Source organism: Vibrio sp. Vb1755, from assembly GCF_033338635.1.
Taxonomy (GTDB): Bacteria; Pseudomonadota; Gammaproteobacteria; order Enterobacterales; family Vibrionaceae; genus Vibrio; species Vibrio alginolyticus.
Genome location: NZ_JAWOTA010000021.1, coordinates 37005 through 80103 on the forward strand (window position 1 = coordinate 37005; position 43099 = coordinate 80103).

The 43099-nt window shown below is 44.9% G+C and carries 36 protein-coding genes and 1 pseudogene; 23 read left to right on the top strand and 14 right to left on the bottom strand.

The features are described 5' to 3' along the window. The 5 genes from R7E00_RS16920 to R7E00_RS16940 all read right to left on the bottom strand — a co-directional run. A partial coding sequence (locus tag R7E00_RS16920; protein ID WP_318124451.1) for a vWA domain-containing protein occupies positions 1-1416 on the bottom strand: 1416 nt, incomplete at its 3' end. After that, entirely contained in the window at positions 1409-2413 is a 1005-nt protein-coding gene (locus tag R7E00_RS16925) for a vWA domain-containing protein (protein WP_025768550.1), read from the bottom strand. The genes R7E00_RS16920 and R7E00_RS16925, both read right to left, overlap by 8 nt. Continuing rightward, entirely contained in the window at positions 2406-2882 is a 477-nt protein-coding gene (locus tag R7E00_RS16930) for a DUF4381 domain-containing protein (RefSeq protein ID WP_085569364.1), read from the bottom strand. The genes R7E00_RS16925 and R7E00_RS16930 overlap by 8 nt, the downstream gene beginning before the upstream one ends. A 37-nt stretch (positions 2883-2919) precedes the next feature. Beyond that, positions 2920-3846 carry a DUF58 domain-containing protein gene (locus R7E00_RS16935; protein ID WP_017821861.1) on the bottom strand — a complete coding sequence of 309 codons (927 nt, stop codon included), beginning with the start codon at positions 3844-3846 and terminating at the stop codon, positions 2920-2922. 13 nt (positions 3847-3859) lie between these two features. Beyond that, complete coding sequence (locus R7E00_RS16940) at positions 3860-4816, bottom strand: AAA family ATPase (RefSeq protein WP_017635415.1); 957 nt, start codon at positions 4814-4816, stop codon at positions 3860-3862. Between the two features lie 310 nt (positions 4817-5126). On the opposite strand from R7E00_RS16940, the gene R7E00_RS16945 reads away from it, so the two are divergent. From R7E00_RS16945 to R7E00_RS16980, 8 genes are all read left to right on the top strand, one after another. Next, on the top strand, positions 5127-7043 hold the full coding sequence (locus R7E00_RS16945; protein ID WP_213907570.1) for a methyl-accepting chemotaxis protein: 1917 nt from the start codon (positions 5127-5129) through the stop codon (positions 7041-7043). A gap of 56 nt (positions 7044-7099) precedes the next feature. Beyond that, the gene (locus tag R7E00_RS16950; RefSeq protein ID WP_005375165.1) at positions 7100-7300 is read left to right on the top strand and encodes a restriction endonuclease subunit S; all 201 of its coding nucleotides are present in this window, start codon (positions 7100-7102) and stop codon (positions 7298-7300) included. Between the two features lie 246 nt (positions 7301-7546). Then, complete coding sequence (locus R7E00_RS16955) at positions 7547-8215, top strand: LuxR C-terminal-related transcriptional regulator (protein ID WP_021707603.1); 669 nt, start codon at positions 7547-7549, stop codon at positions 8213-8215. Between the two features lie 228 nt (positions 8216-8443). Then, complete coding sequence (locus R7E00_RS16960; RefSeq protein ID WP_031777174.1) at positions 8444-9100, top strand: LuxR C-terminal-related transcriptional regulator; 657 nt, start codon at positions 8444-8446, stop codon at positions 9098-9100. Positions 9101-9306: 206 nt separating this feature from the next. Further along, positions 9307-9897: a calcium-binding protein gene (locus R7E00_RS16965; RefSeq protein WP_005375168.1), complete on the top strand. Its 591-nt coding sequence runs from the start codon at positions 9307-9309 to the stop codon at positions 9895-9897. A 152-nt stretch (positions 9898-10049) separates the two neighbouring features. Continuing rightward, positions 10050-11768, top strand: a complete 1719-nt coding sequence (locus R7E00_RS16970; RefSeq protein ID WP_042521608.1) for a type I secretion system permease/ATPase — start codon at positions 10050-10052, stop codon at positions 11766-11768. Continuing rightward, positions 11743-13083 (top strand): HlyD family type I secretion periplasmic adaptor subunit, encoded by a 1341-nt coding sequence (locus tag R7E00_RS16975; protein ID WP_005375170.1) that lies wholly within the window; start codon positions 11743-11745, stop codon positions 13081-13083. Before R7E00_RS16970 ends, R7E00_RS16975 begins: the two co-directional genes overlap by 26 nt. A gap of 95 nt (positions 13084-13178) precedes the next feature. Continuing rightward, positions 13179-14027: a mechanosensitive ion channel family protein gene (locus tag R7E00_RS16980; RefSeq protein WP_005375171.1), complete on the top strand. Its 849-nt coding sequence runs from the start codon at positions 13179-13181 to the stop codon at positions 14025-14027. Between the two features lie 95 nt (positions 14028-14122). On the opposite strand, the gene fhuB is transcribed toward R7E00_RS16980, so the two are convergent. From fhuB to R7E00_RS17000, 4 genes are read right to left on the bottom strand one after another with little or no spacing between them, the layout of a single operon-like run. After that, the gene (gene fhuB / locus R7E00_RS16985) at positions 14123-16090 is read right to left on the bottom strand and encodes a Fe(3+)-hydroxamate ABC transporter permease FhuB (protein WP_318124452.1); all 1968 of its coding nucleotides are present in this window, start codon (positions 16088-16090) and stop codon (positions 14123-14125) included. Continuing rightward, positions 16087-17016, bottom strand: coding sequence for an iron-siderophore ABC transporter substrate-binding protein (locus R7E00_RS16990; protein WP_065275453.1), 930 nt, complete (start codon positions 17014-17016; stop codon positions 16087-16089). The genes fhuB and R7E00_RS16990 overlap by 4 nt, the downstream gene beginning before the upstream one ends. Further along, a complete protein-coding gene (locus R7E00_RS16995) occupies positions 17007-17792 on the bottom strand; it encodes an ABC transporter ATP-binding protein (RefSeq protein ID WP_042521606.1) in 786 nt (261 codons plus the stop codon). The genes R7E00_RS16990 and R7E00_RS16995 overlap by 10 nt, the downstream gene beginning before the upstream one ends. Before the next feature lie 51 nt (positions 17793-17843). Beyond that, on the bottom strand, positions 17844-19946 hold the full coding sequence (locus R7E00_RS17000) for a TonB-dependent siderophore receptor (protein ID WP_025768541.1): 2103 nt from the start codon (positions 19944-19946) through the stop codon (positions 17844-17846). Positions 19947-20091: 145 nt separating this feature from the next. Here R7E00_RS17000 and R7E00_RS17005 point away from each other — a divergent pair, with 145 nt between their 5' ends. From R7E00_RS17005 to gcvA, 6 genes are all read left to right on the top strand, one after another. Further along, entirely contained in the window at positions 20092-21945 is a 1854-nt protein-coding gene (locus R7E00_RS17005; RefSeq protein ID WP_042521744.1) for an ABC transporter ATP-binding protein, read from the top strand. Positions 21946-22182: 237 nt separating this feature from the next. Further along, on the top strand, positions 22183-23217 hold the full coding sequence (locus tag R7E00_RS17010) for a DUF4118 domain-containing protein (protein ID WP_042521742.1): 1035 nt from the start codon (positions 22183-22185) through the stop codon (positions 23215-23217). Then, positions 23214-23912, top strand: a complete 699-nt coding sequence (locus R7E00_RS17015; RefSeq protein ID WP_017635309.1) for a response regulator transcription factor — start codon at positions 23214-23216, stop codon at positions 23910-23912. Before R7E00_RS17010 ends, R7E00_RS17015 begins: the two co-directional genes overlap by 4 nt. Positions 23913-24063: 151 nt before the next feature. Beyond that, positions 24064-24717 carry a potassium channel family protein gene (locus R7E00_RS17020; protein ID WP_005375180.1) on the top strand — a complete coding sequence of 218 codons (654 nt, stop codon included), beginning with the start codon at positions 24064-24066 and terminating at the stop codon, positions 24715-24717. A gap of 1 nt (position 24718) precedes the next feature. Beyond that, entirely contained in the window at positions 24719-26083 is a 1365-nt protein-coding gene (locus R7E00_RS17025) for a TrkH family potassium uptake protein (RefSeq protein WP_262605979.1), read from the top strand. A gap of 247 nt (positions 26084-26330) precedes the next feature. Then, positions 26331-27257 (top strand): transcriptional regulator GcvA, encoded by a 927-nt coding sequence (gene gcvA / locus R7E00_RS17030; RefSeq protein ID WP_047103923.1) that lies wholly within the window; start codon positions 26331-26333, stop codon positions 27255-27257. A 94-nt stretch (positions 27258-27351) separates the two neighbouring features. On the opposite strand, the gene R7E00_RS17035 is transcribed toward gcvA, so the two are convergent. After that, positions 27352-29088 (bottom strand): BCCT family transporter, encoded by a 1737-nt coding sequence (locus R7E00_RS17035; protein ID WP_258481735.1) that lies wholly within the window; start codon positions 29086-29088, stop codon positions 27352-27354. A 319-nt stretch (positions 29089-29407) separates the two neighbouring features. Between R7E00_RS17035 and R7E00_RS17040 the strand changes: the two genes are divergently transcribed. From R7E00_RS17040 to R7E00_RS17065, 6 genes and pseudogenes are all read left to right on the top strand, one after another. Then, a complete protein-coding gene (locus R7E00_RS17040; protein ID WP_213907574.1) occupies positions 29408-30595 on the top strand; it encodes an aromatic ring-hydroxylating oxygenase subunit alpha in 1188 nt (395 codons plus the stop codon). Position 30596: 1 nt separating this feature from the next. Beyond that, entirely contained in the window at positions 30597-32033 is a 1437-nt protein-coding gene (locus tag R7E00_RS17045; RefSeq protein ID WP_053303840.1) for an aldehyde dehydrogenase family protein, read from the top strand. A 142-nt stretch (positions 32034-32175) separates the two neighbouring features. Then, positions 32176-32337 (top strand): annotated as a pseudogene (locus R7E00_RS17050) (rubredoxin); the annotation flags it as partial. Beyond that, entirely contained in the window at positions 32326-33609 is a 1284-nt protein-coding gene (locus tag R7E00_RS17055) for an NAD(P)/FAD-dependent oxidoreductase (RefSeq protein ID WP_258481747.1), read from the top strand. The pseudogene R7E00_RS17050 and the gene R7E00_RS17055, both read left to right, overlap by 12 nt. A gap of 12 nt (positions 33610-33621) precedes the next feature. Next, entirely contained in the window at positions 33622-34938 is a 1317-nt protein-coding gene (locus tag R7E00_RS17060) for an NAD(P)/FAD-dependent oxidoreductase (RefSeq protein ID WP_258481734.1), read from the top strand. After that, the gene (locus tag R7E00_RS17065; protein ID WP_005375208.1) at positions 34935-35285 is read left to right on the top strand and encodes an ethanolamine utilization protein EutQ; all 351 of its coding nucleotides are present in this window, start codon (positions 34935-34937) and stop codon (positions 35283-35285) included. Before R7E00_RS17060 ends, R7E00_RS17065 begins: the two co-directional genes overlap by 4 nt. A gap of 226 nt (positions 35286-35511) precedes the next feature. Here R7E00_RS17065 and azu read toward each other — a convergent pair whose 3' ends face one another. The 4 genes from azu to norR form a co-directional block, all read right to left on the bottom strand. Next, on the bottom strand, positions 35512-35964 hold the full coding sequence (gene azu, locus R7E00_RS17070; RefSeq protein WP_005375211.1) for an azurin: 453 nt from the start codon (positions 35962-35964) through the stop codon (positions 35512-35514). 335 nt (positions 35965-36299) lie between these two features. Next, positions 36300-36950, bottom strand: coding sequence for an HAD family hydrolase (locus R7E00_RS17075; RefSeq protein WP_213873844.1), 651 nt, complete (start codon positions 36948-36950; stop codon positions 36300-36302). 269 nt (positions 36951-37219) lie between these two features. After that, positions 37220-37738, bottom strand: a complete 519-nt coding sequence (locus tag R7E00_RS17080) for a hypothetical protein (protein ID WP_005375218.1) — start codon at positions 37736-37738, stop codon at positions 37220-37222. A 398-nt stretch (positions 37739-38136) separates the two neighbouring features. Then, the gene (gene norR / locus R7E00_RS17085; protein ID WP_262605980.1) at positions 38137-39669 is read right to left on the bottom strand and encodes a nitric oxide reductase transcriptional regulator NorR; all 1533 of its coding nucleotides are present in this window, start codon (positions 39667-39669) and stop codon (positions 38137-38139) included. A gap of 190 nt (positions 39670-39859) precedes the next feature. Here norR and norV point away from each other — a divergent pair, with 190 nt between their 5' ends. Genes norV through R7E00_RS17100 form a run of 3 tightly spaced genes read left to right on the top strand, consistent with a single transcriptional unit; the run spans position 39860 to position 42900 of the window. Then, a complete protein-coding gene (gene norV, locus R7E00_RS17090) occupies positions 39860-41362 on the top strand; it encodes an anaerobic nitric oxide reductase flavorubredoxin (RefSeq protein WP_374041476.1) in 1503 nt (500 codons plus the stop codon). An 8-nt stretch (positions 41363-41370) separates the two neighbouring features. Continuing rightward, complete coding sequence (norW, locus tag R7E00_RS17095; protein WP_213895933.1) at positions 41371-42519, top strand: NADH:flavorubredoxin reductase NorW; 1149 nt, start codon at positions 41371-41373, stop codon at positions 42517-42519. A 42-nt stretch (positions 42520-42561) separates the two neighbouring features. After that, complete coding sequence (locus tag R7E00_RS17100; RefSeq protein WP_005375231.1) at positions 42562-42900, top strand: DUF1971 domain-containing protein; 339 nt, start codon at positions 42562-42564, stop codon at positions 42898-42900. The last annotated feature ends 199 nt before the right edge of the window (positions 42901-43099 follow it).

Genomic DNA, 43099 nt, shown 5'->3' on the forward strand with positions numbered 1-43099 from the left:
CTGTTGCTGTTGCTGTTGCTGTTGCTGTTGCTGTTGCTGTTGCTGTTGCTGTTGCTGTTGCTGTTGCTGTTGCTGTTGCTGTTTTAGCTTTTCTTCTACAACCGATAGGTTTTTCTTCGCGGCTTCAAAGTTAGGCTTTTCCTCTAGCAGCTTTTTATACAAATCAGCCGCATCTTCTAATTGACCATTTTGAGCGAGCGAGTTGGCGAGGTTATAGCGGCCGTTAAGGGAGGCATCATGAGAAAATGCTTCGATAGCGGCTTCGTAGTCACCTTTTTGATAACTGGCGGCTCCTTTCCAGCTTGGGTTTGTAAATAGGTTTTGCGCCTGTTCATACTCACCTTGCTTGTAGAGTTCCGCTCCTTGTTGGTCGGCATTTAAGAACGGATTAGCTTCTGCATGCGGTGTCCACGTTACTGGGACTACAGTCGCAACTACCATCCAAATCAGGCCGCGTCGAAACAGTAAAGCCGCAGGAAGAAGTAACAACGGCAGTAACCAAAAGCCACTGTTGAGACGAGAATCAGTTTTAACTTCTTCGCTTTGGGTCGCAGAAAGCTGGCTACCAATGTTATTGGTAAAGGCCGCGATGTTTTCAACATCACGGTTGGTGTGCTGAATAGGAACAAATAGACCGCCAGTTTTATTCGCTAGCGTCTGTAGGTTTTTCAGGTTTGTTTTCGCTACGACGGTTGTGTCTTGTGCCGTTTTTAGCAGAGAGCCATCGGGCAGCGCGATAGGCGCACCGTTAGGAGTCCCGACGGCAAGAACAGAAATGCGAAACTTTGTACCTTGGACTAAATCTAACGCGCGAGACAGCTCTGACGTATCAAGATCATCCGCTAACACGATGATATCGCCTTGTTGCGTGCCGACTTGAGAAAACTGGTTGATCGCAAGTTCAATCGCGGCAGGCAGGTTTGCCCCTTGAAAAGGCATCAGCTCTGGCGACAAATTTTCGATAATGCCCGCAAGCGTACTGGAATCAGTTGTCAGTGGACTTAAGTTATAGGCATCGCCAGCGTAAGCAATAAGTCCAGTGGCTCCCTCTTTCCATTTTGGCAGCAAATCGAGCGCCTTATAACGTGTTTGTGCTAGCCGATTGGGTTTGATGTCTGTAGCAAACATAGAGCGAGACATATCAAGTACCAAGATACGGTTTTGGTTTAACTCAAAGCTTGGTCGAGCATTGGACTGCCAGCTTGGCCCCGCTAATGAAATGCAAGTTATTGCCCAAGCTAAACCCCATAGAGTGAAGTAATGCTTAGACTGCGTGTTTTGTCCGAGCATCCGCGATAGGTGAGGGGCAATCAGTGTGGACTTTTGGGCTCTAAATTTGTGATTAAGCAAGAGTGCTATAGGGATCACGATGAGCCCTAAAAGCCAATAAGGATTGAGGAAAATAAACTCAGCCATGTTTTCTCCTTAATAGGAATAACAATACCGATAATACAAATGCAGCGCTTAATGGATATGGAAACCATTCAGACTGTGGGCGCCAAGTTTGTGTGTCGCTAGATACGGGTTCTAGCTGGTTGATTGTGTCATAAATCTTTTCGAGCTCTTCCGTATCTCGCGCTCGAAAATATTGTCCACCTGTCACCTCTGCCACTTTAGTCAGTGTTTGTTCATCTAAGTCGGCTGCGGTGTTGACTTTGCGAGTCATGAAAAACTCTTTCACCATCATTTCACCAGCGCCCACGCCTACGGTGTAAATAGTGGCGTTGTATTTTTTCGCAATTTCCGCTGCTTCTAGCGGCTCGAGCACCCCTGCAGTATTGCTGCCGTCACTGAGCAAAATCATGACTCGTTGGGGAGCATCACTGTCTACAAAGGTTTTTGTGCCTAAACCAATACCATCACCAATGGCGGTTCGTTGACCAACCAAACCGATGACGGTTTGATTAATCTGTTGCATGACGCTTTTTCGGTCTGCAGTGAGTGGTGTTTGCAAATAAGCATGGTCGCCAAACAAAACAACTCCGAGACGGTCACCTTTTCTCTTTGCTACGAAATCAGACAGAACTTTTTTGACTGCTGTGAGGCGATCGATATATTCGCCGTTGAGTTCCATGTCTTCCTGCTGCATCGAACCGGACAGATCGACGACTAACATCAAGTCCCGATATTTGGGTTGGAATTCAACGGGATCGCCAAACCAAACTGGACGCGCACAAGCGACGACAAGAAGGCCCCAGATCGCGATTGAAAGCGCTTTTTGCAGGGCTTGCTTAGGTTTGCTGCTATTCTCATTAGTTGGTAAGTACGCCAATTTGATCTCGGCTTGTTGAGATTCTTGTGGCAGGAACTTGTATACCAACCAGGGGATGGGCAACAAAAACAGTGCCCACCACCAGACAAATTCAATGTTTAGCCATTGGGCAAGGTCGGTTATGAGTGTTTGCTCAGTCACGGTTATTTGCCTTTTTCTTTGGTGGCAAAGCGTAGGTTATCCAAAAGACACAATCGTCTACCAAGCTTTGATGCTGCCCTTGGGAAGAATTCTGATACAACGCTTCTTGCCACTGATGTTGTTTGTCTACGAATCGAGTCTCTTTGGTATGGCTATCGAGAAATTCATACCAAGCGATTCCGGTTAATGGTGCGATCTCTTCACGCGGAAAGTAACTCAATGCTGCCTGGCGCAATATTTCCAGAGCAGAAGAGGGGGTATGAGGCGCGGTAGGTTGAGTTAAAAGTGTTAATGCTGTCTTTTTTGCGCGTAAGTGTTTTTTACGCCATCTCACATAAAGACAAATGCCGAAAACGAAGAGCAAGGTGGCTGCAAGCACCACCCACCATCCCCAAGCGAGCGGAAACCAATCCGGTGCGTTTGGCAAAATCAAAGGTTCAAGGTCTAGGCTTTGGTTGTTTGTTGTCATTATTATTACTGCTTAATAAATACTGCTTGTCAGTTTGTTAGCTTAATTGTGAAATTAAGGGCCAGCCACTTGATAGCGTGTTAAATGGAATTGCTATTGAATGGCATTGCTGCTTAATGGTTTCTTGATGTTGGGTAAAATGGCTTTCGAGTTCTCTTCGTTGTCCTTTAGAGCCAAAGTTAAACCATTGACTATGCAGCCCATCCGAAGCTTTCACTTGACCTCTAAAGTCTGTTTCGCCTCTTTCTAATGGATCATAAAACTGAACAGCCCTTACGCTATTGTGTTGTTTGAGTCGACGTAGTTGTGCCAGTTCCGTTGGTATTACGTGGGCAAAATCACTGAGCATAATCAATTCGCTGCCTTTTGGGGTGAGCGTATGAAGTGTCTCCAATACTTGTGCATACGGCAGTGTACGAGTGTCGTTGCTTGCAGTACGAGTTACTTGCGCATTATGTATGTCGACTATGGCGTTAAGAATCCGCAGCCCTTGTCTTTGTAAAGAAGAGGGGCGAAATTCAAGACATTGATGTCCGTCATCAATCACTGCGCCGATGCGATCTTTTTTAGCTAGAGTTAGCCAAATTAGAACACTGGCAAAGTGGGCCAATTGAACGGATTTGAGTACATACTTAGATCCAAAATGTAGACTAGAACTTAGATCAAGATAAAGAATGACCGCTTGCTCTTTATCTTCTGCAAACAACTTCGTATGTGCTTTACCGGTCCTAGCGGTGACTCGCCAATCAATGCTGCGAATATCGTCGCCAGGTTGATATTGGCGCACCTCCATAAAATCCATACCTCGCCCTTTTTGGCGACTGGTATGGTTACCACTCATCTGCGACCAGAGACTCTGTGCTGGTGGTAACCAACGTACAGATTGAGTGCGATATTGGAGCAGCTCTTCAAGGGTTAATGTCACCCCATTCGCATGAGGTGGTAATGAATGTGTAGCGGACATATCACTCACTCGTTTATGCACTGCCAACAAGGTTTAGCAGTTTATCGATGACCTGGTTTGCCGTAATGCCTTCAGCTTGAGCGTGGTAACTCAATAATAAACGGTGGCGCAGTACCGGATAAGCCATGGTTTGAACATCTTCCGGAGAGACAAAATCACGACCAGCAAGCCAAGCGTGCGCACGTGCACAGCGATCAAGAGCGATGGTAGCACGCGGACTCACACCCATTGACAACCATTTGTCCAACTCAGTGTCATATTTGTTGGCTTGACGTGTCGCCATAACTAAACGGACGATGTACTGCTCTATCGTTTCTGCCATATGAATATCCAACACTTCTTTACGTGCGGTGAATATATCTTGTTGGCTTAACATTGGGCGTTCAACCTTTGCTTCGCCTTTTGCTTCTCCGCGGTTAATACGCAAGATAGATAGCTCATGCTCCGCATCTGGGTATTCCACTTCTAAATGCAATAAAAAGCGGTCTAGCTGCGCTTCAGGAAGGGGGTAGGTCCCTTCTTGCTCTATCGGGTTTTGAGTTGCCATAACCAAAAACAACTCTGGCAGCGGGTAGGTATGACGACCTGCTGTGACTTGTTTCTCTGCCATTGCTTCAAGCATTGCCGCTTGTACTTTGGCTGGTGCACGGTTTATCTCATCCGCAAGAATAAGCGAGTTGAAGATAGGACCTGATTGGAAAGTGAATTCTCCGGTTTCGGGACGGAAGATATCGGTGCCGGTTAAATCGGCTGGCAGCAAATCAGGGGTGAACTGAATGCGGTGGAAGTCGCCTTCAACACAGTCTGAGAGTGATTTTACTGCACGGGTTTTTGCTAACCCAGGAGGGCCTTCAACTAAAATATGCCCATCCGCAAGAAGCGCAACAAGCAGTTGCTTTACCAGATCTTGCTGTCCGATGATCTGCGACTCTAAGTATTGCTGAAGAGTTTCGAAGTTAGATTTATGCATGCTTTGGACTCTCGGTATCCATATGATTTTCGTGTTGAGTATTGGTCATTTTCCATGTGAAAAAAGTTCCAACGCTCTATTGCAATTTATCTTTTCAATATTGGGACGCTACAGAGAATTGCAAGTACGTGCTATCTCTGAAAGTGCTTATTTGACAGTGTGTTACATTTATTTTTCATAATATAATGAGAAATGCCTCTAGTTTTGTACATATGAGCCGATAAAGATTCCGTGGTGTGCGTGTCATGAGATATGCACCTGATTCCCCTTGTGGGGCCAATAACAAGTGATTCTTTTAAAAGGTCCGAATATGTTGAAACTTCATTCCTTGAGCATCAAACAGAAGGTTGTACTTGGCATTACGTTTGCTGTTCTAGCATCAACAATCATTGTTGGTGTTATGGCTCAGCGTCATGCGAGAGATGTATTGAGCCATCGTCTTATTGACATCGAGCTACCTGCGATGTTGCAGCAAATCAATACCGAAATTGACCGCGAAGTTGTCGAAATGCAACAAGCGGCAAAACAGCTGGCTACAAACGAATTTATTGTTGAAGCCCTATCTAATACAGACCGTGATCCGTCAGTAGAAGTTCAGTTGGTTCAGCAGCTCAATAACGTTAAATCACAGTATGGTCTTAATGATGCGTCGGTAGCGAATCGTCAAACGGCATATTACTGGAATCAAAACGGATTCTTACGTCAACTTAACCGAACGCAAGATGCTTGGTTCTTTGGATTTACGTCGTCTGGTCAAGAAACGTCCGTGAGTGTGTTCCAAGAGGCAAATGGCGAAGTGAAAATGTTTGCCAATTTCCAAGATCTTAATGGTACATCAATGTCAGGTCTCTCTAAATCTATGGGAGACATGGTTACTTTGCTCAATGGGTTTAAAATTGAAGATACGGGTTACGTGTTCCTCACTAATGAACAAGGCCAGATTCAAATACACCGCCAACAAGGTAAGAACCAAACTTCTATCACTAAACTATTTGGTAGTGACGCAAGTGCGCTGTTGAACAAAAATAGCTTCAACCTAATTAATGTGGAGTTTGAAGGGCAGGATACTTTTGTTTCTAGTTTGTATGTTCCTTCAATGAACTGGTTTGTTATTGGCGTGGTTCCCGTTGATGAAGTATTCGCAGACCTGAATGCGACAGCTAAAAAAATGCTGTTTACGACCATCATTGTTGCCGTTGTATTCATCCTCATGGGCGTATGGTTAGCAAACAGCATTACGAAACCAATCCGACTGATTGCCGATCGTTTTACCGACCTTGGGCAAGGTGAAGGCGATTTGGCGCAGCGTATTGAAATTAAGGGTAATGATGAAATTGCTCAGCTTTCAAAAGGCTTTAATGGATTTATTGAGAAGATTCATGCCACGATTAAAGAGGTTGCTTTAACCAGTGGCTCATTAAGTCAAGCGGCAGAAAGTGTGTCAACGAAAGCAACATCCACACACGACAACAGCCAAGAGCAGCGTGATCAAACCATTCAAGTAGTTGCAGCTATCAACCAAATGGGTGCGACCATCAGTGAAATTGCATCGAACGCTGCTACCGCTGCTGATACGGCAAATCAGGCTTCAGATAACACTCAAACTGGTCGAGAAGTTGTGATGAAAGCAAAAGAGGTGATCAGCCGCCTAGCCGATGATGTTGAAACAACCAATATTGTTGTTACGCAGTTGGCATCGACAACCAAAGATATTGGCTCGATTCTGGGTGTAATTCGTGACATCTCTGAGCAAACGAATTTACTTGCGCTAAACGCTGCAATTGAAGCTGCTCGTGCTGGTGAGCAGGGACGTGGTTTTGCGGTTGTTGCTGATGAGGTAAGAAACCTAGCTTCACGCACGGCTGATTCTACAGAAGAGATTCAGCGCATGATCAATCAGCTTCAAAGTGACGCACAAGACGCGGTAAATGCTATGGAAGCGGGCAAAGCGGTCACCATAGAAGGGGTTACTTCTACCGATGAAGCAGTCGAGGTATTAATCAGTATTTCTGAACGAATCACCGACATCTCTGATCGTAATACACAAGTTGCAACGGCGACGGAAGAGCAATCCACGGTGGTGCATACCATTAATCAAAATATCGAAGAAATCAACGCGATAAATGAAATGACAACCGCGACAGCAGAAGAGTTGGCGGATGCAAGTCGCGATCTTCAAGCGCTCTCTTCTCGTTTAGACAAGATGGTTGGTAGCTTCAAGTTATAGAGTTGGATAGAATAGGCGAAGTTTAAAAGTTCAATCATTAATTTTAGGTAAGTACTATGAATGACTTCGAAAAAGAACTAGAGCAAATTTCTCAAGAAACCGCTCAGGAGCCAGAAGTAAAACTGCCGTCGCTAGAAGAGCAAAAAGCGATCGTCGCTGAGCTGAAAAAGCTGGAAGCGGAAGGTAAGCTGACGCCAGAAGTGTTAGAACAACACTTTGGTAAGTTTAACCAAAAAAACGCAGTTCCAATCCACTAAGTTAGGTGGTGTTTTGCCTCTAACGTGCGTGATTAAATCACCTGCTCAAACACAAAAAGGGAGTTTATACTCCCTTTTTTAATGTCTGAAAAATGCTAATACCTCTCATATACTTGCCACTTAAAAATTATTGACACTTCAATGAGTTATTAATTAGTACTAGTGATTTTCATACTTGACAATACTACCGCTCTATCTAAATCTATTGCGTATTTCAATAAAAACGACCAAGGGAATGCGATCAGGATGGAGCAGCAAAAAAAAAGAAACGTTATTTTAATCACGGAGGGAAGTCTACAGTCATCTCTGTTGAAAGATGTATTGGAGACCAAACTCGGTATTAGTGTTGCTCTAATCACGCCAGATAATCTGATTCACGGAGTGTTACATGAATCTCTTGCATCAGCCATTATTGTTGATTGCAGCGTGATCACGGATGAAATTTTTCGCCGTTATGCGGAGTTTAAAGCGGCCAAGCAGAAAGACACGCTTGAAATCTTAATTAATTGTGAGCAATCCATATCGACAGAAGACCTCTTTGCTTGGCGTACTTTGGCCGGTATTTTCTATACCTCTGATGATATAAAAACGTTGCAAGTTGGTATTGGTAAGGTGCTTCAAGGAGATATGTGGTTCAGCCGTAAGTTTTCTCAGCAGTACATTACTTACCTTCGTCGACATTGCAAACCTATAAATAAGAATGTTTCCGCTATTCTGACCAAACGAGAGCAACAAATAATTACCTTTCTTTCCATGGGGGCGTCCAATCAACAAATCGCCGAACAATTATTTGTCAGCGAGAATACGGTAAAAACGCATTTACATAATATTTTCAAGAAGATTGATGTGAAAAATAGAGTTCAAGCACTTATTTGGGCAAAGGAAAATATTTCAGACAACTCGTTAACGGTGTAATGCTATTGCAATATTAGGTTGCCTAATTTAGTAAACTCTTAATAATTTCTGTGACCTGAATGTGTTAAAAGTGTTTCTTTTATGAGAAACACTTTTTTTGGTTCTCTTTTTAATAACTTTAGAATTTAAAAAAGTAGCAAATAACTTTACTCTGTGAACTAGCACTTACATATCAAACTAAGTGCTGACGATTAACTACTAATTTAAGAATGTTAAGTCACTGAAAGTATGAGAAACATTATGGAACAGTATATGGAAAAGCCTGAAATCCTAATGCTCACTCAACAAAGTTTACAGAGTGAAAACTTTAAGGAAATGCTTTCTAAAAATACAGAAACTAAAATAACGATCATTGATACTAAAAACCCTAGTTATCATGAACTCATTCCGGAACGCTACTTTTTGCTTGTTGATTTTTCAGTTGAGATTCCTTCCGAAACTTTAGTTTATTTAAAAGATAGTAATAAAGTGCTAGGAACCATAATGCTTAATCTAGGTTATGACTTAGACACAGAAGAACTCGCTTCTTGGCCTCATGTAAAAGGTATATTTGGTCCAGGAGATTCAATGGACAAGGTTTGTCAGGGATTAAAAGCAATAATAAAAGGGGATAATTGGCTGTCTCGAAGATTACTTGATCAGCTAGTAAATTATTATCGAGGCAGAGAAGTAAATAGCATTATCGAACCTGCTATTGAGGTTGAGCTTACTCGGCGTGAAGTTCAGGTTTTAAAAATGTTGAAAGAAGGTGGTTCAAATATGGAAATCGCTGATTCTTTATTTATCAGCGAGCATACTATTAAATCACATCTATACAATATTTTTAGAAAGTTAGAAGTAAAGAACCGTACGCAAGCTACAAGTTGGGCTAAGAGAAACCTGTAGTACTAGTATTAACTTGCTGTAATAAAAAGAAAATACTCTATAAAGTACTAAATTTTATATTTATTATTAAAATGTCAGTCTGAAATATCATCCCATATTCAAACTTATTCCTATTCAGTTGACTATTAGACTTCTCATGTCGTGACGAATCTAGTCAGACGTGGAACAGAAGGTCTATTCAATTAATAAGCTAAGAGGGAATAAAAATGAGCGCAAGTGACAATGACACGTATTTAGGCGATGCAGGTGTAAATAACCAATTTGCTGATTTCGATGGCGGCGATGATTTGTTTATCGGTTTTGGTGGTAATGACTCGTTTGTTGGCGGTGGCGGTAATGATTATGTGATCGGCGGCGACGGCGACGATCGCCTAACTGGTGGTGCTGGAGATGACATCCTTAGGGCTGGTACAGGAAACGACTACCTCGGCGGTGGTACCGGTAATGACTTGCTGTTGGGTTTGTTGGGTGACAATAAATTAAATGGTGGTGTCGGTGAAGATATTCTTGTTGCTGGTTCTGGTGACAACGTTTTAGTTGGCGGCAGCAATGGCGATAAGTTTGTGTTCACGGATAAGTTTGGTGGCCATGGCGAAGCCAAAGTTGTTGATTTCACCATTGGTGAAGACTCTTTGCACATCATTAGCGACTCTGTCACTGACTTTGGTGATTTAAGCTTTAGCTACGATGCAGTTGGGAATGCAGTGTTTACCGATGGGGCTGATCTAACAGTGAAACTTATTGGCGTGACTGAAACTGACATCAACACCTATGGTGCAGATCTGTTCGTAATCTAAACGACTGAAAATAACTCTGGATGGGAATTAGTTTGCGTGGCTCTGCCATGCTGAGGTGAACTAATCGGACACTCTAGAGCGATTTGAGGTTATCTTAAGCTAGGCGCTAGTATTTCTGGCGCCTACAATTTTCACGTTAAACGGAAGTAGTCGTGCAAAAAACGGTTTTCAAAGAAGTGAAACAAAAACTATGCACGCTTGCGGGCTTGCTGATCGTTTTTAGCCTTTTTATCAACTTATTGGTTCTCTCGATTCCGTTGTACATGCTTCAAGTGTACAACCGAGTTATATCCTCCTACTCAACCGATACTTTATTCTTGCTCACTGTCATCGTAATTGTCGCGCTGTTAACCATGTCCATCATCGACATTGCACGAGCACAAATGAGTAAATCTTTTGGTTATTGGATGGACACAAAACTCTCCGCTTTCATGCTCAAGCGCACGATTCAATATCAATCACATACTGGGAAGAGTTATACCTCGCAAACTCTGAGAGACATTCAGAACATCAAAAGCTTTTTGAGCAGTCAAGCACCTTATCCACTGTTGGATGCGCCCTGGACACCGCTGTTTATTTTATTTGTGTATTTATTGCACCCGATACTAGGTCACATCGCGTTACTTGGATCTATCGTATTGTTTAGCCTAGGTCTACTTAATGAGCTAATGACGCGTAAAACAATGCAAGAGAGCGAAGTCAGAGCGATTTCTCATATCAACAACGCAGAATTAGCCACGCAAAACTCCAATTCAATTCTCGCAATGGGGATGATGAATGCATTTTTAGAGAAGTGGCAGTCGCGCGTGAGCGAAGTGAATGTGCTTGAAGAGCGAGTTGCAGGTAAGTCTATCTACATGGCTAACTTTTCTAAGTTTGTGCGTGGCTCATTACAGATATTTTTACTGGGAGGTGGTGCATGGTTAGTTATCCAACATGAGATAACGGCAGGGGCGATGATCGCGAGCTCCATATTAATGAGTCGGGCATTATCGCCGATGGAGCAGGCGATAGGCACGTGGCGAAGCGCGATGTCTGCTAAAGGCGCCTATAAAAGGTTGAAAGAAATCGATGCGATCGTGCGCCAAGATGAATCAGATATGCCACTGCCTAAACCAAAAGGACACTATGAGCTTACCGGACTGGCCTATCGCCATCCTGGAGCAACCGAACCAGTGCTCTCATCGCTCAGCTTATCGATTCCTCCGGGTGTTGCTGTTGGGGTGATTGGCCCTTCTGGTACGGGTAAATCGACGTTTGCTCGGCTGTTATTAGGTACGGTTAAGCCATTAGCGGGTAAAGTGACTCTTGATGGAATGGAAGTCTCCGTATGGGCATCTGAAGATCGCGGCGTGCATTTTGGGTATCTCGCTCAAGAGGTGGAGTTATTTCCTGGCACAATTCGAGAGAACATCGCGCGCTTTAAAGAAGAAGACCCCGCTAAAGTCATCAAGGCGGCTCAACTAGCAGGATGTCATGAATTAATACTCAAGAAAAACAAAGGCTATGATTGCATTATTGGTGAAAATGGCCGTGGTTTATCTGGGGGGGAAAGGCAGAGAATCGCTCTTGCAAGAGCCGTTTATGGCGACCCTTCTATTGTGATTTTCGATGAAGCGAATGCCAACCTCGATGGTGAGGGAGAGGCTGCGTATCAACGTTTGATTGCCCATTTAAAAGCACAGAGTACAACGATTATCGTCATTGCTCACAATCCGAGCACGTTACGACAAATGGATAGGCTCTTGTATTTGGCTGACGGCCGAGTCAAGTTATACGGCGCTAAAGATGAAGTATTAAAACGTTTGATGGGCGAAGAAAGAACAGATATCCCAAGGGTAAGAAATGAGCAATCAACTGCCAACCGTTAATCAGAGTTCTACCGAGATCGTATATCGTTTTAGCCCCAAAGCGAGACTAAACTTTCGAAAACCAATTTTACTCGGTGTGGTGACCTTAAGTGTTTTTCTTGGAGGCCTTGGCTACTGGGCTGCAACAGCCAAATTAGAAAGTGCAGCGATTGCTTATGGTGATTTGTCAGTTCTCACTAAGCGACAAGAAATTCAGCATTTAGAAGGCGGTATTATTGAAAAGCTATATGTACAGGAAGGGGATTTAGTCGAAAAAGGTCAGTTATTAATTCAACTTTCTAAGCGTCAAGCTATGGCTAAGTTGGACTCGTTAAGTGGTCGTTTTATCCATACTCTAGCAAAGGAAAACCGTTTAAGTGCGGAGCTTGATGAGCTTCCAACGATTGTATGGTCTGATGATCTTGAAAGCATTCCCCGTGTCGATATCGTACAAGAAGCACAACTGGTTCAAAACAAGATCTTTGAAGCGAGAAAGCGATTCTTTGATAGTAAACTGAGTATCATTGAGCAGAGTATTTCTGGAGCAAATTTAGAGCTTGAAAACCTTCAGCAAACCAAAGTGATTGAGACGGAACGGCTCAACTTTATTGCTGAAGAAATAGACAGCAACCAAGCCTTGGTGCAAAAAGGTTTCTCGGGAAAATCTACTTTACTTCAACTCAAGCGCTTAGCAGCGGAGGTGAGAAGTACCTTAAGCCAGTTAGATAGGCAGTCGCTCACCGTTAGAAAAAGGTTAGATGAGAACCTAGCGCAAATTGAAGAGTTGAAGCTTGAAAGGCTGAATGAGATTGTCGAGGAACTACGAAATACCAAAACGGAAATTGTCGCAATTCGGGAAGAATATCGCTCCGCTCAAGATATTGTCGCAAGAACAACGATCAACGCACCTATTTCTGGTCGCGTAGTCAACATGCAAGTGTTTACCGAAAAAGGTGTGATTGGCTCGGGTGAAACGTTACTAGAACTGGTCCCGCAAGACGATAAGTTGTTAGTCGAGGCTCGTGTTAATCCTCAGGATATTGATTTAGTGAATCCAGGCCAGCAAGCGCATGTTCGTCTGACCGCTCTGAATGCACGGACGTTGGCACCTTTAGACGGTACTGTGCTGACGATTTCTGCCGATAAGCTCTCGCAAGAAAACCAAGAAGATTTTTATCTCGCTAGAATTGCAATTTCACCGGAAGATGTGACAAAACATCGTTTAACCTCAGGCATGAATGCCGAAGTGCTTATTTTATCTGAGCCACGAACGCCATTGAGCTACCTAATAAAGCCAATTACAGAAAGCATGAATCGCGCCTTCAGAGAGGAGTAATTTCAAAAAGACTTGAGTGAGCACGGACAACAGACAAAATAATTTGTTATCGTTAGCTGTTACTGGGCCGTATTTTTATTCGAGGGAGCCGTGGAATGGAGAAAGTGCAGTTAGTTGTCGATTTTCTTCTCACTCATAAATTGATTTTTACCGCACTGATCTTTGCGATTATGTGGTTAATTCGTCGTGCAATTTTATCGATGATTCGTGGTGATCACGCTTTTCTCTCAGAAGATCAGCGTAGTTGGATGTCCAGAACTAAAAATGGCACCTTTGCTGTTACATTACTGATTTTATTTATTTTATGGCAATCAGAAATTAACGAGTTTGCTCTGAGTGTAACGGCGATTGCCGTTGCCATTGTAGTGGCATCCAAAGAAATCATTTTGTGTTTTACGGGTTCGATTCAAAGAGCAAGTTCACGTTCTTTTCGCGTTGGGGACTGGATTGAGGTCGGGAAGTTATGCGGTGAAGTGATTGAGCACAATATGATGGCGACGGTGATTCAAGAGATCGACCTGCATCATGGGCAATATCATTACACCGGCAAAACAGCGACATTGCCTAATAGTATGTTCTTTACCTATCCAGTAAAGAACCTCAACTTCATGAAGCGGTACGTTTACCACAACTTTTCTGTAGTGGTGAAAGACTTCGTCAATTTGTATCCACTGCTACCGATTTTAACTGATAAAATTGAAGAACATTGCAGTTACTTTGCTGATGTTGCACATCGTTACAATGCGATGATTGAAAAACATGCCGGTGTTGACCTTCCTGGTTCTGAGCCACATATGCATATTTCTAGTAACATTAATGGTGAACAAATTCTGCACGTGATGATTTTCTGCCCAACCGATAAAGCGAACCACTTAGAGCACTTAATTCGTAAGGACTTTATGGAACTTTATGAGCAACGTTTTCCTGTAGTGCGAGAAGAATAGAGCATCGTACTTCGCCTTTAATTTCAAACCCCGCTATCAAAATAGCGGGGTTTGTTTTTCTTAGCGTATTTTTAGGCTGTAACAATATTCCCAACTTAGCTGAATTTACTCTTCAGCATTAAAAATAGGAAGTAAGTGCTGCCTATAATAGCGACCAACGTGCCAGCTGCGACCTGACTTGGATAAATAGCGATTTGTCCTAGCCAATCTGCCCACAACATTAGGGTTGCGCCAATTAAGGCACCGACACACAGTTGCTCTTTCACTTTTCTTGCTCCTAACATCATCGCCATATGGGGAGCGACCAAGCCAACAAAAGATATTGGACCAACTGTAGCGGTAGAAAAGGCGCATAACAAAGCAACGATGGTGAGCATAAGCGTATTGGCTACGGTAGGGTTAAGCCCTCGTGCATTTGAGAATTGTCGCCCGATGGAAATTAGTGTTAGCCAACGAGAAATCGAGAATACAGCGGCAAGCAGAACTATTATGGCCAAACATAGCATCAGTGCGGTGTCGGCTGTGACTCGATAAATAGAACCAGTTAGCCACAATAAAATTTTGTAACTGTCACCTGAGCCTTGAGCTAGCGAAAATTGAACGAGGGCTTCTAATAGTGCCGTTAGTGCGATGCCGGACAACACGAAGTTAGATGGATTAAAATGGCTTCGTTTACCGATAATCAGCAATAACATCAATACGGACATACTTCCGAAAAAAGCGATACCCCAGCTAAATGCGGAGAGAAGCGACCCAGCGATGACTCCTGTCGTTATAATGGCAAACGTGGCTCCGGAAGACACACCGAGAATATCGGGACTTGCCAGAGGGTTATAAACAATGCGTTGCAAAATGATTCCGGCAACGGATAGCGCAATACCGACAGAAAGTGCGGTTAACATTCGCGGCCAACGCAATTGCCATTGGAACTCACCTGGCACAGACCATTGAATTCCGTTTATACCATGGGTAACGAATGAGTAAGCTAGAATCCCAACCAGACTGAATAGCGCAATGCTGCATACCGCGCGTTTAGAAAGCGCCGTTTTTCCTTGGCTCATTGAAAGGTTAAGTTGATCGGTTGCCGTCAGCTTTTTACGAGTAAACCAAATTAAAGCGGGAGCGCCAATAGCTGCAGCCGCTACACCGCTAGGAATGGTTTCCTCTAACCATAAGCTCAGCGAAATAGCGGCAGAGTCTGTGATGATTAGTAGCATTGCGCCCAAAAGCATGCTGCTGATCAATTCGTCGCGCGGTGTTCTTGCCCCCATCGCTCTGGCAATATTGGGTGTCAGTAATCCGATGAAGCTGATAATACCAACTGCGGTGATGGAGGCAGATACCAGCCAAATACCCATCACCATTAACGCACCAAACGCGGGTAATACCGCTAAGCCTCGGGCTGCAGCGCCTTCTTGTCCTAGTTTCATTAAGGTCAGAATACGTGGTGCGACGATCAAAATTACGATTGCGATAGCGCAGCGAGGCAATAACCACTCAAACCAATCCCAGCTGTATTGAGAGAGGTCTCCTGCTCCCCACATAAAAATATTCTGTGCGAACTGGGCGTTTAAAATAATAATGGCTTTGGCGATAGAACCGAGCAAGATATTGATCACCATCCCCGAAACGACCAACGGCAAACCTGTCATATTACGCACACCGGCAATTGATACGATCAGGCCAAACGCCACTAAAGCCCCAAACATTGCGGCTAATGCAGAGTAATCGGCGACCCAATCGACGAACCAAATGTTTACCACGACTAATGCAAGCCAAGCACCAGAAGAGGTGCCAAGAGTCAACGGCGAGGTGAGGTTATTCTGCGTTAATTGCTGCATTAAGCTGCCGGTGAGACCAAGCATGGCACCAACAAGCAGGGTCATACTTAACCTAGGAAGTTGCGCTTGCGTAAAGAATACATCACGAAACTCGGTTGCTACCTCTGGTTTTGTTAATAATTGCCATTGTTCGAAAAGTGATAAATTAGTATCAATTTGTAGGCTAAAGACGCTAAGTAACGTAATCAGCGCCAGATAACCAATATAATGTTTCGTTCTCATTGTTCTGGTGCCAACTCTATTAGACTGTCGGTAATCGCTTCAGCGGTGTATTGCAAAGACATGGCACCGCCATACGCCCACACTGCTCTGACTGAATTTACCCGCTGCTTTTTCACAAACGGCATCGCTTGCCAAAGTGGCGACTCTTTCAGTTTTCGTTCTTCTGGGAAAGGTTGTACGTAGAGAACGTAGCTGTTTTGAAGGCCCTGAAGCCGATTGATTCGATCTTGCTTTACTCCCCACGCACGTGGGTCCTCTTTAATTGGAGCCTGTAATCCCAGTTTTCTAACCACGTAGTCAGTGGTAGAGTTTTCGGTTGCAAGTAATACAGTATTCGGGGTTGAAAATCGCATCACAAGAACGCTGAGTGGAGCAGAGTAATAGTGGCGAATTCGCTGGCGCATCTGCGCAAATGAAGCATCTAATTCTGCCAATTTCTGTTCAGCAAGTGCCTCTTTATTGAATAGCTTGCCGAGCGTACGAAAGTGACGAATGGCCGTTTCAGCTGCGGCCTCATTTTCAGAAAAATTAGGTAAATAGATTACCGGAGCAATTTGTTTGAGTAACGGAATCAAGTCTTGCTGTGGAGACGCAGCAAGGATGACATCTGGTTTCAAACTGGCTATTTTTTCTAAGTTGGGCTCTGCTCGGGTTCCAATATCTTCAATTGACTCTGGTGCAGTTGGATTGACGACCCATTGGCGGTAGCCTGGTAAATTTGGGGCTGCGATTGGTTCTACGTTTAGCGCCAAGACTTGTTCTAAGATGTCCCAGTTTAAGGCTACAACGCGTTGAGGCGCTTGCTCAAAACTATGCTCACCATATTCATCGGTAACGGTGATGACTGCATGTGCATTGGTCATAAAAAATACGAGGAGAAAAGCAGATTGTGTAACCACAGTAAGTAAACGAGCCATTATGCGCATACAACAGCCACCTTTTGGCTCGCTAATGTGTTAGCCGGGCTTGGGTGCTCAATCAGCTTAATTGGTGACTCATATAGTTTAGAAAGGCGTGCCTCGTCTAACAACATGTCGGCGTTGCCTTCAAAGGCAATTTTACCTTTTTTGAGCGCAACAATGTGGGTGGCGTAGCGCAGGGCTAAGTTCAGATCGTGCAGGATCACGATAATGCCTACGTTCTCGGTTCGATTCAGTTCTGCCAGCAGCGCCATTAGTTGAAACTGATGGTGAACATCGAGCGCCGAGGTTGGCTCATCGAGAATTAAAATTGGCGATTGTTGAGCCAGTAGCATAGACACCCAAGCACGTTGGCGCTCGCCGCCCGATAAGTCATCCGCCAAAGCTTGAGCAAAAGGTGTAACCCCTGTTCGTTCCATAGCCTGCGTGATGATCTGTTTGTCTTCAGCTTTCCAACGACCAAGTGCCCCACGCCACGGAAAGCGACCTAAGCGCACTAGCTCTTCTACCGTTAAACCAGCCGAAGAGGGCAGCTTTTGTGGCAAATAGGCGATCTGTTTTGCCAACTCTTTGGTTTTGAGTGATGAAAGGGAAGTATCGTTTAGTGTTACCGTGCCTTTATCTGGTGGCATTTGACCAGAAAGCAGGTTCACCAGTGTCGTCTTACCTGAACCGTTATGGCCTAAAACGACCGTTAGCTCATTTGTTGGGATGTTAAGTTGTTCGATGCCGAGGATCTGACGTCCACCTCGCACGATCTCAATATTAGACAGTTGAAACATGGATGGCTCTTAGGAGAAAACTCCCCTCAATAGAGGGGAGTAGAAGTACAATTACCAGCGGTAGTTTGCGTTTAGCATAACAGAGCGAGACTGGCCGTAGTAACACCAGTAATCGCAACCTGAAACAAACTCTTTATCTAGGATGTTGTTCACGTTTAGCTGTGCTTGCCACTGTGAAGTGATGTCGTAAGTGACTGACGCATCCCAAAGAGTGACAGAAGGAACCGTTAGGTTCGAGCTCTTAGGGTTATCTTTTGACTCACCTACGTAGCGCACACCAGTACCGATATTGAGGCCTGGAATCAGGCTGTAGGCGCTGTAGTCTACCCATGCAGACGCTTGATGCTCAGGAATAAGTGCGGCTTGTTTTTTACCTTGGCCAAAGCTCTCATCTGTTTTCGCTTTAGTGTAGGTGTAGCTTGCCATCAGTTTTAGATCGTCGGTTAGCTGCGCCGTGCTTTCTAGCTCAATACCTTGAGATGTCACTTCACCTGTTTGTGTCGCAATCCATGTTGATGGGTTAGTGACCAACGCGTTCTTTTGCGTGATGTCGAACCATGCAAGGTTGATAAAGCCATCCATAAAGCTTGGCTCATACTTTACACCCACTTCTACTTGCTCGCCTTCCAGCGGTTTGTAAAGTTCATTGGTTGCCGCATCAATAGTGCTGATCACTTCAAACGACTGAGAGTAGTTTGCGTAAGGTGACAGGCCATTGTTTGCAAGGTACATCACACCCGCACTTAGAGAGAGCTGACCATCATCACGAGATTCACTTTGATCAACGGTAGCGCCCTTGCCAGAGTTTTCTGTTTTCACCCAGTCGTAACGAGCACCTATGTTACCAATCCACTGTTCATGCAGTTTCAATTGGTATTGTGAATAGAGACTTGCTTGAGATTTCTCAATCTCACGTTTCACGTTGTTGGCAGGATCAAGAGGGGTGAAGTTGCCGTAAACTGGGTTCCACGGGTTGATAGTGCCAAATGCATAGTTGTCTTGCTCGTCGCCATCGGTTTTGTGGAATTGCAGATCCATACCGATAAGCACTGTGTGCTCTGCGTTGTCTGTCATCCAGTTGCCGACAGCATTGTTATCGAACGTGATGCTCTGGTTTTTTCCGTCACGGAATACGATGCCTTGCGTTAACTCTTCTTTCGCTGGATCGTTGTTTGAGAACGCGTAAGAGCTGCGCAAGTACAACTCATTCGAACCGTAGTTGAGGTTTTGCGAGAGTGACCACGTGTCATTGATGTCGTGCTCTAGTAAGTAACCTAGAGAAAACTGCGTGCGTTCGTATTTATCGTAGTTTGGCTGACCAAGGTTAGTCGAAGGATCGATTTTGCCAAAGTTAGAACCAATCAGAGTACCTGCTGCCGGGAAGAATGGGTTAGTTGGTACACCGTCATCATGAAGGTAAGTTGCCAAAACGGTCAGCATTGTACGGTCAGAAATGTCGAACTCGACACTTGGCGCTAGGTAGAAACGCTCGTTATTTGTGCCGTCCAGTTCACCATCTTGGCTTGTCATCAAGCCAACCAAACGATAGCGCACAGTGCCTGCGTCGTTTGCTTCGTCAGCAATGTCAAAACCTACGGATTGGTGTTGGTTGTTGCCAACTTCGACTTTTACTTCGCCTTGAGGCGTAAACGTTGGTTTTTTCTGAACAGCATTCACGATACCGCCTGGTGCCGATTCACCAAACAGAATAGCCGATGGACCTTTAACGACTTCTACACTTTCTAGGCCGTAAGGTTCGACCAACCATGTGTAGTAACCATCGCGGAATAGGCGGTTGCCGTTTAGGTAAGTCGCTGCATCAAATCCACGAACTTTGAACCAATCAGTGTCGTTGTCTGCGCCATAAGGCTGAGCGGTTACACCAGACGTGTAGCGTAATGCTTCATCTAGCTTTTTCGGTGCACGAACACGAAGTTCATCTTCAGAAATGATAGATACGCTGCGCGGCGTTTCTGCTGCAGGGGTTTCTACTTTAAGTGCTTGCGCGGTGACCGTTATGGTCTCCATGGCAATCACGTCATCTTGTACGACGTCTTCTTGAGCTTGTGCTGTGAATGCAACCACTGCTGTAGGTGCTAAAGCACAAACCAACGCGTTGCGGATAGCGATGGTCAGTGAGTTATTCTTTTGCATAAATCTATTCCCGATAATTATGATTAACGCTAAGCTTAATTGTAATTATTATCATTTGAGCTTTTGTTTCGGTATTTTACTGACTTTTGTATCAAAAGATAGTAAAACGTTCGCAAATTCATTCGCGGTACCTAAAGTCATTGTTATGTTCAATTGGTTTGAAAAGCTGACCCAACCCTTTCCCCAGATGGAAACCGAAAAGCCACCGAAGACGCTATTTGGCTTTTGTCGTTTTTACACTCGTGGCTTTGAAGCCCCTTTACTCGTTATGGCTGTGTTCAGTGCGCTTATTGCCATTACTGAGGTGACGCTGTTGCGTTATATGGGCGAGCTCGTCGATATTCTCTCTAATCAAGATCGCGCAACATTCTGGCAAGACCAGGGTGATCGCATGCTAATGATGCTGTTCTTAGTGGCGGTTGTGATGCCAGCTCTCGGTTTTGTCCACTCAATGGTGATGCACCAAACGTTATTGGGTAACTACCCGATGTCTATCCGTTGGTTGATTCACCGTTACTTGCTAAAACAAGCGGTTGGATTTTTCCAGCGTGACTTTGCAGGCCGAGTTGCGACCAAAGTGATGCAAAGTGCGTTAGCGGTACGAGAAACGGTCATGAAGCTGGTGGATGTACTGGTTTATATCAGCGTTTATTTTCTTTCGATGCTCTGGATGATGGGCGAAGCTGATGGTTTGCTAATGTTGCCTATTGTGATTTGGATAGGAATGTACGCGGTTATCCAGTTCTACTTTATCCCTAAAATGAAACAAGTAGCGACGGAGCAAGCGGATGCTCGTTCTGTAATGACTGGGCGCATTGTCGATTCTTACACCAACATATCTACCGTAAAGCTATTCGCGCACTCGCAACGAGAGTTGGAATACGCAGAAAGCAGCATGAAGCAATTTTTGGTGACGGTTTACCGCCAAATGCGCATGGTGACTTGTTTACTGTTTAGTGTGGATGCCATCAACTATTTGCTGCTGATGTCTATTAGTGCCATTTCGGTTTATCTATGGCTAGATCACGCTGTAACAATTGGTGCTATTGCGATTGCCATCAGTATTGCGTTGCGCGTACAAGGTATGTCGAAGTGGATCATGTGGGAAGTTAGCGCACTGTTTGAAAACATCGGTACAGTAGTAGACGGTATTAATACGATTTCAAACGATGTTGAAGTGAAAGACGTACCAAATGCTAAGCCTTTGCAAATCTCTCAAGGTGAGATCTGCTTTGATCACGTAGGTTTTAACTACAGTGATGAGAAGGCAGTATTTGAGAACTTGAATCTGACTATCAAACCGGGCGAAAAAGTCGGCATTGTCGGTCGCTCTGGGGCAGGTAAATCCACGTTGGTCAACTTGTTGCTGCGCTTTTACGACGTAAATAGCGGTAAGATTTGTATTGATGGACAGGACATTTCTCAAGTTGAACAAGAGTCGCTTCGCCAACACATCGGTATGATCACGCAAGACACCTCTTTGCTACATCGCTCAATTAAAGAGAACATTCTTTACGGTGATCCAGATGCTTCAATGGATGCCGTTATCGCAGCTGCTGAGAAAGCACATGCTCATGATTTCATTCAATCTCTACGAGACGAGCAAGGTAACGTTGGTTATGACGTTGAAGTGGGTGAACGCGGTGTGAAGCTGTCTGGTGGTCAGCGTCAACGTGTGGCGATTGCTCGCGTTCTGCTGAAAAACGCGCCAATTTTGATCATGGATGAAGCAACGTCTGCACTTGATTCAGAAGTAGAATCGGCAATTCAAGAAAACCTTGAAGTTCTGATGGAAGGAAAAACAGTGATTGCGATTGCTCACCGTTTATCAACGATTGCCGCGATGGATCGTTTGATTGTAATGGATGACGGCAAAATCATTGAGCAAGGCTCGCATTACGAGCTGCTGCAATTGGGTGGTGTTTACGCTCAGTTGTGGAAGCATCAAACCGGCGGTTTTTTGTCTGAGCAAGGTGATGCTCAACTGCAAGTCATCTAATATGACGCTACACGAAAGAGGAGCAAATGCTCCTCTTTTTTGTGTCTGTCGTTTATACCGAGTAAGTAGGCGTTAATGGGCAACGTTAACTTGTGATTATTCATTGAGTTAGGCCAACTTAATGATGATTATGTTTATAACTCACTGTCGTTATTGAATTTTTTACGCTTTTTTTACGCGAACTCCGAATGGGCTTTTGCTAAAGTTTTCTACATCGAATTTTGGTTGATGTATTTTATGTTTGTTCAATGGCGAGATAACACCTTTCTCTTTTCTACTACCGTGATTGTTGGCGCGGTTGTGGTCTCATGGCTGTTAGACCAACTGTTTGGCTCTACAGCCGCAGTCCTGCTGATTTTACAGTTAGCAGTCGTGGTAGTGGCGTTTCAATGCAACTCGCGATTCGCTTATGCGGCGGCGGTGATCGAAGCGTTGAGCTTCAACTTCTTTTTCACGACGCCTCGTTACTCTTTGCAGATGTTTCGTCCGGAAGACATTTTTAATTTAGTCGTGTTTATGGTGGTGGCATTTATCACCAGCACCTTTGCGGATCTTTATCGTCGCCAGCAGGGAGAATTAAAACAAACCAAGCTGCAAAACAGCATCCTGCTATCGGTGTCCCATGACCTACGCACGCCGTTGGCAACCATTATTGGAACACTGACCACACTCAACGAGTACATGCCCAAGCTCAATGACTTAGAGCGCAAAGAATTGCTCGACAGTGCGACTTCAGAAAGCCACCGCTTGCATCAATATATAGAGAACCTCTTACAGGCGACTAAGCTCCAACACGGCACATTAAAAATTACCAAAAAAGATGAGCCTATTGCGAATATTGTGCGGGATGCGGTTTCTCGTTTGCCGAATTACACCGAGAAAGTATCCATGAATATGGATGATGCCGTTGGCTATTTGTCAGTAAGTCGTTCGCTCATCGAACAAGCGATTTTTAATGTGCTGGATAATGCCATGCGATTTTCACCAGAGAATGAATCTGTCGAGGTTTCACTTTCTAAGCAGGGTTCGTCGTGCGTGATTGATGTTCGGGACATGGGGATTGGCATCAAAGCTGAAGATGCGGAAAAAATATTCAACCTTTTCTATTCCGGTGTGAACAACAAATCGGCCGATTCAGGCACCGGAATGGGACTCGCGGTTGCCAAAGGCATCATCATCGCACACCAAGGAGAGATTCAATCTATGCCAGTATCAGAAGGGACGCTGATCCGCATTCTACTTCCACTCAATCAAGGAGCAGAGCAGGCGTGAGTTACAAAGTTTTAGTCGTGGACGATGAGCCTCGCATTCATACCTTTATTCGAATTTCGCTGTCTGCTGAAGGGTTTGATTACATTGGCGCGAGTACCATTGCAGAAGCCAAAGCGTGTTTCGAAGCACATTCGCCGCACGTCATTCTGCTAGATTTAGGCTTGCCCGACGGCGATGGGAAGGAGTTTCTCACTACGCTTCGTCAGACGTATAAAACGCCAGTGCTAGTGCTGACGGCTCGCGATCAAGAAGAGGAAAAAATCCGCCTTTTAGAAGCGGGCGCAAATGATTACTTGAGCAAGCCTTTTGGCGTAAAAGAGCTCATCGCGCGCATCAAAGTGTTGGTTCGAGATTTGGTGGATGAGCAATCCATCGCTGATGAGCTGGTGGCTGGCCGAGTCAAAATCATCAAAAGTACTCACCAATTTTGGTTAGATCAGAGGGAAATTCCACTCACCAAGAAAGAGTTTTCATTCATTGAACAGTTGATTCTCAAACCGGGAAAACTCATTGAGCAAACTCATTTGCTAGCGGTGATTTGGGGAAAAAGTCATGTCGAAGATACTCACTACTTACGCGTGTTAGTGAGTCAACTACGCAAAAAACTGAACGATAGTGCTGACGAACAGCGGCTCTTAAAAACCGAGCCGGGGCTGGGTTATCGTTTAGTGCTAGAGGCGTCCAAGCACCACTAAATTCCAAATTTAATCAACGTTAATGCCAAGGTTTAGTGCTGGTTATCGGCACTCGAACAGGATTCGTGTTGCCTATTTTCCGTGACGGAAAATCAGTCTAGCCCTTAACGCATTAGCATTTTCTATACATAAAACACAGTTAGGTATTGATATGGCTCACTTTACAGTAATTGGTCTAGGGCGATTTGGCGTTGCCGCCAGCTTAGAACTTATTCATCTTGGACACACCGTAACGGGGGTGGATAGCGACCCGAAAATCGTCGAAAAATACGTCGAGGAGTTAACGCAAGCGGTCATATGTGACGCAACAGACGAAGGTGCACTCAGAGAATTAGCGTTAGCGAACAGTGATGTGGTGTTGGTGGCGATTGGCGAAGACATGCAAGCCAGTTTGTTGTGTACGCTGGCGCTGAAAAATCTGGGTGTGAAATCCATTTGGGTCAAAGCGAGCACCAAAGCGCACCACACCATCGTGTCTAAGCTTGGTGTACAACGCATTATTCATCCGGAAGAGGAGATGGGCGTAAGAGTCGCGCAGGCACTCAACTATCCGATGGTGAACAACTATTTGGAAATGGGTCATGGTTTGTATGTGGTGGAAATCCACGTTAAATCCAATCTGCACGATACACCGCTTTCTAAGTTGATCAGCCGAGGCAGTTACAACATTCAGCCTATCTTGGTGAAGCGCGAAGAAGCCGTCTACACCAATATCAATGATGAGTTTGTGCTTAATGAGTTCGACACGCTGTTGCTTTGTGGTAGTCGCGCTGAGCTGAAATACGTCGCTCCAAGGTTGGTGTAACATGGTTTTGTGGCATCCCTCTATTATCCCGATCGAGCGAAAACCCAAAGCGGGCAAAAAATTGTTGGGCGCACCGCCGCTGATACTTAGCCTCAGCTTTGCGTGCTTGATCATGCTCGGCACGGTCTTACTCAAACTGCCGATTGCCACCACAGAGCCCATCACTTGGATTCAAAGCCTGTTTACTGCGACATCGGCCATTACGGTGACGGGATTAGTTGTGGTAGACACGGGCACGGCGTTTACGCTTTTTGGGCAAGTGGTTATTGCTTTCCTGATTCAATGTGGTGGCCTAGGTTTAATGACGTTTGCCATCGTGACCTTGCTGGCTCTGGGCGGAAAAATTGGCTTTTTGGAGCGAGCAGTCGCGAGAGAGGCGTTCAACCAGACTGATTCATCGACACTCATTGCCACTGCTAAATCTGTATTGATGTTCGCTCTGCTCGTTGAACTTATTGGTTTCACTATTTTGAGCGTTTATTGGAGTGAAGAGCTGGGCTGGGAAACCAGTTTGTTCCATGGTTTCTTCTACACCATCAGTGCGTTTAACAATGCAGGTTTTGCGTTGAGTGCCGATAGCTTAATGCCTTACGTGGACGACCCGGTCGTTAACTTCACCATTACCAGTTTGTTTATTATTGGTGGTTTAGGCTTCTCGGTTTGGATTGACTTAAAACGCAATCGCCGTTGGCACCGACTCACCGTTTACAGTCGAATGATGATCTTAGGCACGATGATCATTAACGTGGTGGCACTTATCGCGATTTACCTGATTGAATATGACAACCCCAACACGCTTGCCCCGTTGAGCGAAGCAGGGAAATGGTGGGCATCGTGGTTTCAAGCGGTGACTCCAAGAACGGCAGGGTTCAACACCTTAGCTATCGATCAGTTGGAAGATGCCACAACGGCGATCATTCTGGTGTTGATGTTTATCGGCGGTGGATCATTGAGCACGGCAAGTGGTATTAAAGTTGTGACATTTATGGTGTTAGTCTTGGCAACTTACAGCTATTTGCGTCGTGATGAAGCAACCTATGCCTTTCAACGCGAGATTCCCAAAGAGACCATAAGCAAGGCATTGGCGCTGACTCTGATCTCGGTGGGTGTGACTTGGTTTGCCATATTCACGCTGTTACTGACAGAGAAAGCGTCTATGTTAGACATTATGTTCGAAGCAGTCTCGGCACTGGGTACGGTTGGTTTGTCGCGTGGCTTAACGGGCAGTTTGTCCGAACCGGGTGAGTTAGTGATCATCTTCATGATGTTTATGGGACGATTAGGGCCCCTTACTTTGGCGTACTTCTTAGCCAGTCCAAGAAAGAAAAAAGCGCGTTACGCGAGCACTAAACTGGCAATAGGGTAAATGGGCTAACTCGTACAAAGTGAGCAAAAGGTTAGGCAAAAGAGGAGTAACTGCTCCTCTTTTTGTGCTTGTTGTAGCCACGAAACTGTATACGGCAGTCTCTCTCACAACAATTTATGATTCATCTCTATTTTTTATCATTTATAAATTGTCGTTTTTGAGGTGTTGTCCAGAATGGCATTATCCACGTGCAACATAAGATTGCCGGGAATAAAAATAATTACAATACTGCCTTACTGGAAGATACATGAAAATCAAACCCCTCCCACCTTTAAATAGCCTCGTTGCGTTTGAAGCGTCGGCGCGGCACTTGAGTTTTACGTTAGCCGCTGACGAGCTAAACGTGACCCAAGGTGCTATCAGTCGCCAAATTAGACAATTAGAAGAATACTTAGGCAAGGCTATGTTCACGCGAGCCAATCGAAGCATTAATTTAACGCCTACAGGTCTTCAATATTATCAAGCTGTCAGCCAATCTTTGCTCGATATTGCTCAAATCACGGGTGAAGTGAAGAAATGGCAGGGCGAACAAAAGATCACGGTTGCGACGACAAATGCAATGGCAGCCTTGTGGTTGTTGCCTAAGGTTGCTCAATTTCAAAATGAACATGATGACATCGATATAAGGATATTGGCCTCAGATAATGTGTTGGACTTACGCCGATTAGATTGCGATATCGCTTTGTTTTATTGTCGCACTCCACCTGCGGAAATGGATGTGACAACGCTATTTTCAGAAGAAGTCTTCCCTGTGTGTAGCCCGCTTTATTTAGAGAAAATAGGCCAGCCTAGTGAGCCAGAAGAAATCTTCAATAAAACGTTACTCTATCTGGAAGAGTCTCAAAGAGATTGGGTGAATTGGGAGCAGTGGTTTGCAAGTGTGGGGTTGCCAAATATTTCGCCTCGTAATCGCATGAACATCAATAACTATCCAATGCTGTTACAAGCGGCAATTAATGGTCAGGGAATCGCGTTAGCCTGGGGGTCATTAGTGGACGACTATTTACAAAGCGGTGCTTTAGTTAGGCCAGTCGAACACGTGCTTTCAACACCTTCCAATTTCTCTATGCTTGAACCTAAAAATAGAGGTTTAATCCCAGCAAGCGTCAAGCGTTTTAGAGAGTGGCTTTTGCAACAGTTGCCAGATGAGGTGGGTGATCGAGGTTTAGCCTAAATCAATAAGCAGAGAAAATAACAGAGTTTGGTCATGTTAAAAAGCGGGAGTACCAGTTCCCGCTTTGTTTTAATTGATTGGATGAAACGACGCACTAACTTAGTACTGGTCCCTGATTGAGTGTGGAATCATCTTTTAGTGAGGATGTTGAAGCGATAGGCTGGGAAGCCACAGTTTTGCTTTCAACAAGCGGTTCAACAGGACCATCAAGTTTCTCTTGCTCTGGGTGAACATGCTCAGGCAGCATTGCCCATGGCTTAGGTTCGCGTCGAATACTATGGAACAGCGTTAAGCTCATCACCGCGATAAAAATGGCGATAGGGAAACCGGCAATAATGGAGGCCGTTTGCATTGCTTTTAACCCTCCTGCGTATAGAAGTACTCCCGCAATGGCTGCGATCATGATCCCCCACAATACGCGTATAGACGTAGGAGGCTCACTGTGTCCAGCGGCATCGAGGGTACATAGAACTAAGGTACCTGAGTCAGCGGAGGTAATGAAATAAGTACCGAGTAATAAACACGCAAGCACGCTAAGGAGTTTACCAAACATACCTGTATCTAGGTTGTCGAATAGCGTAAACAAAGCGCGTGTAGTATCGGCTTTAGTCGCTTCAAGAATCGGGCCGCCAGAAAAATCCGCAGGTGGTGTTTGTTTGGCTTCTTGTGCCGCAGTGACTTGCTCTTGATGAGCAACACGAGCGTCTTGCTCTACCTTCAACGCTGCACCACCAAATACTGAAATCCATAAGAATGTGATCAGCGTGGGTACGATGAGAGCACCGCCGATAAGCTCACGTATTGTGCGTCCTTTAGAGATACGAGCTACAAACATGCCAACGAAAGGCGCCCAAGTCATCCACCAAGGCCAGTAATAAGCCGTCCACCAGTTTTGCCAGCCAGAGTCATTCTGTGCATCGCTCCATAAGCTCATACCGACAATGTTTTGTGCATAAAGCCCCGTGCTTTCAAGTAGCGTATTTAAGATATAGCGAGTTGGGCCAATATAAAGTACGACCAGCACGAGTGCGAGTGAAAGCAGCATGTTCCATTCTGATAAACGGCGAATACCTTTCCCTACACCAGATAGCACCGACGCAACCGCACAAGTACAAAGGGAAACGATAATAAAGAGTTGAATCCCCAAACTAATGTCTAGACCAAAGGCTTGATTCAAACCAGAGTTTATTTGGATAACTCCCATCCCCAAGGTTTGAGAGATACCGAAAGCAGTCACCGCGACTGTTAGGATATCAACCGTGTGTCCGATAGGCCCATAAATACGATCGCCAATCAAAGGGTACAAGATAGAGCGTAGGGTAAAAGGCAGATCTTTACGGTAGGAAAAGTAAGCTAATGCGAGCGCCACAATGATAAAGACAGACCAAGGATGTAGACCCCAGTGAAAGAATGTCAGTTTCATTGATGTTGTTGCGGCTTCATTGGTCAGGCCTTGAGTAAATGGGTTGTCAGCGTAATGCCACATCGGTTCGGCGACCGACCAGAAAATCAAGCCTATCCCCATGCCTCCGGAAAAAAGCATGGATACCCAAGACAAATAACTAAACTCTGGTTTTTCGTCATCTTTACTCAAACGAATATGCCCATATCGACTAACCATAAGGTAAAGAAGAAAACCGACAACGAGTGAAACAAGTCCGATGTAAAACCACTTCATATTCTGTAGCAAAATGCCGGAAATCGTTTCGAAGTATTGGCCCGCTTGATTGGCGAGAATGGCGCAGAAAAGTACAAAACCGATAACGACGATCTTTGATGCGATTGTCACAGTCGGATTGAGTCCTTTCAATATCCCAGATGTTGCTCTCATAGGCATCCCTCACAGTGCGTTTGTTTTAGTATTATTGTTTGTTGCGTTATTGTTAATTTTTGAAAGAGAGTAGAGAGAGGGCTTTTGTGTTTCAACTGATTAATACTCATCGGTTAATGAGTATTAATCATGACAAGAAGATCATTGTTAATTAAAAGGTTACTTTTTTGTTCGAGATCAATGCATGAATGACAAAAACTCATCCAAGTCCGGCGAAAAAGTCGTTTGTTTGTTGCCGGGTTGTTAATCAAAATCATCTCCACTAACACAACACGATGTTGTACGCACTGGATGCAACTCGACTCTCGGAGATAAGAATATGAGCAATGTCAACCAAACCATTATTCCTGTTGAACTTGTTGATAATGTACTGAACCCAATCAGTGAAGCAACAGGAATGCCGAATCAGGCCTACACCAGCGAAGAGTATTTTACTTTTGAGCGTGATCAGGTGTTTGGTAACACTTGGGTATGTATTGGTTTTGCATCAGACCTGCTTAAAAATGGTTATGTGATGCCACTTGATTTCATGAATCTTCCACTACTCATGATGAGAAATCGCCAAGGTGAAGTCCAAGTTTTCCACAACGTATGTAGTCATCGTGGTATGAAGCTGGTTCATGAGGCAGGCGAAGTTCAAGGCATGATTCGCTGTCCTTATCATTCATGGACGTACGATCTTGACGGCAATCTAAAAGGCACACCACACATTGGTGGTATCGCAAAACACAAAGATGATCGATTTAAGTGTGAAAAACATGGCCTTAAGCCACTTCGTTCAGCCGTTTGGATGGACATGGTATTCGTCAACTTATCGGGCAATGCAGAAAGCTTTGAAGAGCATATCGCGCCGCTAGAGCAACGTTGGCAGCAGTTCTTAGGTGAAGATGGGTTAGGTCTTCTTCGCCGCGTGAACATGGGTGGCAACTTAGAGATCGAAGTAAAAAGTAACTGGAAGCTTGCCGTAGAAAACTACTGTGAGGCTTACCACTTACCTTGGGTGCACCCGAGTTTGAACAGTTATTCTCGCCTAGAGGATCACTACAACATCATGTTTGCAGAGCGTTTTGCTGGCCAAGGTAGTCTCGCATATAACCTCTCTGATACTGCAGGAACACACTTACCTAAATTTCCAAACTGGCCAGAAGATAAACTGCGTCATGCAGAATATGTTGCACTCTTTCCAAACGTGTTGCTTGGTATTCAAGCCGATCATGCCTTTGCGATGATGATTGAACCAATCACTGCGAATAAGAGTGTTGAGCACCTACGTGTTTTCTATGTGGGTGATGAAGCAACGAAAGATGAGTTCGCTGCGTGCCGTACTGCTACCGTTGAGTCATGGCGAGTCGTATTCGGCGAAGATATTGGAGCGGTCGAGGGCATGCAGGAAGGTCGTTACTCACCTGGCTTTGGTGGTGGTGTGTTCTCACCAGAAATGGATGTTCCGACGCATTTCTTCCAAACCTGGTTGGCAAAGCAAGTGAAAGCGGCACTGGAGCAGTAATATGATGCATTACCTTAATTATATTGATGGTGAGTGGTGCGATTCAGAGCAAGCGCTGACCGTCATGAACCCTGGCACAGCCGAAGCGTATGCGACGATTGCAGAAGCCACTATCACCGATGCCGATCGCGCAATGGCAGCGGCACGTCGAGTGGTCTATCAAGGTCTTCTTTCGGACGTTCGTCCCGCCGTCAGAACCGAGTGGATGTTAAAAGCCGCCGCAGCTATTCGTGAAATGGTTGATGAAGGTGGGTTAGTTGCCTGTCGTGAAAATGGGAAATCTTTGCAAGATGCCAAAGATGAGTTTTTAGAGTCGGCACGTTACTTCGAATACTACGCTGGCATGGCCGACAAGCTGGAAGGCACGTCAATTCCGTTGGGTAAAGACTATGTCGACTTCACTCAATATGTGCCGTTTGGCGTGTCAGTGCAGATTGTGCCGTGGAATTTCCCTGTCTCTATTTGTGCACGCTCATTGGCACCTGCATTAGCCGCAGGTAACGCAGTGGTGATCAAATCGCCAGAGATTTCTCCACTTGCCATGACGTTGTTGATTAAAGCGATTGAAAAAGCGGGCTTCCCAAAAGGCACGATTAACTTGCTATGTGGCAAAGGCTCAGTCGTTGGCAGTCATTTGGTGCAGCACCAAGAGGTCGATCAAATTGTCTTTACGGGTTCTGTTCCAACTGGCCAACGCATCCTGCAAGATTCAGCGCAACGCGCTACTCCATCGGTGATGGAGCTGGGTGGTAAATCGGCTGCTATCGCGCTGAAAGATGCGAGCCTCGAAACACTTTTGAAAAGCGTTCAGGTCGGTATTTTCTTTAACGCTGGTCAAGTTTGTTCGGCAATGTCTCGTTTGCTGATTCAAAAAGAGCGTTATGAAGAAGTAAAAGCGGCGGTTGTGGAAATGGCAAAAAGCCTAACCATTGGCCAAGGCGAAAGCCAGCCGGACATCACACCGTTGGTATCGGCTGATCAACAAGCGCGCGTGCTTGAAATGATAGAACAAGCAAAAGCCGACGGCGCGAACATCCTAACGGGTGGCTACGCCCCTGATTTGTCGGGTTACTTTGTGGCACCGACGGTGATTGAAGCCTCACCAGATATGCGTATTGCTCAAGAAGAAGTGTTTGGCCCTGTACTGGTAATTACACCGTTTGAAACCGAGCAAGAGGCCGTTGAAATCGCGAATGGCACCGATTTTGGCCTGGTCGCTGGTGTCTTTGGTGAAAGCCTAAACCAAACATTGCGTGTGGCACAGCAACTGCGTGGTGGACAAGTGTTCATCAATGAATGGTTTGCTGGTGGCATCGAAACACCATTTGGTGGCGTGGGCTTGTCCGGGTTTGGGCGAGAAAAAGGACAAGAAGCGATTTATAGCTACGTCCAGACACGCAATATTGCCATTCGTTTGCAGCAAGACAGCAACGTATAGCTACCGTGTAACTGTATTTTCATCACCTCGTACCGGCTTGGATTTCAGACCACAAGCTAGGGCGAGGTTGATGGAATCGCTACAAATCTGACAGCGGTTTGTAAACACGGAAATTCTGAACAAGGTAGTTGGAGTAAAAGTGATGAGAAAGTGGCTCTGTATTATTTGCGGCTTAATCTATGATGAAGCACAAGGTTGGCCATCCGATGGCATTGCACCAGGAACAGCATGGGAAGATGTACCGGATGACTGGTTATGTCCTGACTGTTTAGTGGGTAAGGCCGATTTTGAAATGATCGAAATCACCGACGATGTGCCACTAGAAGAGGTTGCAGTGGTGTCTTCGGTGTCGGTAGAAGCATCTGTTCAGCCAAATACGGCTCAGCCTCTTCCATCTGAAGTTACTCAACCTGTATTCTCAAATGACCCTATCGTTATCATCGGTAGTGGCCACAGTGGTTACCAGTTGGCGGCGGCACTTAGAGCACAATCCGAGACGGTTGCTATCACCGTCTTTACCGCTGATGATGGCGCTCTGTACAGCAAACCAGCTTTGTCTAATGCGTTGGTCATGAACAAAGACGGCGACGCGCTGCAAAGTGAAAGCGCGTTGAAGTGGGAAAGCCGTCTCAATATCCGCGTTTACCCGCATACGCGTGTTGAACAGATCGATCGTGCCAATTCAACGCTACATACCTCCATCGGTAAATACGCCTACAGCCGCTTGGTACTGGCAACAGGTGCATCACCGATTGAAATCCCAATTGAGGGCGATCGCTCTTGGGTTATGAGTGTGAACGACTTAGTTGACTACCGCCGTTTCAGATCGGAGCTGCAAGACAAAAAGCGCATCGCGATCCTAGGTGATGGCTTAATTGGCTGTGAGTTCGCGAATGACCTGATCGAAAGCGGTTATGAAGTGACAGTTATCGGGTTGGGTCAATGGCCAATGGAGCGTTTGATCCCGCAACAGTTGGGTGAATCATTACAAAGCGCACTTGCCGAACGAGGCGTGCAATGGGCTCTACAAGACAGTATCGCCAGAATCGAGCCAAGGTCCGAATCCAGTGCGGTTTTACATCTGAACAGTGGCAAGCAGATTGAAGCAGACCTAGTGCTAAGCGCGGTTGGACTCAAACCAAATGTTTCTCTGGCTGAGCGCGCGGGGCTCGAAGTGGGCCGCGGCATTAAAGTGAATCAATTCGGCCAGACGAGTGATGAGAGTATTTACTCGCTAGGCGACTGTGTTGAAACGGAGCAAGGTTGGCAGCCGTATATTGCACCGATTAATCAAATGATCCCTTCTGTAGCGAAAAGCTTGCTAGGCGATGTCGCCCCTATCTCGTTAACACCAACTCCAGTGATTGTAAAAACGCCGATTCTTCCACTCACGATTTTCCCGGTAGCCGCTGAAGAACAGGGACAATGGTACATCGAGAACCAAGCAGATGAATTGACCGCTGCGTTTTATTCACCAGAAGGAGCAATGCTCGGTTTTGCGTTGCTAGGAAGAAAAGTACAGTCATTACGCGGCCCTTGGCTAGATCAATTGTCATTGAAACTGTCAGCAGCGTAGCGGAGAAAAAAGATGATTCATTTACCCAATGATGACGTGACGTGTGGTTGGTACCATGCGTTGCCAAGTATTCCAGAAAAATCGGCGTTAAAAGGTAAACAAAGTGCTGACTATGCCGTGTTAGGTGCCGGTTTCGCAGGCCTAGCTATGGCAAGACGTTTAGCTGAACTTATGCCTAATGCACGAATTATACTGATTGATGCGCAACGTATCGGCCAAGGGGCTTCAGGAAGAAATTCGGGCTTTGTTATCGATTTGCCTCATAAGTTTTCACTTGAGCATCCCGACCCTGAGCACAAGCAAAAGTTATTATCACTCAACCGTTCTGCGATTGCTCAGCTAAATACTTTAGTGTCGAAGCACAGTATTTCTTGTCAGTGGTCAGCAAAGGGCAAATATCAAGGAGCCGTAGGGGCGCGCGGTGAAGCGTATCTCGATCACTTTGAGCACCTAATGAAAGACCTTGGCGAACCATACTTCCATGTTAATGGCAGTGAGCTGGCGAGAGTCTTGGGAACAAACTACTACAGCCGCGCAATTTACACGCCAGGTGGTTATTTAATGCAACCTGCTGCTTTGGTGCGTGGGCTAGGGGAAAGCCTTCCAGAGAACGTCGAGGTGTTAGAGAACTCGCCAATCCGCAAGCTCAGTAAAGAAAACGGTTGCTGGGTATTACATGGAGATAGTGGCTCTGTTGAAACCCCTGAACTGCTGCTTGGGACCAGCATTTTTACTCGGGAGTTTGGTTATCTTAAAAACAGACTACTTCCAGTGATGACGTTTGCAAGCTGGACGCGTCCATTAACCGACGCAGAAATGCAACGATACGGAGGTGAGCTGAATTGGGGGTTAACTCCAGCTGATCATGCGGGAACGACGTTACGTATGACCGCCGATCGACGTATTTTGATCCGCAATACTTACAAACACGTGCCGAAATATGGCTCAAGCATGAACGATAAAGTCAGAGAACAAATTCGCGACGATCATCGTCAGGTCTTTCTGGCGCGTTATCCCGAGCTGGCCGACGTACCATTTACTCACACATGGGGTGGGGTGTATGCCATCTCTCGTAACTTTACTAACTTTTTCGGTCAATTAGATGAAGGTGTTTATGCCAGCGCTTGTGACAATGGTGTTGGTGCTGCGTGGGGAACCATTTCTGGAACACTGTTAGCTGACTATGTCGTTGGTGCGACATCTAAATCATTGGATGACATACAGCAAGTGACGGGAATGCCTTGTTTGAATCCGCCAGAGCCTTTTTTAGGTTTGGGAGTAAAAACGCGTATCCAATTAGCAAAATGGCAAAGCCGGAGTGAATTATGAAGCAAGTCAAACTTGTTGATAGTAAAAGTCTAGATTTCAATGTTCGTGGTGATACGCCGGGAATGGCGTATGTTGCCAGGGCGTTAAGCCCAGAAATTTCACCAAACATTGGCGTAGGCTTTGCTAAATGGGAAGGCGCTAAAGTGGCTTGGACAGTGCTTTATGATGAAGTTATTTTCGTGATTGAAGGCTGTTTCGAGCTGACCGCAAATGGTGAAACACATTTTGTGCACCCAGGTCAGATGCTGTGGATACCGGAAGGAACTGAATTGGTTTATGGTGGGCATGCTCTGTTCGGCTATGTGGTTCATCCAGGAAACTGGAAAGAGTTACATGGTATTGAATGACTTTTATCATTTAGTAGTGTTTCGGAAAGGCAAAACAAAAATCCGATTTTTACCCATGAGTTTTCGTAAAAGAACTTAATCTCAATGGAGCAAGGGTTTCTTACTTGCTATGTTTCTTGGTCACGTTTCCAGACGTGTTAGACCTTTCTAAATTGCCATTTTATCTATCAAAAAGGGAAGCCTTGGCTTCCCTATAATGAGTCTTCTTTTGGCTTGGCTAAATCTTTTATTTTAGCTCAAATTTACCCTGCATGATTGCCCAGTGACCCGGGAATGAACAGAAGAATGAATAGTCACCGCCGGCTTTCATTTTCTCAGTACTGAACGTAATGCTGGTGCTTTCACCGCCACCAATTACTTTTGTGTGAGCGTAGACGCGATCATCATTTGGTTTTACGTAGTTATTTTCTGCTCCAGCTGCCATGCCATCAGTACCGACTGCTTGTAGGTTGGCTGTGTCAGAGATGACCACGTTGTGACCCATCGATTGCGCTGGCATCTTACCTGTGTGATTCAGCGTTAGTTTTACCTCTTTACAAGTGGCTGGTACGCTCAATGTTTTAGTAGAAAACTGCATCATATCGTTAGCATCTAATGACACTTCACACTCGGCACTGGCTTGGGCACCAAAGCTCATTCCGACTAATGCGAAGGTTGTTGCTAATAAACGTAAAGACATATAACACTCTCCATTTTGTATTTTAGGCTGACTTGGATTGATCTTATCCAATAGTTCTCATTATCAGCCAATTTTCACTCCAAAAACGTGCTTCAATCGGTATATTGACGTTTTGTTGCAAGCTTGTACTGGTCAGTTCCGCTATTTGATCACTCAAATACCTTATTTCATGCGATTGCGTGAGTTAAATCAAAAGTCGTGATTAGCCAGAGTTAAGGTGAAATTAATCTCGCTAAACGGGTGGAAGAATCGTTTGGTTTTAAGGTATTGGAGAGGTTTCAAGAAAGAAGCTCAGCTAAATTGCTGAGCTTCTAGAGAACAGACGACAAGTAGGCCTAGCGAGTTTGCTTTAACGTGTGCAACACATCATGCAGTGAAGGTGCGACAGTATGGCCTAATTGCTTTATTTCGTCACAAGGCTCAACCAAATCAGGAATTTGATAAGTGATCATGTTCGCTGCTACCGCAGCACGTACGCCATTATTTGAATCTTCAAAAGCGAGACATTTGGTTGGATCTACGCTTAGACGACTTGCTGCAAGCAGGTAGATCTCTGGATCAGGTTTGCCGTGTGACACTTCACAGCCTGTCGTTAAGTTGTCGAAATACTTGCTTAGGCCCGCTAATTCCAACTTCTTCTGTGCCACTTCTTTTGCTGTAGAAGTGGCGACTGCAATTGGCAACCCTTGGCTTTTCAACCACTCAAGCAGCTCAATCACCCCTTCTTTTACTGGTATCGCTTGGTGCTTAACCACAGCGTCGTAACGGTCGCGCCACTCTTGGTGTAAGCGGTCAAGATCATCCCCATAAGCTTTACGAAAAATCACTTCAATGCCCGCTGCATTGCGACCAATGATTGAAAGATAAACATCTTTATAGAAGGGTAGGTTCTGGGCTTCACATGCTTCTTGGAAAATATGCATACAGACGCGCTCAGTATCAAGGAGCAAACCATCCATATCAAAAATAGCAGCTTGGTAGTTCATTACATTAAGACTTTTTGGTTGGGATGGCGCATTTTGACACAAGCAGATCGGTTTTTCTTCTAAAAATTAGAACTTGATTTTGATCCTATGAGTTCACATTGCCTCTGAACACACTATACACAGAGTCTATAAACTAGGTGTGAAATATAATGTTTTTAAAATTAGAAAAATTTCAGTTAAATAGATAAAACTCTATCTTAATATAAGCTAGAGTTTTATTAATATTCTATTGTTATTTTAACTATTGGATAATTTATTAATAGTTGAAATTAATAATAAAATAATACCAAGTCACGATTGTTTACGACTGCATGAGTGTACCAGCTCTTGACTTCAGATATTTGTTGCTCTGATAAGCCTCCGAAGTCAACGTTATCTTGGTGAATATCTTGATTTTTTATCATAAAAACAACAGGGAAATCGTCAGGGAATGGGAATTTTATAGGATAATCGGTATTAGTGAATGGAATATCGCAGAAATCGTTTACATCGCAAGGATACCAAGAGTTATTGGATAAGTAATAACCAGTTATCTTACATATAGCTTCAAGCAAGTAAGCATAGGCGTAACCTAAGTGACTGTATTTTATCTCTTCAGACAACATTTGCATAAGAAGCTCTTCAGCTCGGATGCTTTCGCCACTACTTTCCAGCATTTCATTAATCACTTTAAAGGAGTCTTGACACCTTTCCATGATGGCTTTTTCTAGCTCTGGATTACGCTCATTCTTTAGTACGTTAAAAACCTTTTCAGTATCTAATGAATATACTGTCGCCCCATATCCCATATTTTATTCTCCTCACTTTTATACAGTTAAATTCATTTAAGTGTTTTTATCGAAGGGATTATATTTTGATGTTTTTTGAAGGTAAAGTGTATACATAGAGGTTATATTTATTATGATGAACTTTGAAAGTTTAGATTCTTAAAATAAATACTATATATTTAATTTTATTAGATCTGGCTCATAAAAATACCTTAACTATTATTGTGTTTATTGTTAAGGGTTATTAAATCTGTGAGGTGGTTCAAGACAATGAAATTTAGAAGAAAATACCGTCAAACTTAGGTAGCTATTCTATCTGAGCACTCAGCCCACTACTTATGGTGGGCTGAGTGCGCGGTTGGGCATCAGGCACATTATTTGGCGATGAATATGCCATATTAGGTGATATTCGTTAGTGTCTATTTTATCCCTAGGCGTTTTGCTAATCGGTGCAAATTGCCGTTATCTAATTCAAGCTGACGTGCAGTTGCTGCCCAGTTACCTTGGTTCTCTTCCAGAGCTCGAACAATCATCGCTTTTTGGAAGGCATCTGTGGCAGGCTTCAATCCGCCTTCTGGTAGCTCAAGCCGAGAGTTTGGTTCCGCTTCTTCAATGTTCTTGATGTTCTGATTCGGCGTTCGGATATCAAAATCTTGCTCAACCAACTCAATGTCCAAGGCGTGAGTACGCGCTTTTGCCAAAACACCGGCACGTTTAATGACATGTTCAAGCTCTCGCACGTTGCCTGGCCATGAATAGTCTTTGAGTGCTTGCACCAAAGTGGGGGACAAACGAATGCTGTTTAATCCCAATTTGCTTCTTAAGCGTTCGGCAAAAAAGCCTGCGAGTAACACCACATCGTCTTCACGTTCACGAAGAGGTGGAACATGAAGCGGGAAGACGCTTAGGCGGTGATATAAGTCGGCTCGGAAGCGACCAGCAGTCACTTCTTCATGCAATATACGGTTAGTTGCGGCGACAATGCGTGTGTTGACTCGAATATGGCGGTCATCACCCACACGTTGAATGTCTCCATATTGTAGAGCTCGAAGTAACTTGGCTTGCAGCTCTAACGACAGTTCGCCGACTTCATCCAAAAACAGTGTGCCGCCATCGGCTTGTTCGAACTTACCTTTACGATTGCTGATCGCGCCCGTAAATGCGCCTTTGATATGTCCGAACAACTCGCTTTCCGCGACTGATTCGGGCAGCGCCGCACAGTTGAGGTAAACCAAGGTATTGTTAGAGCGGCTAGAGCGATGGTGAATAGCGCTGGCAACCAACTCTTTACCTACGCCCGTTTCTCCCATCACTAGCACAGACAATTCCGTATCGGCGACTGCATCAATCTGCTCTTGAAGATTCTTCATCCCCTTAGAGTTGCCAATGATTTCATTACTTAAGGTGCGTTTCTCGGCGTAAGAGTCGCGTGGCAGGCTCGCTTGTGTCTCGAGCTGTTCTAGTAGGAGTGCAGTGTGCAAGCCACCTGCTGCCAATGCGCTGACAAAACGTAACTCTTGGTTGCGTAGCCCATCAAATTGGTTGGGATCGAAGGCGTCAATCGTAATGGCACCAATCAGTTGATCGTCGATCAGTAGAGGTAAACCAATGCAGGAATGGACATGCAGTTTGTCATCGTGGTTTGGAATCAAGCCGTCGTATGGATCAGGTAAGTCGCTGTCAGAGGGAAAGCGCACGATGTCGCCTGCTCGGGCAATGGCTTCTAATCTTGGGTGCTGCTCAATGGAGAAACGGCGTCCAAGCACTTCTTTCGCCAATCCATTGATCGCTAAAGGTTTAAAGTGCTGGTCTTCATACAAAAGAAGGGCAGAAGAGTCACACTTCAATACCTCTCGAATCGTGGTTAGTAACGTATCAAAGCGAGCCTGTTGAGTGAGCGCCGAGTTAAGGTCTTGCGTGATGTGTAGCCATTGCGCGATTAAAGAAGTCATAGCCAATACCGATTGTGTCAATATGACTATTGTAGTGTCTTAATGACAATTTTCAACTGTGTCTAAATGACAGTTGTTAAAGTTGGTTTTTAATTAAAGCATTGAAATATATAGTAATTAAAAGTTGGCACGCCCAGTGCAATACAAGAAGAAATTATTTTTGTTTATCCCGTCATTCAAGGTAGTAATTATGACAATTCACGTAAAAAACAACATTCACTGGGTAGGCCAACGCGATTGGGAAGTTCAAGACTTCCACGGTACAGAATACAAAATGACAAAAGGTACCAGCTACAACAGTTATCTAATTCGTGAAGAGAAGACCGTATTGATTGATACGGTCGATCATCGATTCAGTCAACAATTCATCCAAAATTTAGAAATGGAAATCGACCTTAAGTCTATCGACTTTATCGTAGTAAACCATGCTGAAGAAGATCACTCAGGCGCATTGTCGGCATTAATGGAGAAGATTCCGAACACGCCAATTTACTGTACAGAAGCGGCGATTGATTCCATCGTTGGTCATCACCACCATCCCGAGTGGAACTTCAAAACCGTAAAAACGGGCGACAGCATCGATATTGGTAACGGTAAGCAATTGGTGTTTGTGGAAGCGCCGATGCTGCATTGGCCAGACAGCATGATGACTTACCTAACGGGCGATGCAGTGTTATTCAGCAATGACGCATTTGGTCAGCACTACTGCGATGAACGCTTATTCAATGATGAAGTGGATCAAAATGAGTTGATGGAACAGTGTTTGCGTTACTACTCAAACATCCTAACGCCATTCAGCAGCTTGGTAACCGCTAAAATCAAAGAAGTGCTGAGTTTCAATCTGCCTGTCGACATGATCGCAACATCACACGGTATTGTATGGCGCGATAATCCAGTTCAAATCATCGAGCAATACTTGGCGTGGGCAGACAATTATCAAGAAGATCGCATTACGATTTTCTACGATTCTATGTCAAACAACACTCGAATGATGGCCGATGCAATCGCGCAAGGCATTCACGATGTCGACCCTGGCGTGGCGGTCAAAGTCTTTAATGTCTCTAAGCATGATAAGAATGAAATTCTCGCCAACGTATTCCGCTCAAAAGGCATCTTGGTTGGTTCGTCTACCATGAATAACGTCATGATGCCGAAGATCGCAGGCATGCTAGAAGAAATTACTGGTTTGCGCTTTAAAGCGAAGAAGGCCGCAGCATTCGGTAGTTACGGTTGGAATGGTGGCGCGGTGGATCGTATCCATGCTCGATTGACTGACGCAGGTTTTGAAACCGCAGTGAGCTTGAAAACCAAATGGCGACCAGATGGTAAAGCGATGCGTGAATGTCGCGAACATGGTCAGAACATCGCAAAATTGTGGGCAAAGCATGACCTGACAAGTCCTGTTATTTCTCCTGCGATTACTGCATCTGTACCACAAGTTCAATCACAACCCGTTGCGCCAGTGACAACACAAGCGGTAGTAGATGCTGCTCCTAGCAACCCTAGTACTGAGGCGCATCCCGCAGATTGTCAATGCATGGTTTGTACGGTTTGTAATTGGGTATATGACCCAGCTAAAGGCGAGCCTAACCAAGGTGTTGAACCGGGTACAGCTTGGTCGGAAGTGCCAGATTACTTCTTGTGCCCAGAATGCCATTTAGGTAAAGACGTTTTCGTTGAATACAACGGTTAGGAGGGAATATGCAAGCACCTATTGTGATTATTGGTAGCGGCTTTGCGGCTTACCAATTGGTGAAAACAGTGCGTCGAATGGACGCACATATTCCGCTGCAAGTGTTTACTGCTGATGATGGCGCGGAATACAACAAGCCCGATTTGAGTCATGTATTTAGTAACAAGCAAACTGCCCGAGACTTGGTAGTTAAAAGTGGTGAGGCGTTTGCACAGGAACACAACATCGAACTGTTCGCCCATACCAAGGTTGAGCATGTCGACGTGCAAGCTCAGCAAGTGGTCGCCAACGGCCAAACCTATCCTTATTCCAAACTGGTGTTTGCGACAGGCGCGAAAGCCTTTGTGCCGCCAATATCTGGTGGTGCAGCACCTGAGGTGATAACGCTGAACTCGCTACAAGAATATCAATTAGCGGAAGAGCAAATTAGCCGCGCGGAACGAATTCTAGTAATGGGTGGTGGTTTGATCGGCGTCGAGATCGCCATGGATCTCGCAACCAGTGGTAAAGCCGTTACGGTGGTTGAGCCAAATCCCCGTTTGCTCGCTAACTTGATTCCTGAATTTGTTGCATTGCGGCTGGAGAATCAACTTAAGCAGCAAGGTATTCAACTTGCCTTAGAGACTGGAGTTGTCGCGATCAATCACTCGGATGATTCGCTGGTGGCAAGCTTGAGCAAAGGTAAGGAAATCGAAGCCGATGTAGTGATTTCAGCTGCGGGTTTACGTGCTAACACTTGGTTAGCGAAGGCTTGTGGGTTGAGTGTCAATAAAGGCATCGAGGTGGATGCTCGATTACAGACATCAGCAGCCAATGTGTTCGCATTAGGCGATTGTGCTGAGATCCAAGGTCGAATGATGCCGTACCTCCAACCGATCGTGCTAAGTGCCAATGCTTTGGGCAAACAACTACTGGGGCAAGAAGCAGAGTTGAAACTACCGCCCATGATGGTAAAGGTCAAAACGCCGAGCTACCCAATTCAATTGGCAGGCGATTTTAGTTCGGTGACGAACTGGAGCGTGCAGATTTCTCAAACTGGCATTGCCGCGAAAGCAGAAGATGAAAATAGCCGACTCATGGGCTTCGTCGTGACGGGAGAACAAGTTACGCAAGCATTTCCATTGCTTCGAGAGTTGTCTCAAGCCGGTCAGGCTTAACCGATTCAAACGAAAAGAATTGTAATTAGAGAGGGTATTATTATGTCGCATCTACGAATTCCTAAAGACTGGACTGTTCAACGTTCAACGCCTTTCTTCACTAAAGACAATGTGCCACCAGCGCTACTGACTCATCACAATACCGCTGAGGGAGTGTTTGGACAGCTTTGCGTCATGGAAGGGCAAGTGACTTACTACGGCTTTGCTGATGAAAATGCCACAGAAGCAGAAGTAGTGGTGGTGATTAATGCAGGCCAGTTTGCTACAAGTCCACCGCAGTACTGGCACCGCATTGAGATGAGCGATGATGCTCAGTTCAACATCAATTTCTGGTCGAACAAGGACAAGAGTGGGCAAGCGATGTTCCATGCTAAGCAGTAGTAAACCTTTTTAAGTGCTTTGACTGTTATGATAATCGTCAAGTAAAGGGGTGTAGAAGACGCAATAAACGAACTGAAATACTGGATCATCGAGACCGTGGAAAGAGAAATCACGAGTAATGATTTCAATTCTTTAGTAGCATGTTACGAAACATTTCAGTCAGGTGAACTAAGGGAAGCGTGCAATGGAAAAACAACGA

Bases quoted from the DNA above. Each gene is read 5' to 3' on its own strand.
- R7E00_RS16930 (WP_085569364.1), bottom strand. From the start codon at position 2,882: ATGACAACAAACAACCAAAGCCTAGACCTTGAACCTTTGATTTTGCCA.
- R7E00_RS16935 (WP_017821861.1), bottom strand. From the start codon at position 3,846: ATGTCCGCTACACATTCATTACCACCTCATGCGAATGGGGTGACATTA.
- R7E00_RS16940 (WP_017635415.1), bottom strand. From the start codon at position 4,816: ATGCATAAATCTAACTTCGAAACTCTTCAGCAATACTTAGAGTCGCAG.
- R7E00_RS16945 (WP_213907570.1), top strand. From the start codon at position 5,127: ATGTTGAAACTTCATTCCTTGAGCATCAAACAGAAGGTTGTACTTGGC.
- R7E00_RS16950 (WP_005375165.1), top strand. From the start codon at position 7,100: ATGAATGACTTCGAAAAAGAACTAGAGCAAATTTCTCAAGAAACCGCT.
- R7E00_RS16955 (WP_021707603.1), top strand. From the start codon at position 7,547: ATGGAGCAGCAAAAAAAAAGAAACGTTATTTTAATCACGGAGGGAAGT.
- R7E00_RS16960 (WP_031777174.1), top strand. From the start codon at position 8,444: ATGAGAAACATTATGGAACAGTATATGGAAAAGCCTGAAATCCTAATG.
- R7E00_RS16965 (WP_005375168.1), top strand. From the start codon at position 9,307: ATGAGCGCAAGTGACAATGACACGTATTTAGGCGATGCAGGTGTAAAT.
- R7E00_RS16975 (WP_005375170.1), top strand. From the start codon at position 11,743: ATGAGCAATCAACTGCCAACCGTTAATCAGAGTTCTACCGAGATCGTA.
- R7E00_RS16980 (WP_005375171.1), top strand. From the start codon at position 13,179: ATGGAGAAAGTGCAGTTAGTTGTCGATTTTCTTCTCACTCATAAATTG.
- fhuB (WP_318124452.1), bottom strand. From the start codon at position 16,090: ATGAGAACGAAACATTATATTGGTTATCTGGCGCTGATTACGTTACTT.
- R7E00_RS16990 (WP_065275453.1), bottom strand. From the start codon at position 17,016: ATGCGCATAATGGCTCGTTTACTTACTGTGGTTACACAATCTGCTTTT.
- R7E00_RS16995 (WP_042521606.1), bottom strand. From the start codon at position 17,792: ATGTTTCAACTGTCTAATATTGAGATCGTGCGAGGTGGACGTCAGATC.
- R7E00_RS17000 (WP_025768541.1), bottom strand. From the start codon at position 19,946: ATGCAAAAGAATAACTCACTGACCATCGCTATCCGCAACGCGTTGGTT.
- R7E00_RS17005 (WP_042521744.1), top strand. From the start codon at position 20,092: ATGTTCAATTGGTTTGAAAAGCTGACCCAACCCTTTCCCCAGATGGAA.
- R7E00_RS17010 (WP_042521742.1), top strand. From the start codon at position 22,183: ATGTTTGTTCAATGGCGAGATAACACCTTTCTCTTTTCTACTACCGTG.
- R7E00_RS17020 (WP_005375180.1), top strand. From the start codon at position 24,064: ATGGCTCACTTTACAGTAATTGGTCTAGGGCGATTTGGCGTTGCCGCC.
- R7E00_RS17025 (WP_262605979.1), top strand. From the start codon at position 24,719: ATGGTTTTGTGGCATCCCTCTATTATCCCGATCGAGCGAAAACCCAAA.
- gcvA (WP_047103923.1), top strand. From the start codon at position 26,331: ATGAAAATCAAACCCCTCCCACCTTTAAATAGCCTCGTTGCGTTTGAA.
- R7E00_RS17035 (WP_258481735.1), bottom strand. From the start codon at position 29,088: ATGAGAGCAACATCTGGGATATTGAAAGGACTCAATCCGACTGTGACA.
- R7E00_RS17040 (WP_213907574.1), top strand. From the start codon at position 29,408: ATGAGCAATGTCAACCAAACCATTATTCCTGTTGAACTTGTTGATAAT.
- R7E00_RS17045 (WP_053303840.1), top strand. From the start codon at position 30,597: ATGATGCATTACCTTAATTATATTGATGGTGAGTGGTGCGATTCAGAG.
- R7E00_RS17055 (WP_258481747.1), top strand. From the start codon at position 32,326: ATGATCGAAATCACCGACGATGTGCCACTAGAAGAGGTTGCAGTGGTG.
- R7E00_RS17060 (WP_258481734.1), top strand. From the start codon at position 33,622: ATGATTCATTTACCCAATGATGACGTGACGTGTGGTTGGTACCATGCG.
- R7E00_RS17065 (WP_005375208.1), top strand. From the start codon at position 34,935: ATGAAGCAAGTCAAACTTGTTGATAGTAAAAGTCTAGATTTCAATGTT.
- azu (WP_005375211.1), bottom strand. From the start codon at position 35,964: ATGTCTTTACGTTTATTAGCAACAACCTTCGCATTAGTCGGAATGAGC.
- R7E00_RS17075 (WP_213873844.1), bottom strand. From the start codon at position 36,950: ATGAACTACCAAGCTGCTATTTTTGATATGGATGGTTTGCTCCTTGAT.
- R7E00_RS17080 (WP_005375218.1), bottom strand. From the start codon at position 37,738: ATGGGATATGGGGCGACAGTATATTCATTAGATACTGAAAAGGTTTTT.
- norR (WP_262605980.1), bottom strand. From the start codon at position 39,669: ATGACTTCTTTAATCGCGCAATGGCTACACATCACGCAAGACCTTAAC.
- norV (WP_374041476.1), top strand. From the start codon at position 39,860: ATGACAATTCACGTAAAAAACAACATTCACTGGGTAGGCCAACGCGAT.
- norW (WP_213895933.1), top strand. From the start codon at position 41,371: ATGCAAGCACCTATTGTGATTATTGGTAGCGGCTTTGCGGCTTACCAA.
- R7E00_RS17100 (WP_005375231.1), top strand. From the start codon at position 42,562: ATGTCGCATCTACGAATTCCTAAAGACTGGACTGTTCAACGTTCAACG.